At 58.9% G+C, this 55,654-nt stretch carries 59 protein-coding genes and 4 pseudogenes (1 of these 63 cut by a window edge); 23 read left to right on the forward strand and 40 right to left on the reverse strand.

Annotated elements, in window-relative coordinates; translation table 11 throughout:
* The 6 genes from PY650_RS14100 to PY650_RS14125 form a co-directional block, all read right to left on the reverse strand.
* Positions 1–1,356 (reverse strand): efflux RND transporter permease subunit (locus PY650_RS14100; protein WP_285879929.1); only part of this gene is annotated, 1,356 nt, incomplete at its 3' end.
* 56 nt (positions 1,357–1,412) lie between these two features.
* The gene (locus PY650_RS14105; RefSeq protein ID WP_285879930.1) at positions 1,413–2,510 is read right to left on the reverse strand and encodes an efflux RND transporter periplasmic adaptor subunit; all 1,098 of its coding nucleotides are present in this window, start codon (positions 2,508–2,510) and stop codon (positions 1,413–1,415) included.
* A gap of 1 nt (position 2,511) precedes the next feature.
* Positions 2,512–3,576 carry an efflux RND transporter periplasmic adaptor subunit gene (locus PY650_RS14110; protein WP_285879931.1) on the reverse strand — a complete coding sequence of 355 codons (1,065 nt, stop codon included), beginning with the start codon at positions 3,574–3,576 and terminating at the stop codon, positions 2,512–2,514.
* 834 nt (positions 3,577–4,410) lie between these two features.
* Positions 4,411–5,193 (reverse strand): 3-hydroxybutyrate dehydrogenase, encoded by a 783-nt coding sequence (locus PY650_RS14115; RefSeq protein WP_285879932.1) that lies wholly within the window; start codon positions 5,191–5,193, stop codon positions 4,411–4,413.
* A 26-nt stretch (positions 5,194–5,219) separates the two neighbouring features.
* A complete protein-coding gene (locus PY650_RS14120; protein WP_285879933.1) occupies positions 5,220–5,978 on the reverse strand; it encodes an acetoacetate decarboxylase in 759 nt (252 codons plus the stop codon).
* Positions 5,979–6,002: 24 nt separating this feature from the next.
* Positions 6,003–7,181, reverse strand: a complete 1,179-nt coding sequence (locus tag PY650_RS14125) for a patatin-like phospholipase family protein (protein ID WP_285879934.1) — start codon at positions 7,179–7,181, stop codon at positions 6,003–6,005.
* A 146-nt stretch (positions 7,182–7,327) separates the two neighbouring features.
* Between PY650_RS14125 and PY650_RS14130 the strand changes: the two genes are divergently transcribed.
* Positions 7,328–8,014, forward strand: a complete 687-nt coding sequence (locus PY650_RS14130) for a TetR/AcrR family transcriptional regulator (protein WP_285879935.1) — start codon at positions 7,328–7,330, stop codon at positions 8,012–8,014.
* Between the two features lie 430 nt (positions 8,015–8,444).
* On the opposite strand, the gene PY650_RS14135 is transcribed toward PY650_RS14130, so the two are convergent.
* Both PY650_RS14135 and PY650_RS14140 read right to left on the reverse strand, forming a co-directional pair.
* Positions 8,445–9,449 (reverse strand): NAD(P)H-quinone oxidoreductase, encoded by a 1,005-nt coding sequence (locus tag PY650_RS14135; protein ID WP_490390928.1) that lies wholly within the window; start codon positions 9,447–9,449, stop codon positions 8,445–8,447.
* An 11-nt stretch (positions 9,450–9,460) separates the two neighbouring features.
* Entirely contained in the window at positions 9,461–10,792 is a 1,332-nt protein-coding gene (locus tag PY650_RS14140) for an MFS transporter (protein ID WP_285879936.1), read from the reverse strand.
* 352 nt (positions 10,793–11,144) lie between these two features.
* Between PY650_RS14140 and PY650_RS14145 the strand changes: the two genes are divergently transcribed.
* The 7 genes and pseudogenes from PY650_RS14145 to PY650_RS14175 all read left to right on the forward strand — a co-directional run bounded on the left by PY650_RS14145 (position 11,145) and on the right by PY650_RS14175 (position 17,580).
* Positions 11,145–11,984: a fumarylacetoacetate hydrolase family protein gene (locus PY650_RS14145; protein ID WP_285879938.1), complete on the forward strand. Its 840-nt coding sequence runs from the start codon at positions 11,145–11,147 to the stop codon at positions 11,982–11,984.
* 68 nt (positions 11,985–12,052) lie between these two features.
* Complete coding sequence (locus PY650_RS14150; RefSeq protein ID WP_285879939.1) at positions 12,053–13,033, forward strand: VOC family protein; 981 nt, start codon at positions 12,053–12,055, stop codon at positions 13,031–13,033.
* Positions 13,034–13,064: 31 nt separating this feature from the next.
* On the forward strand, positions 13,065–14,573 hold the full coding sequence (mhpA, locus tag PY650_RS14155; RefSeq protein WP_285879940.1) for a bifunctional 3-(3-hydroxy-phenyl)propionate/3-hydroxycinnamic acid hydroxylase MhpA: 1,509 nt from the start codon (positions 13,065–13,067) through the stop codon (positions 14,571–14,573).
* A gap of 121 nt (positions 14,574–14,694) precedes the next feature.
* Entirely contained in the window at positions 14,695–15,543 is an 849-nt protein-coding gene (locus PY650_RS14160; protein ID WP_285879941.1) for a DNA-binding transcriptional regulator, read from the forward strand.
* A gap of 354 nt (positions 15,544–15,897) precedes the next feature.
* Positions 15,898–16,002, forward strand: a pseudogene (locus tag PY650_RS14165) (recombinase family protein); the annotation flags it as partial.
* Positions 16,003–16,052: 50 nt separating this feature from the next.
* Positions 16,053–16,247: a helix-turn-helix domain-containing protein gene (locus PY650_RS14170; protein WP_285880067.1), complete on the forward strand. Its 195-nt coding sequence runs from the start codon at positions 16,053–16,055 to the stop codon at positions 16,245–16,247.
* Complete coding sequence (locus tag PY650_RS14175) at positions 16,231–17,580, forward strand: DUF7986 domain-containing protein (protein ID WP_285880051.1); 1,350 nt, start codon at positions 16,231–16,233, stop codon at positions 17,578–17,580. Before PY650_RS14170 ends, PY650_RS14175 begins: the two co-directional genes overlap by 17 nt.
* Here PY650_RS14175 and PY650_RS37390 read toward each other — a convergent pair.
* A complete protein-coding gene (locus PY650_RS37390; RefSeq protein WP_432761533.1) occupies positions 17,468–17,731 on the reverse strand; it encodes a hypothetical protein in 264 nt (87 codons plus the stop codon). The two genes, PY650_RS14175 and PY650_RS37390, sit on opposite strands and share 113 nt — an antisense overlap.
* Positions 17,732–17,749: 18 nt before the next feature.
* Positions 17,750–18,025: pseudogene (locus tag PY650_RS14185) on the reverse strand (IS21 family transposase); the annotation flags it as partial.
* A gap of 170 nt (positions 18,026–18,195) precedes the next feature.
* Here PY650_RS14185 and PY650_RS14190 point away from each other — a divergent pair.
* On the forward strand, positions 18,196–18,480 hold the full coding sequence (locus tag PY650_RS14190) for a hypothetical protein (protein ID WP_285879942.1): 285 nt from the start codon (positions 18,196–18,198) through the stop codon (positions 18,478–18,480).
* Between the two features lie 24 nt (positions 18,481–18,504).
* On the opposite strand, the gene PY650_RS14195 is transcribed toward PY650_RS14190, so the two are convergent.
* Together PY650_RS14195 and PY650_RS14200 are read right to left on the reverse strand one after the other, a co-directional pair.
* A complete protein-coding gene (locus PY650_RS14195) occupies positions 18,505–19,737 on the reverse strand; it encodes a type II toxin-antitoxin system HipA family toxin (protein ID WP_285879943.1) in 1,233 nt (410 codons plus the stop codon).
* On the reverse strand, positions 19,737–20,123 hold the full coding sequence (locus tag PY650_RS14200) for a helix-turn-helix domain-containing protein (protein ID WP_349644494.1): 387 nt from the start codon (positions 20,121–20,123) through the stop codon (positions 19,737–19,739). The genes PY650_RS14195 and PY650_RS14200 overlap by 1 nt, the downstream gene beginning before the upstream one ends.
* 163 nt (positions 20,124–20,286) lie before the next feature.
* Here PY650_RS14200 and PY650_RS14205 point away from each other — a divergent pair.
* Positions 20,287–21,019 (forward strand): annotated as a pseudogene (locus PY650_RS14205) (IS5 family transposase); the annotation flags it as partial.
* Between the two features lie 174 nt (positions 21,020–21,193).
* On the opposite strand, the pseudogene PY650_RS14210 reads toward PY650_RS14205, so the two are convergent.
* From PY650_RS14210 to PY650_RS14270, 13 genes and pseudogenes are all read right to left on the reverse strand, one after another.
* Positions 21,194–21,367, reverse strand: a pseudogene (locus PY650_RS14210) (LysR family transcriptional regulator); the annotation flags it as partial.
* A gap of 117 nt (positions 21,368–21,484) precedes the next feature.
* Positions 21,485–22,705 (reverse strand): ABC transporter permease, encoded by a 1,221-nt coding sequence (locus PY650_RS14215; protein WP_285879945.1) that lies wholly within the window; start codon positions 22,703–22,705, stop codon positions 21,485–21,487.
* Position 22,706: 1 nt separating this feature from the next.
* Entirely contained in the window at positions 22,707–25,466 is a 2,760-nt protein-coding gene (gene rbbA / locus PY650_RS14220; protein WP_285879946.1) for a ribosome-associated ATPase/putative transporter RbbA, read from the reverse strand.
* Entirely contained in the window at positions 25,463–26,551 is a 1,089-nt protein-coding gene (locus PY650_RS14225; RefSeq protein WP_285879948.1) for an HlyD family secretion protein, read from the reverse strand. The genes rbbA and PY650_RS14225 overlap by 4 nt, the downstream gene beginning before the upstream one ends.
* 520 nt (positions 26,552–27,071) lie before the next feature.
* Positions 27,072–27,431 (reverse strand): hypothetical protein, encoded by a 360-nt coding sequence (locus tag PY650_RS14230; RefSeq protein WP_285879949.1) that lies wholly within the window; start codon positions 27,429–27,431, stop codon positions 27,072–27,074.
* Between the two features lie 12 nt (positions 27,432–27,443).
* Complete coding sequence (locus tag PY650_RS14235) at positions 27,444–29,306, reverse strand: adenylate/guanylate cyclase domain-containing protein (protein WP_285879950.1); 1,863 nt, start codon at positions 29,304–29,306, stop codon at positions 27,444–27,446.
* A complete protein-coding gene (locus PY650_RS14240; protein WP_285879951.1) occupies positions 29,296–30,615 on the reverse strand; it encodes an NAD(P)/FAD-dependent oxidoreductase in 1,320 nt (439 codons plus the stop codon). Before PY650_RS14240 ends, PY650_RS14235 begins: the two co-directional genes overlap by 11 nt.
* Positions 30,616–30,618: 3 nt before the next feature.
* Complete coding sequence (locus tag PY650_RS14245; protein ID WP_285879952.1) at positions 30,619–31,092, reverse strand: DoxX family protein; 474 nt, start codon at positions 31,090–31,092, stop codon at positions 30,619–30,621.
* Positions 31,093–31,103: 11 nt separating this feature from the next.
* Positions 31,104–31,886, reverse strand: coding sequence for an HvfC/BufC family peptide modification chaperone (locus PY650_RS14250; RefSeq protein WP_285879953.1), 783 nt, complete (start codon positions 31,884–31,886; stop codon positions 31,104–31,106).
* The gene (bufB, locus tag PY650_RS14255; protein ID WP_285879954.1) at positions 31,876–32,901 is read right to left on the reverse strand and encodes an MNIO family bufferin maturase; all 1,026 of its coding nucleotides are present in this window, start codon (positions 32,899–32,901) and stop codon (positions 31,876–31,878) included. The genes PY650_RS14250 and bufB overlap by 11 nt, the downstream gene beginning before the upstream one ends.
* Before the next feature lie 41 nt (positions 32,902–32,942).
* Positions 32,943–33,212: a BufA1 family periplasmic bufferin-type metallophore gene (locus PY650_RS14260; protein ID WP_285879955.1), complete on the reverse strand. Its 270-nt coding sequence runs from the start codon at positions 33,210–33,212 to the stop codon at positions 32,943–32,945.
* Positions 33,213–33,443: 231 nt separating this feature from the next.
* The gene (locus tag PY650_RS14265) at positions 33,444–34,487 is read right to left on the reverse strand and encodes a patatin-like phospholipase family protein (protein WP_285879956.1); all 1,044 of its coding nucleotides are present in this window, start codon (positions 34,485–34,487) and stop codon (positions 33,444–33,446) included.
* A 60-nt stretch (positions 34,488–34,547) separates the two neighbouring features.
* Positions 34,548–35,378: a 3-hydroxybutyrate dehydrogenase gene (locus tag PY650_RS14270; protein WP_285879957.1), complete on the reverse strand. Its 831-nt coding sequence runs from the start codon at positions 35,376–35,378 to the stop codon at positions 34,548–34,550.
* Between the two features lie 180 nt (positions 35,379–35,558).
* Here PY650_RS14270 and PY650_RS14275 point away from each other — a divergent pair, with 180 nt between their 5' ends.
* The 4 genes from PY650_RS14275 to PY650_RS14290 all read left to right on the forward strand — a co-directional run bounded on the left by PY650_RS14275 (position 35,559) and on the right by PY650_RS14290 (position 39,033).
* Positions 35,559–36,455 (forward strand): LysR family transcriptional regulator, encoded by an 897-nt coding sequence (locus PY650_RS14275; RefSeq protein WP_285879958.1) that lies wholly within the window; start codon positions 35,559–35,561, stop codon positions 36,453–36,455.
* 205 nt (positions 36,456–36,660) lie between these two features.
* Positions 36,661–37,158, forward strand: a complete 498-nt coding sequence (locus tag PY650_RS14280) for a cupin domain-containing protein (RefSeq protein WP_285879959.1) — start codon at positions 36,661–36,663, stop codon at positions 37,156–37,158.
* Between the two features lie 93 nt (positions 37,159–37,251).
* Positions 37,252–38,457 carry an MFS transporter gene (locus PY650_RS14285; protein WP_285879960.1) on the forward strand — a complete coding sequence of 402 codons (1,206 nt, stop codon included), beginning with the start codon at positions 37,252–37,254 and terminating at the stop codon, positions 38,455–38,457.
* Positions 38,458–38,550: 93 nt separating this feature from the next.
* Positions 38,551–39,033: a DUF302 domain-containing protein gene (locus PY650_RS14290; protein ID WP_285879961.1), complete on the forward strand. Its 483-nt coding sequence runs from the start codon at positions 38,551–38,553 to the stop codon at positions 39,031–39,033.
* A 540-nt stretch (positions 39,034–39,573) separates the two neighbouring features.
* Here PY650_RS14290 and PY650_RS14295 read toward each other — a convergent pair.
* The 3 genes from PY650_RS14295 to PY650_RS14305 all read right to left on the reverse strand — a co-directional run bounded on the left by PY650_RS14295 (position 39,574) and on the right by PY650_RS14305 (position 40,991).
* On the reverse strand, positions 39,574–39,864 hold the full coding sequence (locus tag PY650_RS14295) for a type II toxin-antitoxin system RelE/ParE family toxin (RefSeq protein ID WP_285879962.1): 291 nt from the start codon (positions 39,862–39,864) through the stop codon (positions 39,574–39,576).
* A gap of 2 nt (positions 39,865–39,866) precedes the next feature.
* Positions 39,867–40,106, reverse strand: a complete 240-nt coding sequence (locus PY650_RS14300) for a CopG family ribbon-helix-helix protein (protein ID WP_285879963.1) — start codon at positions 40,104–40,106, stop codon at positions 39,867–39,869.
* Between the two features lie 252 nt (positions 40,107–40,358).
* Positions 40,359–40,991, reverse strand: a complete 633-nt coding sequence (locus PY650_RS14305) for a TetR/AcrR family transcriptional regulator (RefSeq protein ID WP_285879964.1) — start codon at positions 40,989–40,991, stop codon at positions 40,359–40,361.
* 122 nt (positions 40,992–41,113) lie between these two features.
* On the opposite strand from PY650_RS14305, the gene PY650_RS14310 reads away from it, so the two are divergent.
* From PY650_RS14310 to PY650_RS14325, 4 genes are all read left to right on the forward strand, one after another.
* A complete protein-coding gene (locus tag PY650_RS14310) occupies positions 41,114–42,088 on the forward strand; it encodes an SDR family NAD(P)-dependent oxidoreductase (protein WP_285879965.1) in 975 nt (324 codons plus the stop codon).
* 151 nt (positions 42,089–42,239) lie between these two features.
* The gene (locus PY650_RS14315) at positions 42,240–42,986 is read left to right on the forward strand and encodes an SDR family oxidoreductase (protein WP_285879966.1); all 747 of its coding nucleotides are present in this window, start codon (positions 42,240–42,242) and stop codon (positions 42,984–42,986) included.
* A gap of 55 nt (positions 42,987–43,041) precedes the next feature.
* Positions 43,042–43,248 (forward strand): hypothetical protein, encoded by a 207-nt coding sequence (locus PY650_RS14320; protein WP_285879968.1) that lies wholly within the window; start codon positions 43,042–43,044, stop codon positions 43,246–43,248.
* Positions 43,249–43,259: 11 nt separating this feature from the next.
* Positions 43,260–44,006, forward strand: a complete 747-nt coding sequence (locus tag PY650_RS14325; RefSeq protein ID WP_285879969.1) for an SDR family NAD(P)-dependent oxidoreductase — start codon at positions 43,260–43,262, stop codon at positions 44,004–44,006.
* 709 nt (positions 44,007–44,715) lie between these two features.
* Here the strand turns inward: PY650_RS14325 and PY650_RS14335 are convergent.
* The 4 genes from PY650_RS14335 to PY650_RS14350 are packed head-to-tail and all read right to left on the reverse strand — an operon-like array spanning position 44,716 to position 46,115.
* Positions 44,716–44,925 (reverse strand): hypothetical protein, encoded by a 210-nt coding sequence (locus PY650_RS14335; protein WP_285879970.1) that lies wholly within the window; start codon positions 44,923–44,925, stop codon positions 44,716–44,718.
* 43 nt (positions 44,926–44,968) lie between these two features.
* Positions 44,969–45,370, reverse strand: a complete 402-nt coding sequence (locus PY650_RS14340) for a restriction endonuclease (RefSeq protein ID WP_285879971.1) — start codon at positions 45,368–45,370, stop codon at positions 44,969–44,971.
* Positions 45,367–45,816 (reverse strand): PIN domain-containing protein, encoded by a 450-nt coding sequence (locus PY650_RS14345; protein ID WP_285879972.1) that lies wholly within the window; start codon positions 45,814–45,816, stop codon positions 45,367–45,369. The genes PY650_RS14340 and PY650_RS14345 overlap by 4 nt, the downstream gene beginning before the upstream one ends.
* The gene (locus PY650_RS14350) at positions 45,813–46,115 is read right to left on the reverse strand and encodes a hypothetical protein (RefSeq protein ID WP_285879974.1); all 303 of its coding nucleotides are present in this window, start codon (positions 46,113–46,115) and stop codon (positions 45,813–45,815) included. The genes PY650_RS14345 and PY650_RS14350 overlap by 4 nt, the downstream gene beginning before the upstream one ends.
* Before the next feature lie 81 nt (positions 46,116–46,196).
* On the opposite strand from PY650_RS14350, the gene PY650_RS14355 reads away from it, so the two are divergent.
* Together PY650_RS14355 and PY650_RS14360 are read left to right on the forward strand one after the other, a co-directional pair.
* A complete protein-coding gene (locus PY650_RS14355; RefSeq protein WP_285879975.1) occupies positions 46,197–46,352 on the forward strand; it encodes a hypothetical protein in 156 nt (51 codons plus the stop codon).
* Position 46,353: 1 nt separating this feature from the next.
* Positions 46,354–46,608: a hypothetical protein gene (locus tag PY650_RS14360; protein WP_285879976.1), complete on the forward strand. Its 255-nt coding sequence runs from the start codon at positions 46,354–46,356 to the stop codon at positions 46,606–46,608.
* A 218-nt stretch (positions 46,609–46,826) separates the two neighbouring features.
* Here PY650_RS14360 and PY650_RS14365 read toward each other — a convergent pair whose 3' ends face one another.
* From PY650_RS14365 to PY650_RS14380, 4 genes are all read right to left on the reverse strand, one after another.
* A complete protein-coding gene (locus PY650_RS14365; protein ID WP_285879977.1) occupies positions 46,827–47,729 on the reverse strand; it encodes a helix-turn-helix domain-containing protein in 903 nt (300 codons plus the stop codon).
* A 1-nt stretch (position 47,730) separates the two neighbouring features.
* Positions 47,731–48,879, reverse strand: a complete 1,149-nt coding sequence (locus PY650_RS14370) for an efflux MFS transporter permease (RefSeq protein ID WP_285880068.1) — start codon at positions 48,877–48,879, stop codon at positions 47,731–47,733.
* A 12-nt stretch (positions 48,880–48,891) separates the two neighbouring features.
* Complete coding sequence (locus PY650_RS14375; protein WP_285879978.1) at positions 48,892–49,074, reverse strand: hypothetical protein; 183 nt, start codon at positions 49,072–49,074, stop codon at positions 48,892–48,894.
* Positions 49,075–49,400: 326 nt separating this feature from the next.
* A complete protein-coding gene (locus tag PY650_RS14380; protein WP_285879979.1) occupies positions 49,401–50,399 on the reverse strand; it encodes a helix-turn-helix domain-containing protein in 999 nt (332 codons plus the stop codon).
* Positions 50,400–50,910: 511 nt separating this feature from the next.
* Between PY650_RS14380 and PY650_RS14385 the strand changes: the two genes are divergently transcribed.
* Positions 50,911–51,216 (forward strand): hypothetical protein, encoded by a 306-nt coding sequence (locus tag PY650_RS14385; protein ID WP_285879980.1) that lies wholly within the window; start codon positions 50,911–50,913, stop codon positions 51,214–51,216.
* Between the two features lie 64 nt (positions 51,217–51,280).
* Here the strand turns inward: PY650_RS14385 and PY650_RS14390 are convergent, their stop codons facing one another.
* On the reverse strand, positions 51,281–52,237 hold the full coding sequence (locus tag PY650_RS14390) for an alpha/beta fold hydrolase (RefSeq protein WP_285879981.1): 957 nt from the start codon (positions 52,235–52,237) through the stop codon (positions 51,281–51,283).
* 162 nt (positions 52,238–52,399) lie between these two features.
* Complete coding sequence (locus tag PY650_RS14395; RefSeq protein ID WP_285879982.1) at positions 52,400–53,080, reverse strand: GNAT family N-acetyltransferase; 681 nt, start codon at positions 53,078–53,080, stop codon at positions 52,400–52,402.
* A 258-nt stretch (positions 53,081–53,338) separates the two neighbouring features.
* On the opposite strand from PY650_RS14395, the gene PY650_RS14400 reads away from it, so the two are divergent.
* Positions 53,339–53,971, forward strand: a complete 633-nt coding sequence (locus PY650_RS14400) for a glutathione S-transferase family protein (RefSeq protein ID WP_285879983.1) — start codon at positions 53,339–53,341, stop codon at positions 53,969–53,971.
* Positions 53,972–53,981: 10 nt separating this feature from the next.
* On the opposite strand, the gene PY650_RS14405 is transcribed toward PY650_RS14400, so the two are convergent.
* Positions 53,982–54,542 (reverse strand): TetR/AcrR family transcriptional regulator, encoded by a 561-nt coding sequence (locus tag PY650_RS14405; RefSeq protein WP_285879984.1) that lies wholly within the window; start codon positions 54,540–54,542, stop codon positions 53,982–53,984.
* A gap of 135 nt (positions 54,543–54,677) precedes the next feature.
* Here PY650_RS14405 and PY650_RS14410 point away from each other — a divergent pair, with 135 nt between their 5' ends.
* Positions 54,678–55,562: an NmrA family NAD(P)-binding protein gene (locus tag PY650_RS14410; RefSeq protein WP_285879985.1), complete on the forward strand. Its 885-nt coding sequence runs from the start codon at positions 54,678–54,680 to the stop codon at positions 55,560–55,562.
* Between the two features lie 63 nt (positions 55,563–55,625).
* Here the strand turns inward: PY650_RS14410 and PY650_RS14415 are convergent, their stop codons facing one another.
* On the reverse strand, positions 55,626–55,654 hold the 3' end of the coding sequence (locus PY650_RS14415) for an SDR family oxidoreductase (protein ID WP_285879986.1). Its footprint extends 811 nt past the window's final position; only the last 29 of its 840 coding nucleotides appear in the window; the start codon falls outside the window, past its right edge; its stop codon occupies positions 55,626–55,628.

The raw sequence follows: 55,654 nt of genomic DNA on the forward strand, positions 1-55,654 counted from the left end.
GCTCGAAAATGCCTTCGCGAACCAGCCCTTGTGCTCGGCATGCTTCTTGATCGCCTTCGGCAGGATCGTCACGCCGATAAGCGGCGTGAACACCACCGCAACGACCCAGGATACGACAAGCGATACGGCGATGACGACGAAGAGAGTGAAGGTGAACTCGCCGGCGTTGCTCTTGTTGAAGGCGACGGGGATGAAGCCCGCCACAGTTACCAGCGTGCCGGTCAGCATCGGGAAGGCCGTCGACGTGTAGACGTAGGTGGCGGCTTTCATGAGATTGTCACCGGCTTCCAACCGCGCGACCATCATCTCGACGGCGATCATGGCGTCGTCGACGAGAAGGCCAAGCGCGATGATCAGCGCTCCGAGCGAGATGCGCTGCAGCGAAATGCCCGCGTCGAGCATGACCACGAATGTAATGGCAAGAACCAACGGGATCGCGACGGAGACGACCAGGCCTGCCCTGAGACCGAGACTGACGAAGCTGATTGCGAGCACGATGGCAACCGCCTCGAACAAAGCTTTCGTGAAGCCTCCGACGGCCTCCTCGACCACTTTCGGTTGGTCGGAGACCTTCGCGACCGAGATTCCGACCGGGAGGTTTTGAACGATCTGGCCCATCGTCTTGTTTAGGGCTTCGCCGAATGCCAACAGGTTGCCGCCTGTCTTCATGCCGATCGCGAGTCCGATCGCCGGCTTGCCATTGAAGCGAAAGAGCGAGGTCGGCGGATCGACATAGCCGCGGGTGATTGTGGCGACGTCCGTCAGCGGGAAAAAGCGGTCGTTGACCCTGAGATTGATGCCGCGCAAGGTCTCTTCGGAGATGAACCGACCTCCGACCCGCAAAGCGACGCGCTCCGGCCCGGTCTCGACGAATCCGGACTGTGTGACGGCATTTTGCGCCTGCAGCGTTGAGATGATGGCAGAACGGTCGATGCCGAGTGCTGCGATCTTGCGGGTGGAGAATTCGAGATAGATGACCTCGTCCTGCGCACCGACCACGTCGACCTTGCCGACGTCGGGGATTTTCAGGATCTGTGTTCGGGCGTTCTCGGCGAAATCGCGCAGTTCTCTTTGACTCAGTCCGCTGTCGCCTGTGAAGGCAAAGATATTGCCATAAACGTCGCCGAACTGGTCGTCGAAGAAGGGGCCAACCACCCCTTGCGGGAATTCGTGCTTGATGTCGTCGATCAGGTTGCGGACGCGCGACCAGGTAGGTTTCACGTCCCGCGCATTCGTATCGGGAAGCAGGTCGACGAAGACGATCGTCTGACCGGCGGTTGTGATGCTGCGGGTGTGTTCGAGATTGTCGAGTTCCTGCAGCTTCTTTTCGATGCGGTCGGTAACCTGCTGCGTCACCTCCTACCAGACGAGAGACCGATGCTTGAGCGCCCAGTCCGAAAGGTTGAATTTATTCACGGGCGTAGCTCCTGTCCGAGTTTCACTTTCTGTCCATCGACAAGGTCGTCGGTACCGGCGACGACGATCTCCTCCCCCGCGCGCAGCCCAGATACGACCCTGACGAAGCGGGCGCCCGATCCTTTGTCATCCAGTTTAACTGCTCTCGGAGCGACCGTGGCTGTCGATCGATCCACCACCCAAACCTGGGCGCCATCACCGTCGCTTCGGATGGCGGAGAGCGGTAAGGCGATGGCCTGCTTCTTTTCCTCGACAACCGGAGTCGCGGTCACCACGGCACCGAGGCGGAAAATGTCAGACGCCTGATCGATCGCGATCTTCAGCCGATAGGTTCGAGTGTTGGGATCGGCCTGAGGCGCGATTTCGCGAACGACGCCAACAGCTTGAATCCTGTTGTCGAGCTGGAGGGCGACATTGAAGCGGTCGTCGAGGCGAATATTGCTGAACTGCGCCTCCGGAACGTCGACAACCACGTCGCGTTGCTCGAGGCGTGCCAGTTTCAGAACCGGCTGGCCGGCCGAAACAGTCTGGCCCATTTCCGCGAACGCCGCAGTCACGACACCATCGAACTCCGCCCTCAGCTGGGCGTAATCTAACTGCTCATTCGCCTTGGCGAGGCTAGCTGTTGCTTTTGCAACATTGGCGGTCGCCGATTTGAGTTGCTGCTCGGCAAGATCATGATCCGCAATGCTTGCTGCGTTGCTTTGCATCAGCTTTCGCTTGCGAATTTCCGTCGTCGCGGCGTTCTCTAACTGAGCCTGGGCGTTGCGCAGATCGGCTTGCGCGCTCTTGACTGCGAGCTGAAGACTGAGAGGATCGATCTCGGCGAGGACATCACCCTTATGGACGAGGTCGCCAACATCGACTTTGCGAGACACCATCCGCCCAAGAACCCGGAACGCGAGATCGGTCTCGATGCGGGCTCTCACCACGCCGGGCAAGCTTGTCGCTTTGTCCCGTTCGGCCGCAGCCATGACGACTTTGACCGGACGGGGCGTCGCCTGCTCTCCTGCCTCCGACCTTTGATCGCAGCCGACAAGCAGAGAGATCGATAGAAGAAATGGAAGAGAGGTACCTATGCGCACGAGTGTCATCTCACTTGCCTTCCCAGGCGACTGCCTGGCCTTCCTTGAGAAACTTTCCGCCTTCGGTGACGACCAGGTCTTGTGGGGCGAGGCCGCTGGTGACGATGAAATCGCTCTGGCGGTATCTGCCGATCGAAATCTTCCGGAGTAAGACGGAGTGGTTTTGGGTGTTGACGAGCCAGACGGCGGGTTCGCCGTCGGCTGATGTGATCGCAGTGTAGGGCAGCACGATTCCGCCCCGCGGCGCGGCGCGCAGCTTGCCCACGACGGGCGTTCCAAGCGGCCATAGCGTGCTCTCCTGGAGCCCCACCTTGATCCGGATTGTGCCTGCTTTTGCGTCTATGACCGGCGAGACCTCGCGGATGTTGGCGTGGACGTCTCGCGTGGGGTCCGATACCGGTGCGACGACGACGTCGTTCAGCGGACGGCCATCCAGAAAGAATGCTTCAAAGACATCAAACACCGCATCTCTCGGACCGTCGTGGGCGATCGTGAAGGCCGATTGCGCCGCTGAGACGACCTGCCCGACTTCAATGCTGCGTGCCGTGATGATGCCGTCCGCGGCCGCTTTCAACTCGGTGTAGGACAGCGCGTCCTCCGCCGTCGCGAGCGCGGCCCCGGCCGTCTCGAGGGAAGCCTGCGCACTCAGAAGTTCTTTTTGAGCATCATCAAAGATCGCCCGCGGGGCCGCCTGCGACTGCAGAAGCGACGTCGCCCGGTTGAAGGCGAGCGTCTTCTGCGCAACGACCGCCTGCGCCGACTCTAGTGCCGCGCGCGCGACGGTGACGTCGGCTTGTTGTTCCGTGTCGTTGAGTCGGGCGAGGACGTCGCCGGCGTGGACATGTGATCCGACATCGACCTTTCTCTCGAGAACTCTGCCGCTGACGCGAAAGGAGAGTTCAGTCTGAACCCTTGCCTTCACCTCGCCGGTGATTTCCGCACCGGGTTGATATTGAGCCTCCGCGGCCGAGACGGCGCGAACCTGCTGCTGCGGCGGCGCAACTTCAGCTTTGTCTTCGCAGGCAGCCAGAACTGCGCATACGAGACCAATTCCCAGCAATCGAAAGGACTGCATATTTGCTCCGGTAAGGTTGCGAAGAAGAGCCGCCTGTTGAACGGTCAGCTTCGATTTGCTGCATGTAACAGGCCACCGCCCGATGTTGACAACGCCCACTTAAAGGCTAAAGTGGGCGTTGTCAACATATTGAGCTCAAAAAAGTTGACACACGCAACATCGAAGCAAGATGACCGATGCGACGAAAACTGCAAACCAGCGCCACCACCAAATATCCTGAGCAGGTCCCATTGGGTTTCCCGCTCGATATTCTCCAAGAAAACAATGGGATGCGATGAATCCAGTTGGAAAAAGAACCATCAAGGGCGGAGAGGAAGGAAAGACGCCCTCTCGAAATACTGGAGGCTGCGTTCGAGGAAACGCGGGTTGAAGACGTCGCAGCCCGCCCGGGGACAACAAAAGGAACGGTCTACCTTCCGACCAAGGACGTGCTTTTCCAGGAAATGCTTCGGCACAAGTCGATATCATCGGATCAGCTGGGACCGCCATTGACGGCCTTATTGACAGCCTTCGGGGATCCTGGGCCGACCGAATACGGGCCTTGCTGCTTCAATCTTGCGAAAAGACGGCCAACGACCCCAAGACGAGTGAACTCCTGCGCTTGTCTATCGTCGAACAGGGTGGGAAGGGCCGGATGAGTCGTACGACCGACCGGCCCTGAACCTCTTCCCGATGCTTTGCCAATTCCAGTTTCCGCCAAGCGCGTGATTGTAGTCCGAGAGTGTTTCGCGCATGGCCACGATGTTTCCCTGGATCCAACGGACGATCCGAAGACTGGCGGCTGCGGAAACTTCACGACACCTTAGAGGGGTATCATTCGTCCTCAATCGGCAGCTACTGCATGAACCAGCCGTGGCTCACGACCAGCGATTGACCTGTCACGGCATTGGAACTCGCCGCCGCGAAATAAAGAACCGCGTCAGCCACGTCATCGGTGCTCGTGAACTCACCGTCGACCGTGTCCTTGAGCATCACCGTCCTGACCACCTGGTCCTCGCTTAGACCGAGCTCCCGCGCCTGCTCGGGGATCTGTTTGTCGACGAGCGGCGTACGTACGAATCCGGGGCAGACCACGTTGGCGGTAACGTTGTGCTCGGCTCCTTCCTTTGCCAACACCTTGGCCAGCCCGATCAGACCGTGCTTCGCCGTGACATAGGGTGCTTTCAGCTTCGAGGCTTCCTTGGAGTGCACGGAGCCCATGTAGATCACCCGGCCGTAATTAGCGGCATACATGTGCTTAAGGCAGGCGCGAGTGGTCAAGAAGGCGCCGTCGAGATGAATTGAAAGCAGCTGTCTCCAGTCCGCAAAGGGAAAGTCGACCAGCGGCTTGACGATCTGGATGCCGGCGTTGCTGACGAGCACGTCGATCTTTCCGAACCTGGCCATCACCTCGCCTACAGCCTTTTCCACCTGGTCTTCGTCGGCGACGTTCATCGCGACAGCGAAAGCGTCGCCCCCCTTGTTTTTGATCTCCGCGGCCGTTGCATTCGCTGCGTCGAGATTGAGGTCGGCGATCACGGGAATGCCGCCTTCGGCTGCGAAACGAAGCGCGATTTCCTTGCCGATGCCGCTCGCGGCTCCCGTGACAATGGCCACTCTTCCATCAAATCGAGACATGGATAGTTCCTTTCAATTGCAGGAGATTAGTCGTTTTGGAGGTAGTCGAACACGACCTCGCCGAGGCCGAGCGTCAGGTCGGCGATGTAATGGCTGGCCGAGGTGACTTCACGCACGGGTAGACGCGCGACGTCGCACATGGCGTGCTCAAACAATTGCAGGGCTGCCGGCCCGGCCCATGCGCCTTTCACGGTCACATCCTCGAGATAATAGCGCACCAGTTCGCAAATGCGGGTCGAGCCGTCGACATGGGGGATGATCTTGAGCATGAAGGCGGGCTTGGCCATCGCCTTTGCCAGCGGCTCCAGGGGGAGTTCGCGATGCTTATAGCCCATCGTCGCCATCGCGCAGAGAACCGAACCGTAATGCAGCGTTCCGACCAGCGTCTCCTGCTCGTGCGAGAGCTTCGGCGTTGCCAGCTTCTTCGGAAAGCCCCAGATCTCACGCCCGCCGGCGATCGGCGAGTTGTCGTCAAGATACATGGCATGCACGTAGCTGCCTTCCTGCACCTTGCCGGACGGCGTGCGGAAACGCACCGGGATGACTTGGCCGGTCTCGGTGTAGTCCCCGAAACCCGTCGAATCCGGCATGCGGATGAATTCATAGGCGACGGTGTCGCCGATCACTTCCAAGGGCTCGGGCACGACGGCGCGCAAGGCCTCCGGATCGGTCCGGTAGTTGATGACGACGAATTCGCGGTTGTAGAACTTGTAAGGTGGCTTCGGATAGGCAGGGTTGTTGAGCGGCATCGCGAAAGCGTTTTCGCGGACGGCGGCGATCTTCATGGCGGTATCTTTTCTGTTGAAGTTTCAGTCGAAGTCGAAAATGGCGACGCCGTCGGCAGTGTCGGGTCGCTGCAGCACCTCGGGGTGGCGCAGCGTTCGAAGGGCGTCGGTGTAGCCGGAGGTCCAGTGCTCCTCCATAGTCAGGCGAGAGAACTCGTAATCCTTGGAGGTGCTTTCGTAGTTCTTCGCGCGATACACCAGCTGGGCGATGTTGTAGACCTTCTCATCGGCCTGATCGACGAGACGCTTGATCTCCGGATCGGCCCGCAGCAACGCGTCCTTGGGAACGAGTTCGACCAGATGACCGAGCGCGCGACGGAGCCGCTGCTGCGACTTGAAATTGTCGGTCGCCGCGCGCGTGCGGCTTGAGAAGCGGATATCCTTCTGCCGCAGTTCGATTCCAAGGAGGTCACGTGGGAACTCGCCCCGCGCACTCCAAAGGTCGACCTGAAAGGCCAACGTGTCCTGGCGTGGCGAGCTGTCGAGCACCCATTGCAGCGGCGTGTTCGATACGAGACCCCCGTCCCAGTAACACTCGCCGTCGATCCTGGCGGCAGGGAAGCCTGGCGGCAGGGAGCCGCTCGCCATGACGTGTTCAGGGCGGATATTGTGGCTCGTGGTGTCGAAATATTCGAAGTTGCCGGTGCGTACGTTGACAGCACCGACGCTGAAACGCATGGCTCCACTGTTGATCCGGTCGAAATCCACCAGCCGCTCCAGCGTCGCTTTGAGAGGTGCGACGTCGTAGAAGCTTTCGGCATCTTTGCTGCCGGCGGATGAGAAAAAAGGTGGCACGGGACGGGGCGTGAAGAAGCCCGCCGCGCCCTCCATAAGGGTTGCGAAGGCGTGTGTCTGATTGAGCAGGCCACGCGCGAAATCACCCTGGAGCCCCATCGCTGCATACATTGCCGAAAACAGAGTGGAAATCCCGTGAGCAGGGGCGGTTACGGTATCCCAGAAGCACCGGAGCGCCTCCACCCGTCTTTCAGGCGGATTGCCCGCAATCAGGGCACTATTGATGGCTCCAATGGAAATCCCGGCGACCCAATCCGGATGCAAACCGGCTTCGGCCAGGGCTTGATAGACGCCGGCCTGATAGGAACCCAGCGCTCCGCCACCTTGCAACAATAGTGCAATGCGCTCGAACGGGGGACGCTCCTTTATGCGGCGTGTCTTGTGTCCGAGGGAATTTGGAAGGTCCATGAAGTGTTACCTCTATTGCTGGTTCCCGCCGTCTTCGCAAGACGGAGCAGATGTTGACGCCGCCCACTTAGGGCGCAGAGTGGGCAATGTCAACATCTTCAAGGCAAAATGTTGACAAGAGCAACTTAATGCTATAAATGGATGACATGACCCAGGACATTTCCACCAAAGAACAGCGGCCCTACCACCACGGTGACCTTCACAGGGCGATTGTCGAGGCCGCGCTCGACGTGCTGAGCGAGTCTCAAAGCACGGAGTTTTCGCTTCGAGAGCTCGCCCGTCGGGCGGGCGTCAGTCACAACGCCCCGTATAAGCACTTCGCCGACAAGCGCGAACTTCTGGCAGCGGTCTCGGCGGTGGGATTCGAACTGCTGGCTAAGCGCATGGCCGAAGCGACAAAAGAACCCGACAGTCCTCGGCAGAGGCTGGCGGCCATGGCGAAGGCATACGTCTGCGGCGGCGTCAGCAATCCGGCACTCTACAGGTTGATGTTCGGGGGATACCTCACCGGTCAGGACGCAGGGCGGCCCGCGATCGAAAGAACGGCGGCCTACAACATGAAAGCGCTTATAGTTGAAGCGATTTCCGACGGCGGTTTGGGGCGTCCAATTGACGATACCGAGGCCAATACTCGCACCATCGATGGAGCGATCCTGGTTTTTTGGTCACAGATGCACGGTCTGACTTTGCTGCTGGCGGACCGCCTCGTCGGGCCTGGCGACAAGATGCAGGATCTGACCGAGAACGTCCTGTGTGGAATGCTCGACGGGTTGGTAAACAGCATCCCTGTGGTGCCGGAAGGCGTTTGGGTGGGGCCTCCGCTGGCGGGGTAGATGTGCCAATAACGAGTCCGCCGGACACGTGCTTGCTGGCGCTGGTGCGGGATCGTTGTCTTACGGTGCAGTCGCGTTCGATCCGAGAGGAGAATTCTCATGGACGCATACATCTCTGCCCTCATGGGCCTCGCCGGCGTCGCGCTCAAAGGCCTCGCCTCGTTCGCCACCGCCTAAATGACGCATCGCTCACAAGTGAGGGAAAAGCATCGCGAGATTGAGGTCGCCATCTGAAATAAGGGACCTCGCGCGTTCTGGCGCGATGGACTTTCTCCTGGATTTCGGCGAGGCTTGCCGCGTGGAACTGGCAGCGGCGCGCGCAGCCTCTTCGGCGATCGCATACTATGAACCTCGCAGACGGGCCAATGCTCAACGTCAAATCGTCAATTCGTTGACGTTTCAGTGCCGGAATCCGGAATAAGGTCGTGCTCTAAAAAGTGGTCAAGACGATCTTTCCCATGGTCGCGCCACTCTCAAGTAGCCGATGGGCGTCTTCGACCCGTTCCAGAGGAAAGGTAGCACCGACAGAGGAACGGATGCAGTTATTGGCAACGAGCGGCAGCACGTCGCATGACACCAGCTTCGCGATGCGCGCTTTCTCCGCCTTCGACAGGGGGCGCAAGGTGGAACCGACCAGGGTCAGGCGACGTCGTAGAAGCGGCTCCATATCCGCGGAGATCTTGCGGCCGCCCTGTAGCGAAATGATCGCGCAACGACCGTCCGGCGCCATTGCCTTGAGATTGCGATCAATATAGTCGCCGCCCACCATGTCCAGTACGACATCGACACCCCGCCCCCTGGTCGCCTCTTCGACGGCGTCAACGAAATCGACCTTGCGATAATTGATAGCCAGATCGGCGCCGAGCGTTTGGCAATAACCGCATTTTTCGTCTGAACCGGCGGTCACGGCCACACTCGCACCCATTGCTTTGGCGCGTTGGATCGCGTGGCTTCCGATGCCGCTTGAGCCACCATGAATGAGGACCCAGTCGTTTCGTTTCAAGGCCGCCCGTTCAACCAGATTGAATTCCACCGTCATTGCAACCTCGGGAAGCGCTGCCGCGGTGATGAAATCGATCTCGTCGGGAAGCGCGATGATCTGATCACCTTCGGCGATCGCATAGTCGGCGTAACCACCGCCGTGCACGAGCGAGCACACCCGCTGACCGGGCTTCAGCCCGACGCCGTCTCCAACCGACTCGACGGTCCCCGCGACCTCCAGGCCAAGCGTCGGGTTGGCGTCTGGCGGCACCGGGTAGGTGCCGCGTCTTTGAGAGATGTCAGGCCGGTTCACACCCGCCGCCTGAACCTTGATCAACACCTGGCCTGCCGCTGGAACAGGTAGCGGCAGACGCTCGATTACCATGGCCTCCGGGCCGCCGGGAACTGGAGAGCGGACGGCCCGCATCGTTCGAACCTCTGGAAAATGTTTCAAGTCGAGCGTCCTCACGCTTTGGCCGCGGCCATCTGGCCGTTCCTGTAGGTCATGTGCAAGCCGAGGGTGGCGACCGCGGAAAACGCCATGACGACCGCAAAGAACCGATATGCGTCGACCGGCGTCCAATAGTTGGAGAGCATATATCCCGTCAGCAGTGGAGCGACGATGGCTAGGCCGCGTCCGAAGCCGATCATGAGGCCCACACCCGTGCCGCGCAGTATCGTGGGATAGATGGGCGGGCTGATGGCGTAAAAGGCCGCGACGCCGCCGTTCGCGCAAATGCCAATCGCGAAGGCGAGGACCATGGCTGCCGATAAGACCCCGCTGAACTGGGCGTAGAGCGTGAATGCCAAGCCGCCCAGCGCCAGCAGCAGGATCGTCGCGAGCCGCCCGTTGATCCAAAGCGTCAGCAGGCCATAGAGCACAGCCCCCATGACGCCACCGAACTGGATAAGCATGGCAACGCGGACTCCTAGATACGCGTCGCCCGTCGCGTCGGAAACGATCTTTGCGGTCCATGTGTTCGCGAAATAGAAGCACGAGATAAGAAGCGCGTAACCGAACCAAAGCAAGACCGTTCGCGACAGAAGAGGCGGTTGCAACAGTTCACCAAGGCCCACCTTTGCGGGAAGGGTTTCGGAAGAGGCCCCCGCTTGCGGAAGGACATCAAGCGGCGCGTACCCCATGCGGGCGGCGATACGGTTATAGGTCTTCAAAGCATCCGCGGGCCTGCGATGAACAAGATAGTCAATCGATTCGGGAAGATAAAACAGGACGACAAGAAGCATCGCGCCTGTCAGGAGCGAGCCGAAAAAGAAGGGCGCCTGCCAGCCAAATGATTTCAGCATCGGGGCGATTGCGAAACCCGCCAGCGCCGAACCCATGGGCAAACCGGCGCCGTAAAGTCCCATGACGAGACCGCGTCGCCTGTCGGAAGAATACTCCGAAACGATGATGTTAAGACTAGAGATCATCGCGCCGATGAAAAGCCCAGCCGCGGCACGAACGGCGACGAGCTGCCACAACGAAACGCAAAGACCTGAAACTGTCATCAGCGCGGTAATGGCGACGAGGCAAAGCAACACATGTCTGCGGCGGCCGATCTTGTCTGCGAGAGGAGACACGAACACGGCTCCGAGCGCCATTCCGAAGATGCCGGCGCTCAGAAGATAGCCAACCTGCGAATTCGGGAGATTCCACACCCTGGCGATTGTCGGCATTGTAAATGGCACGGCCACTACTTCGTAGCCGTCGATCATGGCTAGCAGGACGCACATCAGGCAGATCCAGATCTGTGCTGGGCGCATCGGCCCGCTCTTGATAGATTCATTGAGTGTCATGAGCCCTAAACCTCCCTGGGCAAGTGATTACTCCAACCGCATCGGAACGCGCAGGGCCATCCGCCGCTTCTGTCGAAGGCGGCAGGTGATCCGATACTGTTTCGGCGGCTCCTCCATCACCCGGCTGCGCCCTCGCCTTTCGCGACAGCCCGCACCGCAGCGTAACTCCTCCGTCATTGTCGTGGAAATGGTGAGATTTGAAACAGACAGATTGAAACCGTCCGTCAGATGGACACATATCCATCTTCCTATGTGTCCACCTGGTGGACGACATGATCATTATCGATTGTCACGGGGCGCGGAGGCGGACTTTATATCGCGCCAAGCCAACGGTCAAAATTGGAGCTACCACATGCGCCTCGTATCTTTCGAAACCGGCGATCGCCGAACTTATGGACTGGTCCGGGAAGACCGGCTTCATGAGGCGACGCCTGCTTTTCGAGCATCCTATCCTGACTTGCGCGCGGTTCTCGCCGCTGGCAAGGCCGCCGAAATTGACGTCGAATCCAAAGGTCTCAATCTCGCGGATGTAATACTGCTGTCGCCGATACCGAATCCGGACAAGATCATCTGTGTCGGCCTGAATTATGCCAACCACATCAAGGAAACCGGCCGCGAGAAGCCGAAATATCCGTCGATCTTCACCCGCTATCCCTCGTCGGTTCTTGGAAGCGGCGTTCCGCTTCTCAAGCCTGCCTGCTCGGATGAATTCGACTATGAGGGCGAACTTGCGGTCATTATCGGAAAGGCCGGCCGCAACATTCCGGCCGCGGAAGCCAAGGACCATATTCTTGGCTACTCCTGTTTCAACGACGGCACGATCCGCGACTTCCAGCGCCACACAACCCAGTTTTGGTCCGGAAAGAGTTTCGACGACACCGGCTCCATGGGACCGTGGATCGTCACTGCCGACGCACTCCCAAACCCGGAAAACGAGCACCTGCGCACCGTTCTGAACGGCCAGGAAGTCCAAACGACGCCGATTGCCGACCTCGCCTTCTCGATCGGCGAAATCATCGAATACGTCTCGAAGGTCACGCGGCTTGTTGCCGGCGACATCATTGCCACCGGCACGCCTGGCGGCGTCGGGCGGTTTCGCTCCCCGCCGCTCTACATGTTCGAAGGCGACCGGATCGAAGTCGAAATCACCGGCATTGGCAGGCTGTCGAACCCCATCGCAAACGTGAATTGACGCTCTGCAGAGCGCGGTTGACATGCCGCGCTCTGCAGCAGGGAGGCAGACTGCGTCAGGAGGATAACGTGGCAATCAACGCACTGGGGCATATCGGCATCCGCTCGGACAAGCTTTCCGACTGGGGTGATTTCGCATCGGGGCTGCTGGGTATGCAGCGCATCGACCGCTCGTCGCGGGAACTGGCCTTCCGCATGGACGACCGGATGCAACGGCTGTTCGTTGTGAACGAACCGGGCGAAACACTCTCCAGCATGGGGTGGGAGGTCGAATTCGAAAGTGATCTCGATCTTTATGGGACGCGGCTCGAACAAGCCGGAACGCGCGTTCGATATGGAACTCGCGCCGAATGCGACCGGCGCTTCTGCGCCGCCATGATCCTGTTCGACGACCCGATGGGCAACCGGGTGGAGTTGATCTGGAAGCCGATGATCGCTTCCGACCCTTTCGTTCCGGGGCGACCGGTTTCAGGCTTCGTGACCGGCCCCGTCGGCATGGGCCACGCAGTCCTCCACGTCCGGAACATCGAGATCATGATGCCATATTATCGCGACAATCTCGATTTCCACGTCACCGACTACGGCCTAGAGCCCTACGCATTGTACTTCTTTCACGTCAACAGCCGCCACCACAGCTTCGCGATGGTCGGTTCAGGCGGACAGGGTTTCCACCATTTCATGATCGAGTTCCGGAACCTCGATGACGTTGGTCAGGGCTATGACGTCGCCACGCAACGAGAGGGTTGCGTCGCTTACACCCTCGGCCGCCACTCGAACGACTATATGACGTCGTTTTACGCGAACTCCCCTTCGGGGTTCTTCGTCGAAAACGGATGGGGTGGCAGGATCATCGATCCCACGACCTGGGAGCCGCACGAGACGGCCGACGGACCTTCCTTCTGGGGACATGAACGCCTCTACCTGACCGAAGAGGGCGGCAGAAAACGTCTGCGCGAGATGCGCATGGACGCCGCGGCCCGTGGCGTCCGGGCGCCGCCGGTCGCGGATTGTCCGTGGCTGTTCAATGAACTCGCCCGCTGCGGACGCTGATGCGTCGGCACTGATACTGGGAGGACAATACATGACAAACGAAACTACCCACTATGACGTCGTCATCGTAGGATGCGGCCCTGTCGGGGCGACACTGGCGCACATCCTTGGACGAGCCAATGTCCGCGTGCTGCTGCTCGATCGGGAGAGTGCCGCCTATCATCTTCCACGCGCCGTACATTTCGACGATGAGGTGATGCGGACGTTTCAGCAGATCGGGATCGCCAAGGAACTGGAAGCCGTGTGCCGCCTCAACGTCGGCATGCGCTTCGTCGGTCCCGACGGAACTATCCTGCTGGATTGGCCGCGTCCGGCCGAGGTGACGGCTTTGGGCTGGCATTCGAGCTATCGCGTGCACCAGCCGGACCTTGAGCGCATCCTGCGCAATCGTCTCCAATCCTATCCTGCCGTGACCCTGCAGACGCGCTGTGAAGCCTTCTTTATCGAGCAGGACGACGAAGGAGTACACCTACGCTACGAGGACATGAGCTGTGGTCGAATACGCCGCGTCCGCGCCCGCTACGTCGTTGGCTGCGACGGCGCGCGTTCGTTCGTTCGCCGTTTCATTGAAACCGGCATGGAGGATCTCGGATTTCATGAGCGCTGGCTGGTCGTGGACGTTCTGCTGAAAGGGGAGAAGCCGGGGCTTGGCGACTGGTCTCTCCAGCATTGCGATCCCGCCCGACCCTCGACTTATGTCCGTGGACCGAACAACCGGCGCCGCTGGGAATTGACCGTCCTGCCGGACGAGGACAGCACCGAGATCGCCCGCCCGGAAAACGTCTGGCCGCTTCTGTCCAAATGGGTGACTCCGGCAGAGGCGGACATCGAACGCACGGCCGTCTACTGGTTCCATTCCCTCATCGCTGACGAGTGGCAACGCGGGCGCTTGTTCATCGCAGGTGACGCGGCCCACCAGACGCCGCCCTTCATGGGGCAAGGCATGTGCGCCGGCATCCGGGACATCGCCAACCTCGGCTGGAAGCTCATCTGCTGCCTGCACGCCGGCCACGATCCCGCACTTCTAGGCACATACACCACCGAGCGTCGAGAAAACGCCAGGACGTTCATCGCGACGGCGGTCAGGCTTGGCGGCCTGATCAACACGAAGGACCCGCGCTCCGCTCTCACTGCCGCGTTCCCCAGGGCGGAAGGCGGCGCGAAAATGGTGTCCCTGTATCCGCCGATCGGTCCAGGCCTTTTGAGCCATTCCGCACCGCTTTTCGCCCAGCCGGTCATGCGGGATGGGGCGCTCGCCGACGACGTCGCCGGCTATGGGTTTTCCTTTTTGTTCGCAGATTTCTTCCTCGCCAGTCTCGAAGGGCAGCTTATCGAGCACGCCCAGCGCAAGGGAACCATCTTGCACGTTTCACAAACAAGGGATGGCGCCGTCCATCTCGCAGGCGCGGCCGCCGCGATCATTCGGCCGGACCGCTACCTTCTGGCGAAGGTGAACTCCTCGGAGGAACTGGCATCAGTGCTCAAACTGATCCCTGACGTGGTCGGCGCCGAAACGACGAGGCTGCGCAACATCGCCTGAGAGGACGCGAAAGTCCATATCTTCGATCTTGGTCTCGCCGTATGATATGGTTGCGGCGCGTTGGCACTGCGCAGGAGTGCCGCCTCCCCGTAACCGACAGCGAACCGGAGAAGATCGGAAGATGCTAAAGAGGCGTAGCAATGCGGACCAAGGCGGCGTGCGCGCCCTGGTGCGCGGGCTTGCTGTGTTGCGCGAGGTAAACCTTCTCGGAGAGGCGCGTCCGGGTGAAATCGCGACCAGGCTGGATCTCCCCCGTCCCACCGTATACCGCCTGCTCCAGACCCTCGAGGAGGAAGGATTCGTTGTGTTTTCCTCCACCAACAACCGGGTCCGTGTCACGCGCCTTGCGGCCAGCCTTGGCGATGGTTCGGCGGCGACGTCCGCCCTCTGTCAGGCAGCAGGTCCGCTCTTTTCCGAGTACTTGCCGAAAATCGTCTGGCCGCTCGACCTGAGTGTCTACGAAAGCGCGGCGATGGTGATTCAGGAAACGACTCACGGCCGAAGTCCCCTGTCTGTCGACAGGGGCATGATCGGTTACCGCATGCCTATCCTTGGGACATCGGCGGGACGGGCCTACCTCGCGTTCATATCCGATGAGGAGCGCGGGCTTATCGTCGAGCATATCCGACGACTCGCTGTGCCTGAGGATCTTTCATTTCTGGAAGCCATCGATCTGAACGATCTGCTGGCCGATATCCGGGCGAAGGGCTACGCCATCCGCGAGGCAGGCGAATTCCGACCCAGTACCTCGTCAATTGCAGTACCGGTGAAGCTGGATGGCGTTACGATAGCATGTGTCTCCATCATATGGATCCGGTCCGCTCTCTCGATCAAAGAGGCAACGACACGATATGTGAAACCGTTGATGGAGATTGCCGAAAGGCTTGCCGCAAGCCTTGGACAGTCCGTGGCTGATGACGAATCGCCCGACCTCCTCGAAACGCCGGAATCGACTGGTGCAGATCCATGAACGCTTCTTTCGGAGCAACAGCTTGACCAGCATCTTCAGCTGATGGGCCTGATAAACCCTGTCTCTCTGTCGCAATGATGGTCAATTCGGTGCTGATGGCGAAGCGTTCGAAGCCAGCAGGATCATCACGTAGCCTTCGCATGACGCAGGAATATCCTCGCGGCAAAGATGAGCAATCGAACAAGGCCCGCGCCCTGTCCGAAGCCGGCCGCAAGCGCGCGTTCGAAGAAAAGGCGTCCGGCGGGCGCTGGCACCAGCCTGAGTTACACCGCATGCTCGATCAACTGCGCGATGGCGTTCGTCGTCTGGAAGCTCGATCGCCTGTCACGTTCGCTGAAGGACGTCCTACATCTGATGGGTCAGGTTGCCAGTGCTGGCGCGGGGTTCTGGTCCCTCACCGAGGCAATCGACACGACGGCGGCGGCAGGGCGCATGATGATGATGCAGATGGTAGGATTCTTTGAGCAGCTTGAACGCGCCATGATCCGGGAGAGGACTACGACTGGCACGTGCCGAAGGACGAATTGGGGCGCCGCAAGGAGCTCGACCCGAAGAAATGCCGGGAAATCGCCGAGAGCCTCTTGTCCGGCCGCAAAAGTGGAGCAGAAATGGCGAGACTTTACGACATCAGTGAACCGACGGTTTCGCGCATCGTCACAAAACATCGCCAGAATATGGAGACCTTCCATGCCGACCAGCTATGATCTCAAAGGTCTTATGAAGTTTCTCGCCCGGGACGAATGGCCAGAATGCTTCGACGAGGTTTTCTACGACCATTTCGGACCCGTCCTGGATGGCGGTGACATGGACTTCGAGGACCTTTCGGACATCCTCGGCGAGGTCTGGGCCATGACGCTCTGGGGCTGCGCCTTCGAGGATTTCCTGACCCAGGAATTCGAGGTCGAGGGCGGCAACATCGTCGACGAATATCTCAAACGTCGCGGCTGGAAGGAAAATGCTCAGGCAAAGGCTTATATCAAAGCGCTGCGCACCTCCGTCATGAGCCTTTACGAAGTCAGTGAGATCGTGCCGGGCAAGTCGCTCATGGCGCGCGACCTCATTCGCGGTGGCGAGCCGATCGCCGTCAGCGAGGGAACGGCGACCAAGACGCTTAAGCAATGGGACCGGATTGCCGCCCGTATTGTGTCGGTGATGGGTAAAAATGTATTCGCCGGAGGCCTTTTGCCGTTTACGCCGCAGGCCACCGATGCGCTGTTCGATAGCCTACGGCAGGTGTTCGGCAAGAAGAATACGAAGAAGCTGCCGGCCATCAAGGACGAGGAGCTTCAGGCCGCGGCCTCCATGTTCACGCTGTCCTGGCTGTTCGATACACTTGAACGCGCAATGGGGCTGCCCTCGATGCAGAACGCGGATGGTGATGAACTCGTATTCCATGACGTCAGGTTTCCGTTCGCGCCCGGAGTCGCCCAGAAGGATATTGCCGCACGGGTGAGCACCATCCCCGGCCTGTCGCGGGAAAACGCAAAATTCTGGAACTGGCTTGAGGAGAAGCCAAAGCATGGCGCTCCCAAGCGCGGTGCACCGTCCTTCGACACCACGATGGACAATGGCATGCGCGTGCTGGGAAATATCGAGTTGAAGGGGAAATTCCTCCATCTGTCAACCAATTCAGGCGAACGCGCTCAAAAAGGAACGACGTTAATCAAACAGGCGCTCGGTGATCTCGTCCGTGCGCCGCTTACCGAAATCCGCACGGTCGAACAGATGATGGCTGAGCGGCCGGCTCGCGCACACGAAGATCTAGAACCGGAAATTCCGCCCGAAATCGCCGAGCAGGTCGTTCACCAGGTCATGGACCGGCAATATCGTGAAACCCTTGATCAGCCTATCGGCATGCTCGGCAACAAGACACCGCGGCAGGCGGCGAAATCTGCCACTGGCCGCGAGAAGGTCGCGGAATGGCTCAAATATCTCGAAAACCAGTCGTCCCGGCAGCCCAACCCCGCGGACCCCATGGCGACATACAGTTTCGAGTGGATGTGGCGCGAACTCGGCGTTTTCGATCTCCGCCAATAAGCTGATGAGCATTCTCCGCCCGATTGGTCAAGCCCTTGTGCGAACATCGCCGCTGGGCATTGATGTCCCGCTTCGCCGCACCATAGGATCGGAGCTTGTCGGTGATCATTACGCGTGGTGAACCACATTGTCCTATTTGAAGCTTGCGCATCAAACGCTTGGCAGCCCTGGCATTGCGGCGGCTCTGGACCAGAACGTCGCGAAGCCAATCATCGAGCCGTCGAACGCAGTGCGCCGAGCACGTTGTTTGAACGGTGCAGCTCCGCCTTCTCGAAGATAGCGGCGGACCGTATTGCGGGCGCATCCGAACTCCTTCGATAGAACGCTTGGCGCCCCAACCAAGCTCGTGCAGCTGCAACATCGCCACCACCTCCTCAGCCTGAGGCATATGCCCGTCCTGCATTGTTCGCGACAATGCAGGATGCGATAAAATCGTGCTCGTCATCCATCACTCCTCGTTTTTGAAACGAGGGGTCAGTTCTTCGCTTCGTTAGGGGGTCAGTTTTTCATTTCGCCCGACAGCTGAGGCGGTGTAACTACCTGGTCTATTCATCCGGGAGCGCGGCAGGCGACAAGACCTTCAAGATCGCCAGCGATATCGTGACAGGAAACGAATTGCAGGCGCATTTCTCCGAGGCGGCCGGTCGGCAAATACCAGATTCCCGTTTTGTACAAGAGGTACTTGCGGCCAATCTATTCCTGCAAAAACTCACAGCGCTGGTGGACGACGGTCGCCTCTCAGGAAATGCAGACCTCGATGCGCTACGTCAAATGAATCCAGAAATGCTGTCATTGAAGTCCTGGTGGAGTGGGGCACACCGCCAAACCATTCCAAACCTCTTAGAAACTTTTCTGCATCAACCATTTATCCATTCGGTTATCGCCATATCTGACAAATAATACTACATAACTCGTCAAATATGACTACATTTCGAGCGCCGTTGCCATCTGGTCATTGACGAAGGCCGGCTCGTAGTCGCGGGCCAGCGCGCCCGAGACACTCACCTGACGGAGAGCTTCTCGCCATCCATCCGAAATACGCTGCGCCATGGTGCGGATCATCTCCCGCGCCTCGGGCTCGGGAATCTCGAAAAACTCACAAGCTTCCAGCGCGAGGCTGATCGACCGATCATGGACGCCGCCCTCTAGGATCGCCGTCTCAAGATGAGGATTGCGATCCGGCGCCGGGTTGACGTCGAATACCGGCGACAGCCGCCATTGGCCAGCACCCACATAGAGGAAGCCATGGTTCTTCAGATGATCGTCCTTGTTGGACACGAGGATGGTGAAGATCAAACGCCGATAGAGTTCGCGGAAGTCGGCCATGGGGTCGGATGAATAAGACCTCATGAAATCGACGATTTCGGTATAAGAACCCAACTTTGCGCCCGTCTTGTCGAGTGCGGTGCGCGCGGAGATGTAGGGAATCCGTGTGGCCCCGCGCCGGTCGAACCGCTGGATCAGCGCAACCGGGAACGGCGTGTCCGCCAGTTCCAATCGCGTCGCAGGCGTGCGGATGCCGCAGGCCGCCGCCAGGCGAAGGGTCGCGACCTCCACGCGTTCGATCGGCTGTTGATCGTTGACCGAGGTGAACTTCGCCAACCACAGTGCATCGCCGTCCCTGACATTGGCCTTGGGGCGAGCGCCGCCGGAGCCACCCGCGCCGGCCAGCGCCTGCATCTCCTCGGGCGAGATTTCCTTGCCTTGCTCATAGGCTCGCGCGATCGCCGTGATGGTTTCGAGATCGACCAGCCGCGGAACGGCGTCCGCCGCCCTACCGCGAACAACCTTGCCGTTGTCATCCAGAAAGCGCAACGCGCCTTGCCGGCTGGCGTCGTCGGAAAGCGTGAGGTACTCATATTCGTTGAGGCCATTGCCATAGGCGCGTTCGAGGAGCCTGCGCCCCCAACTATCCGGCGCCGCATCAGCGAAGACGCCCGCCAATGCGTCGCGCATATTGCCGGGCTGGCCCGACCTATGAAAAGGGCCGGCTTCAAGTGAAAAATCTGGCTGGATTGCAAAGCTGCGAGGATTCTCGATCCAAACGGGAGCATAGGTAAAGGTCGAAAACTGCCGTGGCCCGACATGCGTGAACCGCAACTGGCCCACGAGTGTCAGGCTTTCGCCGAGTGCGACATCGGCAACAAAGTCAGCCATCAGAATGAAGCCCCGTCGGGGTCCACAACGTCCTGAAGCTCCTGCGCGCCCTCAGATTGAGGCTTTTGCTTTCGGAGCTTCGCCGCGAAAGAACGTCCCCGGCGTGGGCCATTCTCCGTCGCCAGCGCCAGTCCAAGATCATCCTTGCGGACGTCGATGAGATCGGCGAGGCGGTCCAGCAGGCCCAGGACGACCAGTACATCGGCAAGTGTCCCAATTGCGACGCCGGGATCGCCCCGTTCGAGGCGAGCAATGGAGCTTGGTGATGTTCCGGCGCGCACAGCGAGGTCGGCCACAGCGATACCTCGCCGTAATCGCGCGTTTCGGACATCTTGGCCCAGCCGCTCAAGCGCTGGCTTTGCCTTTGGCGACCCCATAACAAGCATCCATATTTGACGTATTATCCAAATTAACTAGTCATATATGACAATTTATCGATTTCGTCAAGAGAAACCGGAACGCCTCGATCAATCGATTGGAGGCCTATACCTCCCCTTCAGTCTGTTTTCGTGATTCAATCCGGCTTTCGTGATTTGCCGGGAACGGATGATGCATGGGCAGCCGGGTTTTTGGGATTTGAACGAGCGCTACGAGCGCCTGAGTGCCGTCGGCGACCCTCTGGAGAAGCTCAACAGCATCATTCCCTGGGCTGTGTTTGAGAAGCCGTTGGCGAAGGCGCTGAAGCGCTGCGGCGGATCGAAAGGTGGACGTCCGCCGTTCCCGGCGGTGCTGATATTCAAGATCTTGGTGCTGCAAGCGCTCTACAATCTCTCCGACGACCAGGCCGAGTTTGTCATCCAGGACCGGTTGTCGTTCGTGCGGTTTCTCGGGCTCGGCCTTACCGACAAGGTTCCGGATGCCAAGACGATCTGGCTGTTCCGCGAAAGCTTGGTGCGGGCCGGTGCCATCGACAGCCTATTCGCCCGTTTCGACAAATATCTCTCGCGAGCGGGCTACCTGGTCAAGGGCGGGCAAATCGTCGACGCGACGATCATCCAGGCTCCCAGACAGCATAACGAAAAAGAGGCGATCAAGGCTGGTAAGATCCCGGACGAGTGGAGGGACAAATCCGCCAAGCTTGCCCAGAAAGATCGCCATGCGCTTTGGACGCTGAAATATTCCAAGGCGAAGCAGCCAACAGAAACATCGACATTAACCGTGACCAAGCAACACGACATCGCCATTGCGATGTTCGGTTACAAAAACCATGCGGGCATCGGCCGGGTGCATGGATTCATCCGGGGGATGGACGGTGACGAGTGCGGCCGCCCATGACGGCGCTCCCGTCCTCACGCATGCCTGCGACCATCTCCGCGACTGAGTCTACCAGGATCTGGGTGAACCCTACACGAAGGCGGGCCGTAAACCCGCGCCCGATTGCACGCATGTCCTGATCAAGAGCTGATGCACCCCCGAGGAGTTCCGCGGCGCGCTCATACAATTCCCTCCCAGTATCCGTAATCGCAAGGCCCCGGCCCGCGCGCTCGAAAAGGGTGACGCCCCATTTTTCTTCCAGCTGTTTGATGGCGATACCAAGGTTGGGTTGGGCGACATTCAGCACATCGGCTGCCGCAGCCAGAGAGCGATGTTCAACGACCGCTCGGAAATAGGTGAGTTGCCTAAGATTCATCGACTGTCTGATCCGAAATCATCGACTGCTGGGGTCCGAGATCGCTCTATGCTCATTGATGTTTGCACAATAGCGATCTTGGGCTCGCGGGGCCACCGTTGATCACAACCCAAGACCTCAGCTCTCAAAGATTGCGCGGCGGAAGCGGTGCAATGCAAAGCCGAAGTAGACACTGCCGATGACGGTCATCGCTAGTATCTCCGGCCAGACAATCGAAAAATCGGCGCCGCGATAAAGCACCCCCTGGGCGAATACGACGAAATGCGGCGTCGGGCTAATGATGTTCATGAGATACTGCAAAAACTCCGGCATGCTTTCCATCGGCGTCATCGCCCCGGAGAGCAGCATCAGCACCAATATCACTGGAACCGCCAGCAGACCGAACTGGCCCATCGTGGCGGCAATGGTACCGAGAAGAATGCCGAGCGCTGCTACGGTGAACACATAAAAGCACGTCCCACCCAGAAACAGCAGGATCGATCCGGCAATTGGGACCTGCAGCCACCATTGCACCACAAGCACCAACGACAGGCCGGTGGCAATCACGATGACAGCGCCATTGGCCAGGATCTTTGAAAGCATGATCTCGGGGGGAACTACCGGCATCACAAGGAGATGCTCGACCGTTCCCTGTTCGCGCTCGCGGATCAACGCCGCGCCGGTCAGGATAATGGCCAACATGGTGATGTTATTAATGATCTGCATCACCGAGGTGAACCAGGCGGACTTCAAGTTCGGGTTGAACTTCACGCGCGTCACCGCTTTGACCGGTTCACCGCTCAATCCTTCGCGGTTCGTTACGAACTGTGTCACATAGTTAAGGATGACGTTCTGGATGTACGTCATACCATTAAAGGCCTGAGCAATTGCGGTGGCATCTATATTGATTTGAACCGAAGGCTGCCGCCCGACCAGAATGTCCTCCTGAAAGTTCGGGGGAATTTCGACGACGAAAAGGAAGCGTTGCGCATTCATCGCCGCGTCGATTTCCGTTGATTGGATCTCCACGGCGGGTTGGAACGTGGGAGGCGTGAGGCCGTCTGCAATACGCCGTGAAAGGTCGGAATGATCCTCGTCGACGATGCCAACTGAAAGGTTGGTCGCTTCGGTCGAGGCACCGGTGGCAGCGTCGACCGCAACGGTAAAGGAAAAGGCAACAAGCGCCAGGACAACCGCGTCAGCGCGTATGCTGCGCATCTCCTTTATCGTCAGCCGGTAGATGTTGGCCAAATGTACCCGCAGCTTAGCGAGCCGTCGCGTCTTCGGCTGCGTCGCCACTGATATTGCAGGCGGTGTCGCCTGTTGCCGTGAATCTGCCGTCTGGTCCGATTGCGACATCTCAGCTCTCCTGCTTCCGCAGCAATATATGGGCGGCACCGAGGTAGCTGACCCCAAAGACCGCAAGCATTAGCGCATTGAACCAGAGATCAGAATAGCCGAGACCCTTGGTGAAGGTGCCGACGCTGATCGGCTGATACCACGCCGCTGGAAACATGAGGCCAATGGCGCGTCCCGCCCCCGTAAGCGATGACACCGGGGTTAGAAGACCCGAAAAATTTACCGTGGGAATGATGGCGAGAACCGTGGTGGCAAAGACCGCCGCTACCTGAGTTCGGGTGAAGGTCGAGATGAGTTGTCCAAAACCGCAAGTCGAGAAAACATAGAGCAGAGTCCCGAGGGCTAAGGCTCCGTAAGACCCCTTGACCGGCACGTGGAAGAGGAAAATCGCCATCAGCAGCATGATAGTGAATGCCACCATCGCGATGACGACATAGGGGATCAGCTTGCCCACCAAAAATTCGAGTTTGCTGATGGGAGTGGAGCGAAAATTCGCGATCGAACCCGTTTCTTTTTCGCGCACGACAGCAATAGTCGCCATGACGGCCGGTATCAGAACCAGCACCATTACGATGGTGAGCGGAACCATTGCAAAAATGCTCTTAAACGCCTGATTATAGCGAAAGCGGTTTTCGATATTGACGCTGCCGAAATAAACGTTTGATGGCGCATTGGGGCCGAAGCGCTCAACAATAAGATCCCGCACAAAACGCTGCTCCAGGCCGGCTACGTACCCTCTCGTTGTCTCACCCCGGAATGGCATGGCGCCGTCGACCCAGAAGGCGACCTCGGGCGGACGCATGCTTACAACATCACGGCCGAAGCCCGCGGGAATTTCAATAGCGACAGCGAGATCTCCGCTCCGCATGCGCTGCTCGAGATCCGCGGTCGAGCTGATCGGAGGCCGCTCCCTGAAATAATGAGAGCCCGAGAAATTCTCCAGCAGCCTACGGCTTTCGGGCGTCCGATCCTGGTCTAAGGCTGCAAATTTCAGGTTCTCGACGTCGAATGTGATGCCATAACCGAAAGCAAGCATCAAAATGACGGGACCGATGAAAGCGAACGCCATCCTGATGGGATCGCGCAGCAGCTCCATCGTTTCGCGCCGGGCGTAGGCCCATAGCCGCCCGAGTTCAAATCGTCTGGACGAACGCGATTGGGCAGACTTGATTGCCGCGACGCCCGCAACTGCGGGGGGGTGCGCCGCTGGCCTCTTTTTATCTTTACTTTCGCCGGCTTCCTCCAGGTAGGAGATGAAGGCGTCCTCGAGAGAATCGCTGCCGCGCTCCTGCACCAGCTGCTTTGGCGCGCCGACAGCGAGCACGCGTCCGCGATGCATCAGCGAAATGCGGTCGCAGCGCTCGGCCTCGTTCATGAAATGGGTCGAGAGGAAGATGGTGACGCCATCGTTGCGGGAGAGATCGATCAGCGTGCGCCAGAAGGCGTCGCGCGCGACCGGATCGACACCCGACGTAGGCTCGTCAAGAATTAGAATCGGCGGCCGGTGGAGCACGGCCACCGCAAGCTGCAACCGCTGCTTGACGCCGAGGGGTAGGCTTTCCGGCTTCTCATCGGCCACGTTTTTCAGATCGTACCGCTCGAGCAGCTCGTTAATGCGCGTGCCGATCTCGTTCGGCGACAAATGGTAGAGCCGCGCATGCAGATCGAGGTTCTGCCAAACCGTAAGCTCGCTGTAGAGTGAAAACGCTTGCGACATGTAGCCGACGTTTTGCCGCGCTTCCATGTCGTTGGCCGCCATCGGCTTGCCAAATAGCTTGGCCGAGCCTTCGGTGACCGGCAGCAGCCCGGTCATCATTTTCATGGTGGTGGTCTTTCCGCAGCCATTTGAGCCGAGGAACCCGAAAATCTCGCCGCGTGCGATGCGAAAGCTCACATGGTCGACTGCGACGAAATCGCCGAACCGGCGCGTAAGCCCTTCGGCCTCGATTGCCGGCGTCTTGTCCTCGGATTCGACGCGCGGCCGCACGACCACCTCCTCGTGCGTGCCGCGCTTTTCAGGCGGAAGTAGCGCAATGAAGGCGTCGTCGAGATTCGTCTTTTGCGCTTTGGTGAGGATCTCCTTTGGAGCGCCATGCGCGATGACCTTGCCGTCGTCCATGGCGGCAAGCCAATCGAACCGGCTAGCCTCGTCCATGTAAGCCGTTGCGACGATTACGCTCATCTGCGGTCGACGCGCACGGATGGAATCAATGAGCTCCCAGAATTGCCGCCGCGAGAGCGGATCAACGCCTGTGGTAGGCTCGTCCAGTACGAGCACATCAGGATCGTGCATCAGAGAGCAGCAGAGGCTGGCTTTCTGCTTCATGCCGCCGGAGAGCTTGCCGCAGGGTCGATCTGCAAACGGGTCAAGCCCAGTGGCTACCAGAAGCTCGTCGATGCGTGCGCGCCGCTCGGTTGCGCCCTGGCCGAACAACCGCCCGAAAAAATCAATGTTGTCGAAAACACTGAGCGTCGGATAAAGATTGCGACCAAGCCCCTGCGGCATGTAGGCAATGCGGCCGTAGCTCGCCCGTCGATGATTCTCATCCGCCATGTTTCCGTCGAGCACGGTGACCTGGCCGGCTTGAATCTTACGTACCCCTGAGATGAGGGCGAGTAAAGTGGACTTACCGACGCCGTCGGGGCCGATCATTCCCACCATGCAATTGGCGGGAATATCGAGGGTCAGGTCGTTAAGGGCGAACGTTTTCCCATAGCGGTGAGTGACATGCTGGACACTTGCGACAATGGTCGTGCTCATTCCGGCAGCCTCACGCTCAATTCCGGAGGCCAAGGCACCTTGGGGTCGGTGCGGACAAACCCAAGCCCGCGCACCCCGGTCTTGACCTGGCGATGATACTTATCAAGCACCTGAGGATCCCCCTGGAGCTTGACCCGGAACATCAATTTCTCCCGCTCCTCGGATGTCTCGACGCTCTTGGGGGTGAACTGGGCCTCGGTCGCCACGAAATTGATCATTGAGGGAAACACGTATTGAGGAACGGGATCGAGGACTATGCGCGCCTCGTCGCCTAACGCGAGCTTGCCGGCGTCGTCTGCGGGCAAATAGATCGTCAGGTAAACATCGTTCAGGTCAAGAATAGTCAGAACGCGTTGTCCTGCGGCGACGACCTCGCCGGCGCGAGCGAGCCGGTACTGCACCCGCCCACTTCTCGGTGAGACGAGCACGAGATCCACCAGAATTGACTGGTAACGTTCGACGTCAGATTCAGCTACGTCGATTGCGAAACTGGCCTGATCACGCGCGGCATTTGCCGCAACATATTCAGCCTCCGCTGCTTCGAACCTGTTGCGACGCTGATCAAATACCTGTGCCGATAGATTCCGGTCCGCGAGTTGCTGTTTTCCGCGCTCATAGTCGGCTCTTGCGAAATCCAAATCGCTCTTACGCTGGGCTATAAGCGCGTTCGCTTCCGCCAGTGCCTGTTTGGATTTCAGGACTTGCGCTTGCGCGCCGCGCAACTGCGCCTCTGTTTCCGGCGACGATATGGTGGCGACGACCTGTCCAGCCTTGACTTCGTCCCCCTCGTCCACGGTCAAGGTGGCCAGCCGGCCGGGATATTTCGCCGCGACATCGACTTGCGTCGCTTCGATTCGACCGTTCGCCTTGACTATGCCCTCCGGCATTTCGCGGCCGCGCAGGCGCGCGATCAGGCTATCTACCGCCGACTGAGCTCTTTCGAGAGGGCTTTGGTCCGATTGCGCATTCGCTTTGGCGATTAGGGGTTCTCCCTGCAAAAGGCCGAGCGTCAACGCGACCGTCGACACAGAGAGGGACACGAGAGCGGTGCTCAGAACGCCGGTGATCAACTGCCGAAAAGTCATTCGACTCTCCTTCAAGGGTGCTTATCCCCCTGGCGAGAGCTTGAGCACCTTAATTGCCAGACTGAAAGTTTGTGCACGCTTCCACAGAAGTCGGCCAAGTGGTCCCAGCATAGCGCTAAGCGACGGCTCGCAATTGATTTAGGTCAAGAACAACGGCCAAACCGTTGCGTCGTGGTCCACTTGAGGAGATCTTGCGCGTTCTCAATGGGTTCCGAACAAGAACGGTTCCCCCAGACACACTAAGCCCGAACGGACGGTGAAACGTCATTCAGGCCAGAGGATTTTGCTGGGAAGGCGCAAAGGCCTGAAGTCTCCGGCCGGATCAGCGCTGAACCGAGGCGTTGAGCGCCCACTTACGCGATTAGGCGTCACGCCCAGGTCACGCGACAAGGTGCTAAGACCAAGACAGGGGCCGGATCATTTCAATCCTGCAAAGCCGCTATGGTGCTCCCGATCCCGTCGTTATGGTTAATCTCAAAGCGGCACGACAATCGGAGTGAGCGAGATTTCTTTGCCTTGCTCATAGGCTCGCGCGAAGCCGTGATGGTTTCAAGATCGACCAGCCGCGGAACGACGTCCGCCGCCTTACCGCGAACAACCTCGCGGTTGTCATCCAGAGGACGGCCTTGAGATGACCGACCTGGAAATGAACCACATATTCACCGATGGCAACAGTGACAATCCACATCAGGTCCGGCATTGAAAGCCGCGGGATTGGCACGGTGGCGACCGCGTGAATGCCGGCGCGGAGATATGCTCCCGGTTTCCTGAAATTCCTTTTGCCGCTGATCATCCACGCCGGCCGCAGCACATAATCAGCAGCAAAATGCTTCATCTGCAGCCAAACCAGCGTCGTGAGCAAAAGCCCATCAATCGCCATGTTGCGCGCTCCTCAGTCCGCCGGAATGGTCGGATCGATCGTATGCACGCAAACCGGTGCAGTCTTTCCCCGTATGTTTACGGCTCCCAGCAGCCTTGCATGGAGAAGGCCACGCGTTCTCCGGAACGTTTCGTCGCTCAGCACGATCTCCACGCCCTTCTCCTTGGCCACGCCGACGAGCCGGCTCGCGAGATTGACGGCATCGCCGATCGCCGTGTAGCTCAGGCGTTCGGCCGAGCCGATATTACCGACAAGCGCCACGCCGGTGTTGAGCCCTATACGCACGCGAATCATATCATGCTTGGGTGCAATAGCCGGCATGGCATGCATGGCGTCGCGGATCGCCGCTGCAGCACGGCAGGCGCGCAATGCATGATCGGGCTCGTCATGGGGCGCATTCCAGATCGCCATCACCGCATCGCCGATGAATTTGTCAACCGTACCGCCCTCGGCGTGAATGGCGGCAATCGACAAAGTCAGAAAGCGGGTCAGGCTCGGCTCGACGCCGGCGCCGAGCTCCTCCGTGAGTTCCGTGAAGCCCGGCAAATCGGCAAACAGCACCGTTATCTCTCTGAGTTCACCGCCTGGCCTCGGCTCGATGCCGCCATCAACAAGGGGGCGGACGACCTCGATCGGCATGAAGCGTGCGAAGGCGGAAAGGCCGTTGGACATCCGTTTCAACGCGAACGAGAAATCGTCAAGCTCGGTCAACAGCGCCGGCCGGTGCTGTACGGCGTCAAGTTCGAACCGCTCGATCTGGTGGAGCTGCCCGGCAAGGCGCGACAGCGGCCAAGCGAAGAGAATTCTGGCAAACAGGATCGCCGTCACCGCCGCGAGCAAGGCGATGGCGCCAATGATGAAGATCACACGCGAGGTATTGGCATCGATATCGCCGGCGAAGGTCGCCCGCGGTATGGCGGTGACCAGCCGCCAGTCCTCAAACGGCAATCTGCCTGATGACACAAAGACCGGACCAAGGGCTTTGGTTTTGATCAGTGTCCGGAAGCTGCCAACCCTGTCGCGGACCGCGGCGGAGGCGACCGCCGCGGCCAAAGCATCGGTCGAGGGGAAATCCTTGAGATGGGCGGCTGCGAAAGCATCGGATGGTTCAGATGTCGCCAGCACCACATCGTCCCGGGCAAGGACGAAGGCCTTGCTGCCTTTCGGCATCTTGAGCGCCCCAAGCGTGGCCGACAGCCGATGCAGGCTGACCGCAACCATCACCACGCCTTCGAAATGTCCGAAGACCTCGACCTTCTTGGAGACCACGATTGCCGGCTCGAAGCCATTCGGCAGGATATTGACGACACTCCAGGCCGGCTCTGCGCTAGTGCTGCCGAGCCGGTACCACGGCGAGCCTTCTGAAACGTAGACGCTTTCGGCCTTCAGGCGGTTCTCGAAGAAAATATCGCCCGGTATCGGCTTATAGAGGTCACGGCGCAAGGGGCGTGGCTTTCCCGGCGCCGCCGCGCCGATCTCCACCATTTCGATCTCGCCGTCCGGTATCGCGTGCGAGCCGAAGAAACGGCCATCCGGGAAACCGAAGCCGATCCAGGCGATGGCCGGCTGCTCGCGCAGCAGCGACAGGAACAGGAACTCGCGCTTGACCTCATCGTCCGGCCGGATCGCGCCTTGGAAGAAAACTGATCTGACGATCTCGGCACTGCTGGAAACCAGCGCCAGGTTTGACGCCAGCGCATTGCGGACGGCGGCGGTGCTTTCGGCATCGAGGCTGGCAACAACCGTTTCGACGTTCTGGGTTGCCGTGCGATACCAGACCAGGTGGACAAGCGCCGCTGTAGATAACACCGCAAGCAACAGCAGTGCGGTGACGGCGTGTCCCATTTTTACCCGTGGGAAAGTTCTAGCGCTCATGGCGATCCGTGATCAGGCGAGCGCTGCGATCATAGCGAACATAGGCCAACGCCCAATCCATGAACACCACGGCGCGATTGCGGAAACCGACGAGAAACCAGAGATGCGCGATATTCCAGACCAGCCAGGCGGCAAAACCCGACAGGCGCAGGCGCCCAAAGTCGGCAACCGCTGCCTTGCGCCCGATCGTCGCCAGATTGCCGAAGTCGCGGTAGCCGAACGGACCGATGGCTCGGCCGTCAAGACGGGCGAGAATGGCCCGTGCCGCGTGCTGACCCATCTGCTTCGCTGCTGGTGCGACGCCCGGAACCTGTCTGCCGCTTTTATCCGTGACCGCTGCAGTGTCGCCAATCACGAAGATGTCACTATAGCCTGGTGGGTTGAGGTTCCCGTCGACATGGACGCGGCCGGCGCGATCGGCAGGCACGTCCAGCCATTTCGCTGCTTTGGAAGCCATGACGCCGGCCGCCCACAGCACACAGGATGAACGGATTTCCCGGCCGCCGGCAAGCGCGACCCCCTGAGCATCACAACGCGTCACCGGCTCTTGAAGCAACACATCGACGCCAAGCATCTCCAAGTGTCGCCGGGCTTCTTCAGACAGCTCCGGCGGCATGGCTGGCAGGACGATATCGCCGGCCTCTACCAACACCACGCGCGCCGACGACGGGTCGATGCGGCGAAAGTCACGGATGATGACTTTTCTTGCCAGTTCGGCAATGGCGCCCGCCAGTTCGACGCCCGTCGGGCCGCCACCGACCACGACAAAGGTAAGAAAGCGTTTACGCTCTGCTTCCTCCTCGGCCGCTTCGGCACGCTCGAAGGCTGACAGAATACGGGAGCGGATTTCGGTCGCATCGGCAATCGTCTTCAGCCCGGGCGCGGTCTCCTCCCATTCGTCATTTCCAAAATATGCGTGCCTGGCGCCGGTGGCGACAACCAGATAGTCATAGGCGACGCGGCGGTTGGCGGTTTGGACGATCCGGCTCTCCTTGTCGATCCCCTCAACGCGCTCCATCAGAACCGTCACATTGAATTGCCGCGAGAGGATGCGGCGGATCGGCATGGCAATTTGTGCAGGAGAAAGTCCTGCTGTCGCCACCTGATAAAGCAGCGGCTGGAAGAGATGGTAGTTGCGCCGGTCGATCACCGTCACATCCGCATTCGCATGCCGGAGCCCCATGGCGGCAGCGAGGCCGCCAAATCCGGCTCCGAGGATGACGATCTGCGGACGGCGAACCGTGACCTGAGGCGCCTTGGGGCTCATCGAAATCGAACCGCCACCCGCTTCCTCAACCGTGACACGCATGACTCAGCGCTCCCTCAGAAACAGGCGGCTGGCGAGATGGTCGACCGAAAAAAGGCCGGCTCCGCGCGCAAGAATCAACAGCAATGGCGCCGTCCAGAGCAAATGGTCGGGCCAGTTCTGGGGATAGACGAGGAGCTGGATCGTCAAGATGACGCCAAGCAGCATAAGGGCGGCAAGCCGCGAAAACAGGCCGAAGACAATCAGTACCGAGCCACTCAGTTCGGCCGTTGTCGCAAGCACGGCGGCCACGCCGGGATCGATGACGGGCAGCTTGTATTCGAGCGTGAACAGCTGAACCGTCGCCGGCCAGGAGGCAAGCTTGCTCTGCGACGACTGCCAGAAGACGTGAGCGACGGACATACGGGACACGAGCTGGACAGGCGAGAGCGGTATGGTGTTCAAGCGCTCCAAAACAGAGAAATAGATACCGGCGACGCCGCCGCTATGACGTGTGGAGGCAGTGTTCATCATAGTCATGATTTTCATCCTCAATTGGTTGTGAGTTTTCTGCGGCGAATGCGTGCGACGAGGCCTTCGGCAAAGAGGGCCCCGAAGGCACTGGCGAGATCGAAATCGGGTGTGCGGGCGAGGACGCGGCCAACCGCCGCCTCCAGGCTTGAACGCTTTTTTAGTGCATGCAGGAAGGCGAAATGCCGAGCGTCAAGGCGCAGAAATCGTATGCTCTCGCTACTGCGCCACAGGGCGATCCGCTCTGGCTGGCGGCTTAACCTTGCCAGTGTTTCGGTGTTGCCGCCGGCCTGATGCGCCGACCAGATCTCCAGGGCTGGCCAGCGGCAGACGAAAAGGCGCAGTGAAGGCTGGAGGAAAAGCTCCGGAACGGCCTCGGCCTCGCCGTCGTCAAATTGATCCAAGGTGCAGCCCGGCAGCGCCGGCGCATCGAGCGCCTCGGCAATCATCCATTCCAGCCGCGCCGTTTCGGCAATGAAGGACATGGGACGGGTGTCTTCAAACCCGGCCAGAAAGTGGGCGAAATTGCTGCCATAGCGCACGAGCCGGGCTTCTTGCGGCGGATTGTTGCGGATGAAGACACTGGCGATGTAGCGAAAATAGTTTTCTCCCAACAGTTGCAGCGTCACCGGAAAGACGGCGATCAGGGTCGCTGTCAGCGAGGCAACCATATTGTTGCGGTAGATATTGAACCGACGCAGCGGGTCGAACGTGCCTTTGGCCAGCACCGGTGCAAGATCACAGCCATCGCAGTGGAGGATCGCTTGGGCGATCTTTGATTGGAGCGCAAAGTTAGAGAGCATGGCCAATCCTCCTGGTGCCAGATTGGCTGGCGAAGACCGATGGCTTGATCGTCGCCAGAGCGGCCAGCGCCGGCATTGGTCCTTTCACGCCGTCGGACTGGAATGGCAGGATCATACTGTCAAATCGGCTCGTCGGTGGCGCGGGCCTTGCCGCCAGCCTGCAATCTTCGAAGGCGATCGATTGCGCCAACATATCGGCCCACATGGCTTCGCCGAGCAGCACGTCCAAGGCGGGCACATCCGTATCCCATTCGATAAGAGTGGGACGCGCTCCGACCTTGCGGATCGCATAGGCATAGAGTGACCAGACCGCTGGCGGCACGCGGGAGCCATGGTCGTCGATCAGCACGATGTCGCCTTCGACCTCATTGATTGCGTGGCCGGCAAGGTGAATCTCGCCGATGGCATGCGCAGGAAGCTGATCGATGAAGGCCTTGGCATCGAAACCGAGATTGCGTGCAGAGACGTAAACATTATTGACATCGAGGAGCAGGCCGCAACCGGTGACACGGACGAGTTCGGCGAGGAACTGCGCCTCCGTCATCGTCGAATCCTCGAAGGCGATGTAGGCTGAGAGGTTTTCGATATAGACGCGCCGCTGGAGCGTATCCTGCAGCCGCATGACGTTGGCGGCAACGACAGCCATTGCCTGGGCGTCATAGCGCAGCGGCAGAAGGTCATTCAGATAGGCGCCATCGGCGACGCTCCAGGCGAGATGCTCAGACACCAGGCTTGGCTGGAAACGCAGACAGAGCTTGCGCATGCGCTCCAAGTGGTCGTGATCGAGACCGGAGGCGCTCCCGAGCGAAAGACCGACGCCGTGGACGGACAGTGGATAGATTTCCCGCAGCCGTTCGAGCGCGTCGACGGCCGCCGAGCCGCCCATGTAATTTTCCGCATGGACTTCGAGCCATCCCGCCGATGGGCGGCGAGACAGCATTTCGCCGATATGCTGGGAGCGAAGACCGATACCCGCGGCGTTCGGCACCGGATTGCTCGGAAATATCTTGGACATCGGTTGCTCCTTTGGACGTGGGATTGAAAGCTCGGGAAAAATCAGGCCTTGGGTTCGTTACTGCCGCCGGTAATCTTTGTGCAGGTGCCAGCCGGCACGTAAATCCAGGAATCTTTGGCGTTATCGACAGTGGATGTGCCGGCGCAGGAATGGCTGGCGGTCTGGCAGTCGTTCAGGCCGGCCTTGACGATGCCGAAGCATTTTTCGAACGAGAAATCCGGCTTGGCGGCCGGACCGGCAAAGGCGCTGGCTGCGGCCATCGAGGTGGCGGCGGCAATAGCCGAACTGATAAGAAGTCGGGTGGCATTCATGAAAAATCTCCTGGGTTTGGTGGGTCAAACCGCCATCGGCTTGACTATGCTCACCTTCCCAGAAGTCCGGCTTCATCTGAAATGCTGTCTCTGCATGATTTCGATACGCCGTCTCTATGTGTCGACGTCAGATCCTCGACGGCGAAAAAAGAAGCCCCCGTCGGCGGAGGCGGGGGCTACAGTCAGGCATTTGCGACTGGGAGGAGGCGGGATTACGCAAATGCCAGCGGATCAAAGGTAACGTTCGCGGATGTCCACCGTCGATCGCCTGCCGATCTCCTGATAATTGTCGCGCAGCCAGAGATCGGCGCATTCGCGGCCGCGATCCCTCAAGTCCACGAGCGCGCCCCAATCGGCGTTCAGCTTGCTCGACACGCTGAGATTTTTCATCGTGTCGTCGTCGGAGATGGCATGCACGAAGATGCGCTTGAGATTAGGCGGCGGCGTCCCCTCCGCATCGATGAGCTGCGTGACGAAAGCCACCGCACGCATCTCTCTGAGAAGTGACGAATTGAAACTGATCTCATTGATGCGGTTGAGGATTTCTCCTGCCGTGCGGGGCAAGTCCGCCCGCTCGATCGGATTGATGTGAACGACCAGGACATCGGGCGTATCGCAGCCATAGATCAGCGGGAAGATGGCAGGATTGCCCATATAGCCGCCGTCCCAATAAGCTTCGCCGTCGATTTCCACTGCCTGGAACAGGAAAGGCAGACAGGCAGATGCCATAACCGCATCGACGGACAGCTCGTCATTGCCGAATATCTTCACTTTGCCGGTCCGCACGTTGGTCGCACAGATACTAAGTTTGACAGGGCAGCGCGCCATGCGGATTGCCTGGAGGTCGATCGACTGTTCCAGCACCTGACGTAGGGGATTGAAGTTGAATGGGTTGAACTGGTAGGGCGACATCAGCCGGGTGATCAGGTCGAACATGATAAATGCCGGCGAGAATTCCAGAGATTTCGAACCCGTGAGGCGGTCGAGCAAGGTTGGCTGCAAAGGTCCGGATGCGGCCGCGTGGCTGACTCGGCGCCAAAAATTAGCAAGCGCGGTCTGCGCCCCGCTTCGCCCACCTTCGGCCAGGCCGTAGGCGATAACAGCGGCGTTCATCGCGCCGGCGCTGGTCGCCACAATGCCTTCGAAGGAAAGACTGGATTCGTCCAGCAGCCGATCAAGCACGCCCCAAGTGAAGGCGCCGTGCGCGCCGCCGCCCTGCAGCGCAAGATTGATCATCCGCGGCTCGCGCTTGGCAACCGAAAAATCGGGCCGCATTCTGGGCTCTATTCCTACATGTGTGTTCACAATTGCGACCCTCCTGTCTCGAATGATTGGTCAATGCGCGGTCCAGCCGCCGTCGACGGGGATCGCCGTGCCGGTAATTGATCCGGCAAGGTCGCCGCAGAGAAACACGGTGAGCGCACCCATTTCCTCGACGGCTGCAAAACGCTTTGTGGGTTGATCCTTCAGGAAGACCTCGCGGATCACGGCATCCCGCGCGATGTTATGCGACTTCGCCTGATCATCGATTTGATGCTCGACAAGCGGCGTCCATACATAGCCGGGGCAAATAGCGTTGGATGTGACGCCGAATTCCGCGCCTTCGAGCGCGATCGTCTTCGTGAAACCGACAATGCCGTGCTTGGCGGCCACATAGGCGGATTTGAACGGCGATGCGATCAATCCATGGGCCGAGGCGACATTGATGATCCGGCCATAGCCCCTGGCGCACATGCTGTCGAATGTCGCCTGAACCAGATGGAAAGCGGCGGAAAGATTAATGGCAAGAATGGCATCCCACTTTTCCCGAGGGAACGTGCCGATCGGCGAAACATGCTGGATGCCGGCATTGTTGACGACGATGTCGACCTGTCCAAACCGCGCGACCGCCCGCTCGACCATCATGCGGATGGCCTCCGGTTTTGCCATGTCGGCGGCATCATAGGCGACGTCGACGTCGTTGTCTCCGGCAATGGCGGCACGCAGCGCCTCGATCTCGGCAGGGTCGCCAAAGCCGTTCAACATGACGGCCGCACCAGCCCTCGCAAGCGCATGCGCAATGCCAAGACCGATGCCGCTGGTTGAACCGGTGACGATGGCGCTGCGCCCTTCCAAGGGCTTGCGGCCGACGAGAGTATCAATTTCAGGATCAAAGGCGTTCAACATATGTGCTCTCCACTGTGATCGGCAATGCCGTCTGGCGTCTTGCAGTCACAGTGGATGACCGGCGTTCATTTTAGAAATGCCAGTCTGGTATGGAATTGATAAATCCATAGCATTGGATGAGAATGCCGGCCGCAGAGAAAATTGGAGCATCGCAAATCGCGTTCATCCCGGGGGGCGGCGATGGATATTCATCACATAAAGTATTTCCTGGCAGTGTGCGAAACGCGCAATTTCACGCGAGCGGCCGAAAAGAGCAATGTCACACAGCCGGCCCTTAGCCGCGCGATACAGCAGCTCGAGGACGAGGTGGGCGGTCTGCTGTTCCGTCGAGAGCGCAATCTCTCACACATCACGGATCTCGGCAATCTGCTTCGTCCGCGGTTCCAGCAGATCCAGGATGAGTTGATGGGCGTGCGTACGGAAGCGTCACGATTTCTCTGTCTCAGCGAAGCCCATCTCAAGATCGGCATCATGTGCACGATCGGCCCGCGCCGATTCACCGGCCTCCTGACCGATTTCAACATGCGCCACAAGGGTATACAGCTACAGCTTATCGAAGGCGTGCCCACAAAACTGTCCGATCTTCTGGAGACCGGCGAAATCGATGTGGCATTGATGTCTACGGCAACGAGCTTCCCCGAGCGCTTTGACGTCACCTCGCTTTTTCGCGAGAGATTCATGCTTGCCTTCCCTGCCGGCCACAGGCTCAGTCAATATGAAGCAATTCCCATCGCGGCGATCGACGGCGAAGTTTATCTGCGTCGCGTCAACTGCGAATATTGGGACTATCTCACGGATCTCTGTGACGCGCAGGGAGTGAAGACGCTCGTTTCCTATTCGAGCGAACGGGAAGACTGGATCCAGAACCTGGTGGCCGGTGGCCTCGGCATTTGCTTTATTCCTGAGTATAGCGCCGTCGTCCCTGGACTGCAGGTGCGGCCTGTTGCAGAACCGGAAGTCACCCGAGAAGTCTGCCTCGTGACAGTCGCGGGCCGCCGTTTCTCCCCGGCAGTTTCGGCCTTCGTCGGCGCCGTGAAATCGTATGGTTGGGCATGCCCGCCGAGCCGGCCGCATTGACGTATCTTGCTGCGACGTATCTTGCTACCCATGCCGAGGGCAGCCTGGCAATCCGCTGGGCGCCTGGCGCTTGCTTTTGCGGCCTATAATAGCTGGCGCCTATCGAATTCAAAAGCAGCTGGTATTTCTCTTCCGATCGGCGATCCGCCACTCTTCGTTCATGCCTGGCACCGACATCGCCGGGCTCCAACAAGGAGAACCGCCCATGAATTCCACATTAAAAACCAACCGCATCTCTTTGGCCACGCTGGCCTTCAGCGCATTGACGTTCGCCGCCGGCCTGCCTGTCACGTCTGCCTTGGCCGGCGACTGCCCGGCCGATCAAGTGGCCGAAAATGGCATGAAGCCTGGTGCGATGATGCCGAAGGGCGTCACCGATACCATCATCACAACTATCGATCTCTCGTCCAAGGGAGACGCCTGGAAGGGCAGCATGCTGCGCATGCGCAAGCTCGTCGTTCAGCCGGGCGGCATTGTTCCCTGGCATTCGCATGATATGCGCCCGGCCAATATCCTGATCGTCTCCGGATCGATCACCGAATACCGCAGCACCTGCAAGGTGCCGATACTGCACAGGGCGGGCGAGGTTACCGCCGAATTCGGCCATCTCTCACACTGGTGGAAGAACAACGGCAAGATTCCGGCCGTGCTTTATTCCTCCGACATCCTGAGCCCCGAAATGCACGATGATGCAGCGATGTAATTGCTGCCTTACCGGTTAAGGCACGCCGCAAAGCCGCTCTCCGGCGTTTCCGGCAATAGCAGGAAACGCCGCATGTTCCCGGAGGACCTAACAATGACCGATATCGAGCAGCCGCTCAAAGCATTCGTTCATGTGCGCACGATCGTTCGCGCCGATTCCTGGCAGTTCGGGCTAATCGCACTCATCGCTTTCCTGACCCTTGTTGACCTCTTTGCAGCACAGGCCGTATTGCCTTCCCTAGTCGAGAGGTTTCACGTCAGCCGCGCGGCCATGGGTTCTGCCGTCAATGCGAGCACATTCGGCATGGCGATCGCCGGCCTGCTCGTGGCCTTCTTCGGCAGCGACATTGACCGGCGCAACGGCATCTGGATCAGTCTCGCCATCCTATCGATTCCGACGACCCTGCTGGCATTTACCGACAACATCATTGTTTTCGCCACGCTACGGGTGCTTCAGGGCCTATGCATGTCGACAGCCTTCACGCTCACGGCTGCCTATCTGTCCGAGCGCTTTTCCGCCGGTAAAGCTGCCGGAGCCTTGGCGGCTTATGTCACTGGCAATGTCGCCAGCAATCTCTTTGGCCGCATCCTGTCTGCCGCCGTTGCCGGCATTGGCGGCCTTTCGTTGAACTTTCTGATGTTCGCCGTGCTCAATCTCCTCGGTGCCGCTTTGGTGTGGTTCACGCTCAAGAGGACGGCAAGCATGATGCCCGCCAACAATCGTGGCAGCCTAACCATGCGCATCTGGCACGTTCATCTTGCCGATCCGGATCTGCGCCGCGTCTTTATGATTGGCTTCCTGATCCTGTTCGTGTTCATCGGCACCTACACCTATGTGAATTTTCAGATCGTCGCACTGGGTGTGCCGCCGATGGCGCTCGGGCTCGTCTACCTCGTTTTCCTTCCTTCGATGGTGACCACACCGTTTGCCGGCAAGCTAGCAAGCTATGTGGGACCGACGGCCGGGATCATGCTGACCCTAGCCATGGCCATCATCGGGCTCCTGGCACTTCTCAGCGCAAATTTGCCAATCATCCTCAGCGGATTGACGCTGATAGCCATAGGCACCTTCCTGGCACAGGCGATAGCGACCGGCACCATCGGCCGGCGTGCCATCAGCGACAAGGCGGGTGCCAGCGGCATCTACCTGGCATCCTATTATACCGGCGGCATGATCGGCAGTCTGGCTCTCGGACAGGTTTATGACGATTTCGGCTGGAGTGCCTGCGTGCTCGTCCTGATCGCGGCACTCGCCACAGCAATGCTGCTCGCAAGTTCGCTGAGCGCGCCGCACCCATAAATCCAGCCTATCGAGACGGCCGGCATATGTGTCGCCGTTCCGTTCAAACCCGACAACAATGTCGAATGTGCACCCAACCAAGGAGAGATTGATATGCAAAGAGTGTTCAGCCTATTCTTCACCGCCATGCTTTCATTGGCAGGCATAATCGTGGCGGCGCCCGCCTCAGTCGCCCAGGCAGGTGCGCGCGACGGCGTCGTTGTTCTGGAGAGCCGCTACTCGGTTGATGAGACCGTCAGCAAGATCAAGGCCAGTGTCGCCGAAAAGGGCATCATGCTGTTCGATGATATCGATCAGGCGGCTCTCGGCACTGCCGCCGGCAACGAGGTGCGTCCTTCGCGGCTGATCTTGTTCGGCAATCCGGCATTGGGAACGACATTCATCACCGCCAATCCCAGAGCCGGGCTCGATTGGCCAGTCCGCGTTCTCGTCTACGAAACGAAGGACGGGACGGCTCGCGTCGCTTACACAGATTTTAGCTGGATCGCGCGACGCCACGGCATCACCAACCGCGATAAGGAGTTCAAGATGGCGTCTGACGTCACCAAAGCGGTGACGGAACCGGTCAGCCAATGAGTCGAACATGCTGATGCCCTATTGGCATCTGGGTCGAAGTCGCTGCATGTGCCCGACCGGTAGGCTTGAAAGAAGGTCTTTTGTTCGGCGTTTCCGGCGTGAGGGCACGGCTCGTTGCTGACGCGCCAATAGATCCAACACGCGGCGCAATGCGTTGGGGGTGCAATGCGCCGCGTGGAGAACGTCCCCGGCCATGCGACGGGAGACGTTTGGCGCAGAAATAAGTTCGACGCACAGATTCCGCCGTTTACCGAATAGGCGAACGCGGTTCTGCTGGACGATGTAGATTTCGCACGGCTGCTTGGAGACGCACGAAGTCGTATGGGCCTGCTTTCCGCGCTGATACCATTGCGAACCCGGTCCAGCACCCTTGTGTTGGACCTCATGGGGAGTATGGCCATATCTCCAACGGGAACGAGACTTCATCGACAGCAGCAGGAGAAGCAGCTCCACGAGCTGCATTCGAATACAATCTGAAGCTGGCACGGTTGTAAGTGTTGGAGCGGGCGCGCTCCATTTCAAACAGAAGTTTCCGCCAGACTACAATCCCAAAGGCCACTGCTGATGCGCCTGCATGACGGTCAAAATCTCAATGTCCTGGCCGACACGGTAAGGAATGATATAGGGAATATCCGCCAGCACCACCTCACGCGTGCCTTTGATACGGCCGGCACGCCCCGTCGCCGGAAAATCCGCCAGCATATCGACAGCCGAGACAATTCGAGCGACAACACGCGCGGCGGCGTCGGGATTGTCCTTCTGGATAAACTCGCCAATTTCATCAAGCCGTCGCAACGCCCTTAACGTCCAGCGAATGCGCTTCCGACTCATGATTAGCGTGCGGACTTGACGTATTTCCCGACAACCTTCGCCACGTCGTCGTCGCTGGCGAATTCACCCCGGTTGGCTTCCGCCAACCCGGTTTCGATCTCGGCAAGCTGCCACTCTTCACGAGCGACATAATCCTCAATCGCCTGAGCGGCCATATACGAGCGGGAGCGATCGAGCTTTTCCGCGATCTGGTCAAGCTTGCTGGCGGTTTCGTCTGAGACGCGAACGGTGAACGCAGTCATGGCATCCAACTATCCTTGGTTCACTATAATTATTGGTGAACCAACGTGGTTCGTCAAGGTTCTGCTCATGTAGGGGGCTTTCGATTGGGTAATGGATTCCGGTCATCGGGCTCTGACCTGGTGACCGGATAGGGACTTTTCCATTTTTAAGGCCCGCCAAGCGGGCTAACAAATCGGCAAGCGATTTGTGACGATACCCGTTCGGGTGTCCTACCGGACCTTGCGGACCCGGCTTTCGTCACGCCATCGACATCAGCCTTCTGACACTACAGTTCCAGGCCGCGGCAAAAGTACTAAGTCCGCCGCTTCGTTGGCATCCTTGAGCAGCGTCTTGCGCGGCGTGCCCATCTGCGCACGCATAGTCAGACCACGGGAAAGGTCGAGAACCTGGCTCGCGCGCACGGTTACGGGAAAGTCAGAAGGGATTTCTCCCGCGCTGATCCCGTCGCAGTAACGGCGTTCCACGAGCGCCAGCCCGCCAGCCATGGCGTCTTGCAGGAACTGCCTGACCTCAGCGTCGTCTACGAGGGGCGCGATGCACACCAATAGACATCCTGGTGCGGCCCCTTCCTCAGTCGCAGCTTCTACTGCGTGCCTCAGGAAGCCGACCAGCGAGTCGCGAAGAGCCGGCGGCGAGAAGAGCGCCTTCGCAGCGCGCGCGCCCTTCGCCTCGGCATACGCTCGAAGGGCGCGCAGGAATATCGCCCGTTTGTCCCCGAAGACGGAATACAGGCTCGGCCGTCCCACACCCATGCCTGCGACGAGATCGTCAATCGTTACTCCGTCGTAGCCTTTCGACCGGAACACCCGGACCGCTTTGTCCAGCGCGTCCCTCTCGTCGAAGCTACGCGGCCGCCCGCGCGGCCTCTCAGCATTTTGAAACATTTAGTCTGAAACTCCTTGACCGCTACCTTTGCATCAATATATAACTAAATAGTTCAAAAATGACAAGGCGGCTCCTAATTTCGTGGGGCTCCGCCGAGCTCACCCTTGGTCACGGAGCCGCCATGGAACATTCAATCGCTCTCGTCACCGGCGCCACCTCCGGGCTCGGTTATGCGTCGGCCCGCTTACTCGCCGCCAAGGGCTACCGTGAGGTCATCATTACCGGGCGCAGCCTGGCGGGCGCGAAGGAAGCGGCCGCGCAGCTCGCGACGGAGACCAAAAAACAAGTCTTCGCGCCGCTAGAGCTCGACCTAGACAAGCCGTCCAGCGTTCAATCTGCTCTCGCCGAACTGGCCAAGCGAAATCGGCCAATCGATTTCTTACTGCTCAATGCAGGGTTGGTTCCCTTTAAGCAGCGCAAGCTCACCGCTGCGGGTGTCGAATCTTCGCAGGCTCCGCTTATCGGCCATCATCAACTGACTATCGGGTTGCTCCGCGCCAATCTGCTGAGCCCCAAGGCGCGGATCGTCATCGCTGGGGCGGAGCCTGCTCGCGGGGGTGTGCCCATGTTCAAATACACTGATCTGCCCGCCTTTGCGGCCAAACACTTCCGGGGCGATCGAACCGCCGCTGCTGAAGCCCTGATACGCAACGGGCCAGACGTGAAATATGTGCCAAACAACGCTTATGCCGACGCGAAGCTCATCATCACTTGGTGGGTCGCGGCGCTGGCCCGCCGGCTGCCCTCCGGCATGGCCGTGTACGCCGTCTCGCCCGGTGGGGCGACCGCCACCAAGGTGGTGCGAAGCGCCAGCCCGATGTTGAGGTTTGTGTTCATCCCGATCGTGAACCTCATCCCGGGCATGAATCAGACGCCGGAGACCGCGGCCAGTCGCTACATCCAGGCGTCGGAATTTGGAACCGACGCCTCGGGCCAATTCTTCGCCTCGGCCAAAGGCAAGTTCTCGGGCCCAATCGAAGTGCAGCGCGAGCAACACCTCCACGATCGCGACAACCAGGAAGCCGCGTGGCAGGCAGTCGTCAAGGTTTCCGGCGTCGACTTGCCGAGTCCAGTCTCCCTAAGCCCGGCATCCTGAAAGGGCGCCGAATCGCGGCGAAGTGATCGCAGCCCAGCTTAATTTCGGAACAGATAGTACGAAATGCGCTTGATCCCTGTCGCCGCACCCAATCAACATACCAAATAGTTCAAAACAGCTAAGCGCCACTAGCATCGCGAGGAGAATATGCATGGCACGGTACCTGGATAAAAAAGTGGTGATTATCGGGGGCACCAGTGGCATGGGGCTCGTGACGGCGAAGATGCTCCTCGATGGGGGCGCACGCGTTCTGGTGACGGGTCGCTCGCAAGCGGGCCTTGAATCGGCGCGGAAGGAGCTTGGGGCGGCCGCCATAGTGGTTTCGAGCGACGCGCGGTCGTTAACCGACATCGACGCTCTCGCCGCCCAGGTGAAGACCGAGTTCGACACCGTCGACCTGCTTTTCGTCAATGCCGGGTTCAGCATTCCAACGCCTGTCGCGAACATGACAGAGGCCATCTACGACGAGATGTTCAACCTCAACGCCAAAGGACCGTTTTTCGCGGTCCAGAAGTTCACGCCGCTGATCAAGCGGGGCGGCTCAGTCGTCCTCACGACCTCCGTTGCCAACGTCAAGGGATTGGCCGGCCAAGCCACATACGGAGCTGCCAAGGCTGCGCTGCGATCCTTCACTCGCGTGCTCGCCGCCGAGCTGCTTCCCCAGGAGATTCGCGTCAACGCGGTGTCGCCCGGCCCCATCGACACGGGCATTCTCAACAAGGTGATGCCCTCGGAAGACATGCGCACGCAGGTCAAGGAGCACATGCTTGGCATTATTCCGATGAAGCGCTTCGGGACGTCGGAGGAAATCGCCAAGGCCGTTGTCTTCCTCGCGTTCGAGGCGACCTTTACGACCGGCGCCGAACTGCCGGTTGATGGGGGCTGGTCGCAGCTCTGAAATCGACACGTCGGCATGGAGCCAACCTTGCCGCCACTTCTCGAAGGGATCTCTGATGGCGAACGTGGCTAACCATTCGGCCCCAGAGCAGGGAAAATTCCGCCGTGCCGTCGCGGCCGTCTGGGCCTTCCTGCAAGCGCTGGATTCCACCAGCTTCGACTACACGCTCGATCGCATCGAACGCTTGGAACAGGAGGTGGGACGACTGAGAGAGGAATTGAGTCAAAGCCGGGATCCGGCGGCGGGCGATGCCCACAAGTAGAGAGGCAACAAATGTTCTTATTGGAAAACAAGATCGCCGTTGTCACGGGTGGCAGCAGCGGCATCGGCCTCGCGACCGCCCAGAGGTTCGTTGAAGAGGGCGCCTATGTATTCATCGCCGGCCGCCGTCAGGCGGAGCTTGACAGGGCCGTCGCGGAGATCGGCAAGAACGTCACCGGCATAAAGACCGACATCTCACAGCTCGATGACCTCGATCGTTTCTACGAGGCTGTTGCGAAAAAGGGCAAGATCGATGTGATTTTTGCGGGCGCGGCCTTCGTCGAAAAGCAGATGACCGCCATGGTGACTCCCGAGCATTTCGATAAGACCTTCAACGCGAACGCCCGTGGCACGTATTTCACCGTTCAAAGGGCACTGCCATATCTGAATGATGGGGCTTCCATCATCCTCGTGGCGGCGGCCGGGAAAAACAAGGGCATTCCGGGCCGCAGCACCTACAGCGCTACCAAGGCAGCAATCCGGTCTTTTGCTCGGACGTGGACCAGCGAACTCAAGGAACGGGGGATCAGGACCAACGTGATCAGCCCTGGCGCGGTCGAAACGCCCATGTTCGACGATCAGTACCCGTCCGAAGACGGCGCCGCCGAAGCCCGAAAGCAAATCATTGCGATGACCCCATTGGCACGCTTGGCGCACCCCGATGAGATCGCCTGCGCAGCTTTATTCCTCGCCTCGGACCTAAGCAGCTACGTTGCCGGCATCGACCTTCCAGTCGACGGCGGCCTGACGGCCGTCTAGACCGAACCGAACTTCGAGGACTCAATGGCCGACTTCCCCTACCGGTGCACCCTAATCATCGGAGCCGGACCCGGCATCAGTGCTTCGCTAGCGCGGCGCTTGTCTAAGATGGGCTTGCGGCTGGTTTGCGATCGACGAGAAGGCGGGAGCTGAATTCCTGAGCGCGCACACCGGAATCATTCGGGGTGGCGACGAGCGAGCCATACCGCCCACGCTTCAACTACCGACCTTTCCGCCGGTTGGCTTCGGGCCGGCAGATAACGACGGCCTGGCGGCGAGGATCGAAGGGGCGATTATCGATATGCCCTGTTTCGTGACGGGCTGGCACTGCTCGGCGATCCGTTCCGCGGCCGCCTTCGCGACGTCGTCGTTTGGTCGCCTAAAGAAGGGCTGTCGCAACGTTAGCCTGTCGTCGTGCCGCTACTCGATGATGACGTTGAAAGAGGGATATGCCCTTCGGAAGGCGGCTAACACCCGATCGCGAGCCCGGTCCATCTCGCGAGCTGCTCCGTCGGTGAGCATGAAGGTTAGACAATCGGGATTGCCACGGCAGCAGGGCCTGATTTCGCCGGAGGACAGCAGCGTTTTGAATCTGCGGCGAAGCTGATCCAATTCATGGACCGTCAGTTCCAGAGCGCTGCGGATGCCGGCGTCGCGAATGTGATGAAGCGATGGAAATCGATGGATTTCGACGCCTTCACGTGTTTGCTCAGATGCCCGTGCTGAGAACGCGAATGGTGTCGTCGATTGCTTGCTGGAAAGCGGGAAGATTGCTCTCCTGATGAAACGCTGTTCGGAAAGCTGGTCGATCAAATGCACGAGCGAGCATGGCCAAGGCCTGCTCGTCGTCGATATCCGGGAACTGGTCAACAAATTCACGTAGTTCCGTTTCGGTGTCGAGAAACGGAACGCCCTCCACCAGGCGCCGTAGGAGGAATTCGGCTCGAAGTCAGAGATGCTCCTCACACTTCCACACCGGACCAGATCACAACTTTCGGGACACCAAGTTTCGCGGCTGCCGAGCGAACCTCGTCCTGCCGCTGAGCCGAGATACTGCCGCGGCACACGAACTTGAAAGCGTCAGGTTTGCCGGTCTTAGCTTTGACGGCGGCTGCCATATCCTTCTCGGCCTTTGCCTGAGTCAGGCTGCCGCGATTGACGCATTGAATAACGGTGCGTTCGTCCGGCTGGTCGTCGAATGGACGCGTGCCGACGATGTCGCGCCCTTGGTCGCTTCCCGTTTGGCCGACCCAAGCGAGATCAGTCCAGCCATCGCAAAGGTGATAGGCGAACACGAGGCGCTCGAACTCGGTGCCGCTGAAATCCCCGAAGTGAATCGGCCAAACCGTTCGAGCTATCGTCACCTGCCTACCTCCTGGCCCCCAGAGCTACGGAGCGGGTTGATGATCTGAATGTCTTCAAAGTCTTTTTCATTGTCGGTCACGACGACGCAGTGGTTGGCCTCGGCGATCGCAGCGATGATGGTATCGAGCGCGCTTCTGGGACGTCCCTTCGTCTTCCCGCCAGCCATAAGGCTGGCCCAGACGAGGCCAGCTTTCTCGTCGAACGACAGGACGCGGCCGGCGAACAGCGCTTGCGGACCTTCGGGGCCGGCGAACCAGGCTTCAAGGGCGCTACGTTTCTTGCCTTTGGGTTTTTCCAAGATGCCTCGGCGGATTTCGGCGACGGTGAGCGAAGCAATGAAGAGGTCGTCGTCTTTCTGCGCGCCCATCCAAGCCAGCAGCGAGTCTGACGGCTCCGGCTTTACGACGTTGCTGATGATATTGGTATCAAGCAGATAGCGCGTCACAGATCGACCTTACGCCCCTCTTCTCGCGGCCGGCTGAGGTCGAGATCCGCGCCAACCAGTGGCGAGCGACGCAAGGCGGCGAGAATGCCTCCCGCTTTCGGAGGTTCACCCGCCACTGCCTGCTGTATCGTCCGGCGAAGCTGGCCAGCTTCCGGACCGTCCTCCCTCAATTTCCGGGCAAGGGATCGAAGCAGATCGCGGTCGGCGTCGAGCGCCTGGATCTCGAACCGCGCGATGCCACGCTCAGTCAGTCGGGACCGATAGTTGTCGAGGGCTCTCTTCTGCGCACTGTTGCTCATCGCGTGCCTCCGTTCTATATCCAGATATATAGCCATGTTTTCTTTGGAGCACAAGGCTGATGGAATTGGTTGGAAGCCTCAGTGCTCAGCGGCCTCCGGACGCATCTCATGGAGCCCGAGCTCTTCAAGGAATTCTGCGACGAGTTCACGCGCGAGGTGAACCGGCTGCGGATTGGGCGCAACGCCGGGATCAACAGTCAGCACAAGGAGCGCGGATGGCAAGACCGAGACGGCTGAGGTGTTCTGGACGTTGGTTGATCAGGTAACGCTCGTGCCCGACGAGGCCGAGCTAGCGATTGTGCTGGGCGGCGACCTGGCTGATCGGTCAGCGCAATTCATCTCTTTGGAAGGGCAGCAAAAGCCGCTAGCAGGCTGGAAAAACTACGTGCGTGCCACTTTCCGCGCGAGCGCCAGAAATCCGAACAGGTGGGGCGAGCGGTTGTCCCGCCGATACATCCCCGAGAGAGAAATTCGGCTCGCTGATAAACCTTGAGAAAACGATCTTTCGGCCATTTGGCTGGCTCGATATCAACAGTCCCGCTAGTGCTTGGTCGAACGTTTGATGGCAAGGTCACCGACTGCTCTGTCAAGCACCGAATTGTCATCCAGTAAAAAAGTTTAATAGCGCCGTGGCCTTGCTATCAAGCTCTGAAAAAAGATGACTTGGAACGTTCCCGCAAAACCAGGCCACGCGCTTGAGCGAAAATCACCCTAACCACCTACCCGGCGACGCCTCCACTGCGCGGGGCTTGTCCCTTCAAGCTTTAAAAAATGGCGCCCGAAATGACTTTGGTCTACAAAGCCGCACGCAGCCGAGATGTCAGCCAGGCTCTCTTTTGATTCTGCCATTAGGGACTTTGCCCGCTCGACCCGTCGCCTCGTGATCCACTGGTGTGGTGCCATCCCGAGCGTTGTTCGAAATGCCCGCGCGAAGTAGCTGGCAGAAATGCCGCATTCCTGGCTTAGGACGGCAATTGATGGATCATTCGACAAATTTGCCTCAATGAAATCAAAAGTCCGACGAGCTTGCCATGGCGTCAGCCCTCCAGACACTCGCTCCGCCTTTTGCATGCCACTATAGGTGTTGATAACGTGATCATGCACGGCAAGCGCAACGTATTCCATAAATGCTGTCGTTAATTGAACAGAGCCCAGAATAGTCGGCAGCACCATTTGTGCAATAAGGTAAAGCGTCCTGTCCTCCTGTCCTAGCTGCCTCGACCAAAGACCGCCCACACGGGGAAGCCCCTTCTCGAAGGCCATTCCATCAATGGTGCTCTGGGGCAGATGAATTCGGATGCTATCATAAGCCGTGTCCAAGCTGACCTCGTTCTTCGATGTCAGGTCGAAAAGATAAGCTTTTCCTGGGTCTTGGACAACGGATTGTCGTAAGCCGTCTATCGACACCACACTGTATCGAGCCGATGCGAGAGGCACGTTGAAAACGAATGCTTCGTCGCGGGGAGAAGGGACCGAAAGACCTTGCTGCAATTCCACGCTCTTGAAATGCGAAAACGCGATTTCTGACGACCCGAAAACCCTGATGGACACCGAAGGCGGCGGTGGAATGTTGAACCCTTTGCCAACGGCTTGGGACACTCGATCTGCAAGCACGTCAACCCCTCCAGTCCGGACCTAAAAAGTCCCAAGCCCGCGTCGACCGCATTTCCAGCCGGCCGAGAGATCCTGAAACCTCAGGATCGTTATGATCAAATGATACCAACTCGGGCTCTTTTCTACCAGATTTTATCCGAGCGATCTCGCAGCGGTTGACGAATTCAGTGTTCATGAAACGAGCGGAGGCTGGTTTTGTAATCACTGTCTGCAGGGACCAATCCCACCGGACGTATCGACAAACATCACCACCGACATGCCTGGACTGGACCAAGTCTCGCGGCTTGCGGCTGCCCTGGATCGATGGCGATACGTACGGGAATACGCTGCGGCACCTTGGTAAAGTTCCCTGTCGCATTGTCAGGTTTGAGCGCGCTGAACCGACGCCGATCGAGGGCCCGACGGCGAGCGTAGTGGCAAACGAGATCATCGCTTCGGAAAGCAGCAACTCCGGGGCCTTGGTGAGATTGGTGGAAAACGATTCCATCCATGCAGCCAGTGCCGCAATCGCCAGCCCCGTCGCCCCGACAAACAGAATGTTCGTCGGGGTTACGACAGCCGCGGCCACGACGCAACCCGCAACTGCGGCGCAGACGAGGACGATGGAAAACGCATGGGTATTCACACTGAGGACTCCGGAATTTGACAGAATGCCGAACGCGATCGTCTGCTGGGCCAGAGCGAAGCGAAGCGCCAACACAACGAGGAGGAACCTGAACGGGCCTTGGGAGCCCAGCCATCGTAGGTCGAGCAGTGGCCGCGTCCTGCAGGATTCGAAGAGAACGGAAAGCACCAGGATTGGCACTGCCGCTGCAAGGCACCATCCGAGCCAGTCCCGATCCGTCCACCACTCGTAGCGGCCAAGGCCGATCACCGCAGTGAGAAGCGCCATTCCGACCGCGATCAGCGGGTAGGATATGAAATCAAGCGGCTCGAAGGTCCGCTCGCGCTCGCTTGGCGGCAGCCTTATCAGCCCAACGGCCGCCAGGCACACCATACCCAGGCCAAGTTCGAAGCAGTATAGCGTAACCCATTGATCGTGAATGAAGTCGTCGCCGGGAAAAAGCCTTGCGAGCGGCGTCGCGACCTGTGAAAGGGCAAGCCCGAGGACGGCGGCATTGAGGGCCTTCTTAGGCGGGAACGCTGACATGAAGTAGTATACTTATAGAGTCAGCAGGGGCGCGGCCGCTATGCCCGCCAATGCATGAACGTACACTGCCCTTGCCTGATCGACGGCGAATAGGTGAACCCCGGTGACGACGCAGAATGCGATGAGGCCGCCCATCGTGAACAGCCGAAGGCCGTACTGCTGGCGGAACTTCACGGCAAGAAGGTTCATGGTCACGAACGTCATCACGTAGGCAGTAGGTATCCATGCAGCCTCTACGGGGTCTGCCCCAAGCGCCCCGAGAAGGTACGAGGTGTTCGTCTGAACCAGCGCATTCCCAAATCCTGATGCAAGTCAAAGAACGGTGCCAACGATTGCGTAGACAATGCGACGATTTCTGGGATGAGTGGGCCTGGCAGGGCTTCCCGGAAAGATGGGCCGCTGCGACGGCCCTACCTCTATCGCGTCATCCTCAAAAAATCTCGCAGGCATCACCTCGTTCCTCTCGCTCCGGGAGTGGCATCTTCATCGATTTTTGGATTAATCTCTGATCCGTTCGGAACTCATTGGGAAAAACCGTCAAAACGGTCCTCAAACGCGGTCATGATCGAGGGGTCTATGCCGCCACTATGGTTGCCCTGAGCGTGAGCGGAATCAGAGCGCGCCTGCCTCAGCCAGGCCATCGGGCTGATTCCAGTGAGCCGGGTAAATGTGCGTGTAAAGTGCGGCTGATCGAGAAAGCCGACGTCCAGGGCGATATCGGCAATCGACATACCACCGTCGAAGAGCAATACTTTGGATCGTTCTAACCTTGCCAGCAGCACCCATTTGTGCGGCGTAGCTCCAAATGAGACCTGGAAGGCTCTGGTGAAATGAGACCGCGATAGGCCGATCATCTCGGCCAGTTCGGTTACCGGTATGTTCCTGGATAAATTCTCCTCCAGGTAAGCTCGCACGCGGCGCCTACGCCATGGCGACAACTGAGAGTTTCGCGCAGCACTTTGAGTGAACGTCTCGCGCCTTGCCAGCAACGCCCTCAACGCCCTAACCAGACTTTCACCGTATGAGAGGTTGTCTCGGTTGTGCTCGCGCAGTTCAACCGCCAGCAAATGACACAAGCCCATAATTCTAGGGTCTGCTATGGTGCGGTTGCCGGGGTTCAATTCCGCGCTTTGAAAATCGATGACAAGATGGGCGAAATTTCCTCTGCTCGAACCGCGTCCGGTTACTGCATGTCGCCCGAAAACCGCGAAATTCGAGACCTCTTCCGCATCGGACTCGGAGTCGAACGCTAGGTCGAGAGTTGCTTCGCCCCCTGTGCCTTCGACCAGAGCCACAAGACGCTGTGGACCCGACGAGTAGGAGACCTCGGCGTCACTGATGTGGGCTTCGAACCGAAACACGGTGGCGACAATTCCACTCCAGCGTCTCGTGTGGGTGGATATCAGCTGACACCCGCGGCATGTGGGAAGTATCTCTCCGAGCTTTTTGCCCGTAGCTCCCGCTGCCCGCGTGATTGTAGGGCTGCCGGCAAGTGTGGTCGCCACAGCAAATTGATCCATCGGGATTCACTCCATCTAACGCTCCAGCGCAATCTGTGAGCGTTCCCGACGAAACACGAGTAAATCGATGTAAATTGATGTTGCCGGCGCTCTCGCTCTTGAAAAGAGCTCCCGCGGTCAGAGGCATCCCGCGGGAGCTACATGCGCACGCAGCAAGGTCGACAGCGCCGCGAGATGAGGCATCGCGGAGGCGGTGTTGCGAGCACATCTGCCGGCGATTGGCGCGAGTATCGACCTTCTTGTCGGCGGCTCCTCAACCTACTCAGCGCGCGCGAGAATGTCTTTCACGAAAGTGCTTTCACGGAGCACGCGTTGAAAGTCAGCTATCCTTGTGGTCAAACGGCGAGCTTGACGTATTTGTGTAGTTAGACATAGGCACCTTCATATGACAACGGCACCTGGCTACGATCAGTGTCATTGTTTCGCGTCTCGACGAAGCAATCGGCACATTACTCGACTTTATGATGGATATCTGGCGCCCGCGCGTCTGTCCCTATCTCAGTTCTCCGCATTGAGCGTAATCGACCATCACCCGGATCTAGCCGTTGCCGAGTTTGGTCAAATCATGGTCATGGAGCGTACGACCCTCCTGAGGACTTTGAAGCCGCTCCTCGTCGAGGATCTGATTTTCAAGACTAAACGGAAGGGGCAGCGGTCGCACACCTTCAATCTGACCGCTGCCGGAACTGCCCGACTTAAGCAAGCCGCGCCACTTTGGCGGGCTGCTCAGGAAGCATTTACGATCGAAGTCGGCCTCACCCGCTCCGCAGAGTTGCTCGCACGCAATTTGGAAGTCGTGAAGATTTCTTCCACCTGAATGATGCCGTCCATGAGCTGTTTAAAGAGCTTCAAACGGGTATCTAGGGCTTTACCGGTACTCTTTATACAGACAGGAACTTATTGACTTCGTTTGTGAATTCTTGAACGTACTGGAAAAGGAACGCGTGCCCGGCATCGGGATACAGAAGGCCCTTGGCGTTCGGCGCTTCATGCGCGATTACATATGTACCATAGGATGGAACCATGGCATCGGAGATGCCATTCGCTACCAGGATTGGAAGCTTCAGGTTGGCAAGGCGATCACGGACGCCGCGGACATTCCATTTCTGAATTGCGGCGCCCTGTGCCATAAAGGCAGCGCTGGTTGTAAGTGGGCCGATATTTTTCTGAGCATGCAATCTGGCCGCATTGGCGCGGGCTGCGGCGACGCCAGCTTCGGTATCAGTGAAAAACAGGACACGGAAGTCGTCGTCTGTATTGAATGGCTTGACCGAGACCGCGATTACCTTTGGATCTGCTTGTGGCCCCTCGGGAACCCCACCCGGGCCCGAACCCGTGATGACCAGTCTTCGCACCTTCTCCGGAGCAAGCAGCGTGAACTCCTGAGAGATGAAGCCGCCCATGGACCATCCCAGAAGATCAACCTTGGGCAGCTTCAAAGCCACGACGACTTCGTTGACGATCTTGGCCATTTCGGGAATTGAATCCGGCGTGGTCCCTTCCGAGCGGCCGACGCCAGCACTGTCGAAACGGATGACCTGTCGGTCTCTCGCCAAAGCAGCGATAAAAATCGGATCCCAATCATCCATCGTTCCACGGAAACGCTGGAGTAATAGCAACGGCAGATGCCCTTTGAGCGTCCCGTCGACTTGATAGGCAAGCCTTCCGTGCGACGTTTCTAGGTACTGTATTCCTTTAACACTGCTGGCCTCCGTGGAAGACGCGGTGCCGAGAACGGCAACTCCCGAGGCCGCCAGACTGCCCAACAAGAGAGCGCGTCGGTTTACCTCTAACCCGTGATGACCGGGCTTCTCTGCGTCAAGATCTTGCTCGTCCATTCCGATATCCTTTATCTGTTAAAGCAGGGATTGTCCGGCCACCTTTCGAAGACAGGAACCTCGCAATCTTGATCCGTTTGGGTCGACCCGCATGTAAACTGAAGTAAAGCTTTATAAATGTGTAATTGCACATATCCGCTCCTTGACAGACCAAGGATTGAGTCATTGTCGAGTGAGCACTGTGAGATCGATAGCAGTGCGCAGACTGAATCCCAATTTTGTATAGACGAGGCGAGCTTCGTTTTCGGTCTTCACATGCAAGAATGATGCTCTGCCGCGCTCATACGCCCGGTTTGCCAGAAGGGAGATGAGTCCCTTTGCGAGCCCCTTTCCACGATAATCGGGATGCGTGCAGACCGCACTGATTTCAACGAATGCCGACAGGGAAAGGCGCTCGCCCGCCATCGCGATTAGACTTCCGTCGTCAGATCGTATTCCGAAGTAGTCCCCCATCTCTATAGTCCTGTTACCAAACGGACCTGGCTCTGTCGCTTCAACCAGCGAAACCATCTCGGGAACATCGGCTTCGGTCAACTTTTCAGCTTCCACAGTCAGCAAAGGAGGAGGTGAAAGGCATATCATCTGGTCGATCTGACGATGGCGCACGAGCGTCCAGTTCGAAGGAACTTGAAGCGTCCTCGCCGTGAACAGAGCCACAGTGTCACCGGCCAAAGTGATATCGGCCAGGTCGGCGAACGCGCTCTCCGATCCGTTCTGCAGCCCCGCAAATCGAGCTATTGATGGCATATAGCGCGCAGCCATTCCCCGCGCCTCTCCGAGATTGGCGTGCTGGGTCGCCAACGAGTACCAGATGGGGTTATCTAACTGTTCTTCGTCTTCCATTCTATAAGAACCGGACCAATCTGTTTCGCTAGTCGATCGTGCACTCCTCGCTTGCAGACCGAGTGACGACTTCCAAAGCAGAAATATCGGATGTCATCCACCACGGTCTTGTCGAAACGTGACGGCCTATTTCACAAAAGGCGCCTCTTCTGCGCGCTGCAATCAGCGAACTCTTCTCAAACGGGCACCGATCGGCCACACTTGTCCCGGGCAGAGAACAGGCCGAAAAAGAAACAACGCAATGGTTGACCCCAACACATGGAAAATTCAGCAAAAAATGGTATCGAGCTGCTTGGAGCGAAGACCGGAAACTGCATTCGCGCAGCCATAGCGCTCGAGGAGGTCAGCGCCACTTACTCAGTCCGGAAAATTCGCCTTCACAGTGGCGAACACAAGACAGCTGGCTATCTCGACCTTAACCCCAGTGGACAGGTCCCAACGCTCATTGACCACAATCAAGGAGAGCAGCCGCTCGTCTTGGCTCAATCGAATGCGATTATTTTTTATGCTGCCGAGATGCAGCCGGACACCATTCTGCCAGTTTCGGATCCAAGGGAACGAGCACGAGCACTCGAACGCTTCTTTTTTTTCATCACGGATGTCGTTGTCCCCAGTAACACCGCGTTTCTCTTAGAACGCTTTGGCGACGCGGCCGGGGCAGCCGTTCTTTATCAACGTTCCATCGCAGCATTAGCTGTTGCGGAAACCTACCTGGGACAGCACCCTTACATGGCGGGCGACCGCTTCACGGTGGCCGACATCCCGGCCGTCACAATCATTAGTTCGATGTCATCGAATATCGACTGGAGCCAACATTCTCTGTTGAACCGCTGGTATGAGCAGCTTATGGCGCGCCCGTCAGTGACTGCAGGCATGCACGCGTTCGATTGACGTTGAAGGTTCACGGCGCCCTATGGACGTCTTTCCGAACGATCTCTACGATCTCGCTTGAAAGCTTTGCTTTGGTTGAGATACGGGCGAGCGTCAGAGCTCCGACCATCGTCGCAAGGGCGACGACAGCGTTTCGACGGCCCGGTTTTCCTCCCGTTGTACCCGTTTCGAATGTCGAGAGCAGGTTCTCCAGCGTCAGCGTAAGAGCGTCGCGAGTTTCCGGGGCGGCGCGCGCAATCTCGCTGCCAAGCGCGGAGAACGGGCAATTTGGAATGCCCGCGCCGTCCGGCCCGGCGCTGGACAGGTAAGCATCGACCGCACCATTGAAGCCATCAGACGCTAAAGCGAGCTTCAGATTTTCAATCAGATCCGCCCCTGCCGCTACTAAAGCCTCCGCGACAAGTTGGTCCTTGCTGCGAAAGTGGCGGTAGAACCCGCCCGCCGTCAGTCCTGCTGCTGCCATGATATCCGAAAGACTCGCCTCCGCGATCCCGTGCTGGCGCAGCTCATCGGCCGCGGCCACGACGATTTCGCGACGGGTCTGGGCTGCTTCAAGATTGGACTTCCTCACAACGCGCTCCCTCAAGCTTGACAAATAAGATTATATCCAACATCTAAATAGATGTCACTCGTAATCTAAATGGCGGCGTCGAGTTGCAAACTTCAAGTGGCTCGCAACGCCGCCGAACAACCTCATGAGGAAAACATGTCGAAGAAATATTTGATTACCGGCGCGACAGGTAAAACTGGCAAGCACACCATGAAAGCCCTGTTGGACAAAGGACATTCGGTCCGAGCACTCGTTCACAAGGAAGACGAGCGAGCCGATGCGTTAAGGAAAGCGGGTGCGGAAGTTGTTGTTGGCGATCTGGTGGAGCACGACGATGTCAGGCGCGCACTTGAGGGGACAACTGCTGCCTATTTCTGCTATCCGGTTGTGCCACGACTCGTAGACGCATCCGCCTATTTCGCAGAAGCGGCAAAGCGCGCCGGCGTAGAACTCATCGTCAACATGTCTCAGATCTCGGCGCGTGAAGTGGCCAAGAGCCATGCCGCCCGGGATCACTGGATCTCCGAGCGTGTGTTTGACTGGTCAGGCGTTCCCACCGCTCACATCCGGCCAACGTTCTTCTCCGAATGGCTCACCTTTCCGTGGGTCAGAGACGTGATCGTCAATGAAGGTCTTATCGAACTGCCTTACGGCGAAGGCCACCACGCTCCGATCTCAGGCGAAGACCAGGCGCGCTTCATTGCTGCTCTCCTGGAAAACCCGGCGGAGCACGCAGGGAAGACTTACCCTCTCTACGGACCTGTTGAATTGAGCCAGGCTGAAATCGCCGAAAAGCTAAGCACGTTCATCGAAAAGAAGATCGTCTATCGCCCGACGACTATTGAAGGATACGAAGCCCGGCTTCGCTCTTACAATCTCCCGGCTCATATCACTCAGCATTTCCTGTGCATCGCGATCGACTACCAGAACGGCGTCTTTGCCGGCACCGACGGTGCAATCGGTCAGGTCACCGGTAAGGCTCCAGAGACGGTTGAAGAATTCCTCGCGAAGAACCGAGGCGCGTTTGTCGCGTCGGCTTAATGAGTTGAGAAACAGAAAAGGCCCGGCTCGCGCCGGGCCTTTTCTCTGAATTGGGGCAGGAGATCACTCGTCGACATCGGTAGAGAAAGCAA

This window comes from Martinezella calliandrae (assembly GCF_030272695.1).
Taxonomy (GTDB): domain Bacteria; phylum Pseudomonadota; class Alphaproteobacteria; order Rhizobiales; family Rhizobiaceae; genus Rhizobium; species Rhizobium calliandrae.

What these genes read in the sequence shown, in the direction of transcription:
- PY650_RS14225 (WP_285879948.1), bottom strand. Translation starts at nt 26,551, where the DNA reads ATGACTTTTCGGCAGTTGATCACCGGCGTTCTGAGCACCGCTCTCGTG.
- mhpA (WP_285879940.1), top strand. Translation starts at nt 13,065, where the DNA reads ATGACAAACGAAACTACCCACTATGACGTCGTCATCGTAGGATGCGGC.
- PY650_RS14280 (WP_285879959.1), top strand. Translation starts at nt 36,661, where the DNA reads ATGAATTCCACATTAAAAACCAACCGCATCTCTTTGGCCACGCTGGCC.
- PY650_RS14145 (WP_285879938.1), top strand. Translation starts at nt 11,145, where the DNA reads ATGCGCCTCGTATCTTTCGAAACCGGCGATCGCCGAACTTATGGACTG.
- PY650_RS14200 (WP_349644494.1), bottom strand. Translation starts at nt 20,123, where the DNA reads ATGCTTGTTATGGGGTCGCCAAAGGCAAAGCCAGCGCTTGAGCGGCTG.
- PY650_RS14300 (WP_285879963.1), bottom strand. Translation starts at nt 40,106, where the DNA reads ATGACTGCGTTCACCGTTCGCGTCTCAGACGAAACCGCCAGCAAGCTT.
- PY650_RS14120 (WP_285879933.1), bottom strand. Translation starts at nt 5,978, where the DNA reads ATGAAGATCGCCGCCGTCCGCGAAAACGCTTTCGCGATGCCGCTCAAC.
- PY650_RS14270 (WP_285879957.1), bottom strand. Translation starts at nt 35,378, where the DNA reads ATGTTGAACGCCTTTGATCCTGAAATTGATACTCTCGTCGGCCGCAAG.
- PY650_RS14115 (WP_285879932.1), bottom strand. Translation starts at nt 5,193, where the DNA reads ATGTCTCGATTTGATGGAAGAGTGGCCATTGTCACGGGAGCCGCGAGC.
- PY650_RS14370 (WP_285880068.1), bottom strand. Translation starts at nt 48,879, where the DNA reads ATGTCAGCGTTCCCGCCTAAGAAGGCCCTCAATGCCGCCGTCCTCGGG.
- PY650_RS14250 (WP_285879953.1), bottom strand. Translation starts at nt 31,886, where the DNA reads ATGCTCTCTAACTTTGCGCTCCAATCAAAGATCGCCCAAGCGATCCTC.
- PY650_RS14290 (WP_285879961.1), top strand. Translation starts at nt 38,551, where the DNA reads ATGCAAAGAGTGTTCAGCCTATTCTTCACCGCCATGCTTTCATTGGCA.
- PY650_RS14310 (WP_285879965.1), top strand. Translation starts at nt 41,114, where the DNA reads ATGGAACATTCAATCGCTCTCGTCACCGGCGCCACCTCCGGGCTCGGT.
- PY650_RS37390 (WP_432761533.1), bottom strand. Translation starts at nt 17,731, where the DNA reads ATGCGCAAGCTTCAAATAGGACAATGTGGTTCACCACGCGTAATGATC.
- PY650_RS14320 (WP_285879968.1), top strand. Translation starts at nt 43,042, where the DNA reads ATGGCGAACGTGGCTAACCATTCGGCCCCAGAGCAGGGAAAATTCCGC.
- bufB (WP_285879954.1), bottom strand. Translation starts at nt 32,901, where the DNA reads ATGTCCAAGATATTTCCGAGCAATCCGGTGCCGAACGCCGCGGGTATC.
- PY650_RS14140 (WP_285879936.1), bottom strand. Translation starts at nt 10,792, where the DNA reads ATGACACTCAATGAATCTATCAAGAGCGGGCCGATGCGCCCAGCACAG.
- PY650_RS14395 (WP_285879982.1), bottom strand. Translation starts at nt 53,080, where the DNA reads ATGGAAGACGAAGAACAGTTAGATAACCCCATCTGGTACTCGTTGGCG.
- PY650_RS14350 (WP_285879974.1), bottom strand. Translation starts at nt 46,115, where the DNA reads ATGAGCAACAGTGCGCAGAAGAGAGCCCTCGACAACTATCGGTCCCGA.
- PY650_RS14285 (WP_285879960.1), top strand. Translation starts at nt 37,252, where the DNA reads ATGACCGATATCGAGCAGCCGCTCAAAGCATTCGTTCATGTGCGCACG.
- PY650_RS14160 (WP_285879941.1), top strand. Translation starts at nt 14,695, where the DNA reads ATGCTAAAGAGGCGTAGCAATGCGGACCAAGGCGGCGTGCGCGCCCTG.
- PY650_RS14275 (WP_285879958.1), top strand. Translation starts at nt 35,559, where the DNA reads ATGGATATTCATCACATAAAGTATTTCCTGGCAGTGTGCGAAACGCGC.
- PY650_RS14240 (WP_285879951.1), bottom strand. Translation starts at nt 30,615, where the DNA reads ATGCGTGTCACGGTTGAGGAAGCGGGTGGCGGTTCGATTTCGATGAGC.
- PY650_RS14315 (WP_285879966.1), top strand. Translation starts at nt 42,240, where the DNA reads ATGGCACGGTACCTGGATAAAAAAGTGGTGATTATCGGGGGCACCAGT.
- PY650_RS14400 (WP_285879983.1), top strand. Translation starts at nt 53,339, where the DNA reads ATGGAAAATTCAGCAAAAAATGGTATCGAGCTGCTTGGAGCGAAGACC.
- PY650_RS14325 (WP_285879969.1), top strand. Translation starts at nt 43,260, where the DNA reads ATGTTCTTATTGGAAAACAAGATCGCCGTTGTCACGGGTGGCAGCAGC.
- PY650_RS14215 (WP_285879945.1), bottom strand. Translation starts at nt 22,705, where the DNA reads ATGTCGCAATCGGACCAGACGGCAGATTCACGGCAACAGGCGACACCG.
- PY650_RS14265 (WP_285879956.1), bottom strand. Translation starts at nt 34,487, where the DNA reads ATGCGGCCCGATTTTTCGGTTGCCAAGCGCGAGCCGCGGATGATCAAT.
- PY650_RS14380 (WP_285879979.1), bottom strand. Translation starts at nt 50,399, where the DNA reads ATGGATCAATTTGCTGTGGCGACCACACTTGCCGGCAGCCCTACAATC.
- PY650_RS14260 (WP_285879955.1), bottom strand. Translation starts at nt 33,212, where the DNA reads ATGAATGCCACCCGACTTCTTATCAGTTCGGCTATTGCCGCCGCCACC.
- PY650_RS14195 (WP_285879943.1), bottom strand. Translation starts at nt 19,737, where the DNA reads ATGGCTGACTTTGTTGCCGATGTCGCACTCGGCGAAAGCCTGACACTC.
- PY650_RS14110 (WP_285879931.1), bottom strand. Translation starts at nt 3,576, where the DNA reads ATGCAGTCCTTTCGATTGCTGGGAATTGGTCTCGTATGCGCAGTTCTG.
- PY650_RS14105 (WP_285879930.1), bottom strand. Translation starts at nt 2,510, where the DNA reads ATGACACTCGTGCGCATAGGTACCTCTCTTCCATTTCTTCTATCGATC.
- PY650_RS14235 (WP_285879950.1), bottom strand. Translation starts at nt 29,306, where the DNA reads ATGAGCGCTAGAACTTTCCCACGGGTAAAAATGGGACACGCCGTCACC.
- PY650_RS14130 (WP_285879935.1), top strand. Translation starts at nt 7,328, where the DNA reads ATGACCCAGGACATTTCCACCAAAGAACAGCGGCCCTACCACCACGGT.
- PY650_RS14125 (WP_285879934.1), bottom strand. Translation starts at nt 7,181, where the DNA reads ATGGACCTTCCAAATTCCCTCGGACACAAGACACGCCGCATAAAGGAG.
- PY650_RS14305 (WP_285879964.1), bottom strand. Translation starts at nt 40,991, where the DNA reads ATGTTTCAAAATGCTGAGAGGCCGCGCGGGCGGCCGCGTAGCTTCGAC.
- rbbA (WP_285879946.1), bottom strand. Translation starts at nt 25,466, where the DNA reads ATGAGCACGACCATTGTCGCAAGTGTCCAGCATGTCACTCACCGCTAT.
- PY650_RS14390 (WP_285879981.1), bottom strand. Translation starts at nt 52,237, where the DNA reads ATGGACGAGCAAGATCTTGACGCAGAGAAGCCCGGTCATCACGGGTTA.
- PY650_RS14295 (WP_285879962.1), bottom strand. Translation starts at nt 39,864, where the DNA reads ATGAGTCGGAAGCGCATTCGCTGGACGTTAAGGGCGTTGCGACGGCTT.
- PY650_RS14175 (WP_285880051.1), top strand. Translation starts at nt 16,231, where the DNA reads ATGCCGACCAGCTATGATCTCAAAGGTCTTATGAAGTTTCTCGCCCGG.
- PY650_RS14230 (WP_285879949.1), bottom strand. Translation starts at nt 27,431, where the DNA reads ATGGCGATTGATGGGCTTTTGCTCACGACGCTGGTTTGGCTGCAGATG.
- PY650_RS14410 (WP_285879985.1), top strand. Translation starts at nt 54,678, where the DNA reads ATGTCGAAGAAATATTTGATTACCGGCGCGACAGGTAAAACTGGCAAG.
- PY650_RS14245 (WP_285879952.1), bottom strand. Translation starts at nt 31,092, where the DNA reads ATGACTATGATGAACACTGCCTCCACACGTCATAGCGGCGGCGTCGCC.